The 45,444-nt window shown below is 65.2% G+C and carries 71 protein-coding genes and 1 pseudogene; 30 read left to right on the forward strand and 42 right to left on the reverse strand.

Translation table 11 applies throughout. The features are described 5' to 3' along the window. Positions 1 to 89: 89 nt before the first annotated feature. From MKK84_RS24490 to MKK84_RS24500, 4 genes and pseudogenes are all read right to left on the reverse strand, one after another. Positions 90 to 1,184 (reverse strand): tyrosine-type recombinase/integrase, encoded by a 1,095-nt coding sequence (locus MKK84_RS24490; protein ID WP_243924573.1) that lies wholly within the window; start codon positions 1,182 to 1,184, stop codon positions 90 to 92. A 35-nt stretch (positions 1,185 to 1,219) separates the two neighbouring features. Next, positions 1,220 to 1,483: pseudogene (locus tag MKK84_RS35980) on the reverse strand (helix-turn-helix domain-containing protein); the annotation flags it as partial. Then, the gene (locus tag MKK84_RS24495; protein ID WP_243924575.1) at positions 1,375 to 1,647 is read right to left on the reverse strand and encodes a hypothetical protein; all 273 of its coding nucleotides are present in this window, start codon (positions 1,645 to 1,647) and stop codon (positions 1,375 to 1,377) included. The gene MKK84_RS24495 and the pseudogene MKK84_RS35980, both read right to left, overlap by 109 nt. Continuing rightward, positions 1,640 to 1,969, reverse strand: coding sequence for a hypothetical protein (locus MKK84_RS24500; protein ID WP_243924577.1), 330 nt, complete (start codon positions 1,967 to 1,969; stop codon positions 1,640 to 1,642). The genes MKK84_RS24495 and MKK84_RS24500 overlap by 8 nt, the downstream gene beginning before the upstream one ends. Positions 1,970 to 2,137: 168 nt before the next feature. On the opposite strand from MKK84_RS24500, the gene MKK84_RS24505 reads away from it, so the two are divergent. Next, positions 2,138 to 2,980: an FkbM family methyltransferase gene (locus MKK84_RS24505; RefSeq protein WP_243924579.1), complete on the forward strand. Its 843-nt coding sequence runs from the start codon at positions 2,138 to 2,140 to the stop codon at positions 2,978 to 2,980. 65 nt (positions 2,981 to 3,045) lie between these two features. On the opposite strand, the gene MKK84_RS24510 is transcribed toward MKK84_RS24505, so the two are convergent. Genes MKK84_RS24510 through MKK84_RS24530 form a run of 5 tightly spaced genes read right to left on the reverse strand, consistent with a single transcriptional unit; the run spans position 3,046 to position 5,129 of the window. Next, a complete protein-coding gene (locus MKK84_RS24510) occupies positions 3,046 to 3,252 on the reverse strand; it encodes a hypothetical protein (RefSeq protein ID WP_243924580.1) in 207 nt (68 codons plus the stop codon). After that, entirely contained in the window at positions 3,249 to 3,479 is a 231-nt protein-coding gene (locus MKK84_RS24515; protein WP_243924581.1) for a hypothetical protein, read from the reverse strand. The genes MKK84_RS24510 and MKK84_RS24515 overlap by 4 nt, the downstream gene beginning before the upstream one ends. After that, positions 3,479 to 3,754: a DUF2312 domain-containing protein gene (locus MKK84_RS24520; protein WP_243924582.1), complete on the reverse strand. Its 276-nt coding sequence runs from the start codon at positions 3,752 to 3,754 to the stop codon at positions 3,479 to 3,481. The genes MKK84_RS24515 and MKK84_RS24520 overlap by 1 nt, the downstream gene beginning before the upstream one ends. Next, a complete protein-coding gene (locus MKK84_RS24525) occupies positions 3,751 to 4,113 on the reverse strand; it encodes a hypothetical protein (protein ID WP_243924583.1) in 363 nt (120 codons plus the stop codon). Before MKK84_RS24525 ends, MKK84_RS24520 begins: the two co-directional genes overlap by 4 nt. 56 nt (positions 4,114 to 4,169) lie before the next feature. After that, positions 4,170 to 5,129 carry a DUF5131 family protein gene (locus tag MKK84_RS24530; RefSeq protein ID WP_243924584.1) on the reverse strand — a complete coding sequence of 320 codons (960 nt, stop codon included), beginning with the start codon at positions 5,127 to 5,129 and terminating at the stop codon, positions 4,170 to 4,172. On the opposite strand from MKK84_RS24530, the gene MKK84_RS24535 reads away from it, so the two are divergent. Beyond that, positions 5,128 to 5,814, forward strand: a complete 687-nt coding sequence (locus MKK84_RS24535) for an HNH endonuclease (protein ID WP_243924585.1) — start codon at positions 5,128 to 5,130, stop codon at positions 5,812 to 5,814. The genes MKK84_RS24530 and MKK84_RS24535 overlap by 2 nt on opposite strands. Positions 5,815 to 5,848: 34 nt before the next feature. Here MKK84_RS24535 and MKK84_RS24540 read toward each other — a convergent pair whose 3' ends face one another. Genes MKK84_RS24540 through MKK84_RS24580 form a run of 9 tightly spaced genes read right to left on the reverse strand, consistent with a single transcriptional unit; the run spans position 5,849 to position 8,893 of the window. Further along, complete coding sequence (locus MKK84_RS24540) at positions 5,849 to 6,100, reverse strand: hypothetical protein (protein WP_243924586.1); 252 nt, start codon at positions 6,098 to 6,100, stop codon at positions 5,849 to 5,851. Then, positions 6,097 to 6,555 carry a hypothetical protein gene (locus MKK84_RS24545; RefSeq protein WP_243924588.1) on the reverse strand — a complete coding sequence of 153 codons (459 nt, stop codon included), beginning with the start codon at positions 6,553 to 6,555 and terminating at the stop codon, positions 6,097 to 6,099. Before MKK84_RS24545 ends, MKK84_RS24540 begins: the two co-directional genes overlap by 4 nt. Further along, on the reverse strand, positions 6,552 to 6,770 hold the full coding sequence (locus tag MKK84_RS24550; protein ID WP_243924590.1) for a hypothetical protein: 219 nt from the start codon (positions 6,768 to 6,770) through the stop codon (positions 6,552 to 6,554). The genes MKK84_RS24545 and MKK84_RS24550 overlap by 4 nt, the downstream gene beginning before the upstream one ends. Continuing rightward, the gene (locus tag MKK84_RS24555) at positions 6,767 to 6,973 is read right to left on the reverse strand and encodes a hypothetical protein (protein WP_243924592.1); all 207 of its coding nucleotides are present in this window, start codon (positions 6,971 to 6,973) and stop codon (positions 6,767 to 6,769) included. Before MKK84_RS24555 ends, MKK84_RS24550 begins: the two co-directional genes overlap by 4 nt. A 2-nt stretch (positions 6,974 to 6,975) precedes the next feature. Further along, positions 6,976 to 7,203, reverse strand: coding sequence for a hypothetical protein (locus MKK84_RS24560; RefSeq protein ID WP_243924594.1), 228 nt, complete (start codon positions 7,201 to 7,203; stop codon positions 6,976 to 6,978). Further along, positions 7,196 to 7,471, reverse strand: a complete 276-nt coding sequence (locus tag MKK84_RS24565; protein ID WP_243924596.1) for a hypothetical protein — start codon at positions 7,469 to 7,471, stop codon at positions 7,196 to 7,198. The genes MKK84_RS24560 and MKK84_RS24565 overlap by 8 nt, the downstream gene beginning before the upstream one ends. Positions 7,472 to 7,485: 14 nt before the next feature. Further along, positions 7,486 to 7,854 carry a hypothetical protein gene (locus MKK84_RS24570; protein WP_243924598.1) on the reverse strand — a complete coding sequence of 123 codons (369 nt, stop codon included), beginning with the start codon at positions 7,852 to 7,854 and terminating at the stop codon, positions 7,486 to 7,488. Continuing rightward, entirely contained in the window at positions 7,851 to 8,477 is a 627-nt protein-coding gene (locus MKK84_RS24575; protein WP_243924600.1) for a hypothetical protein, read from the reverse strand. Before MKK84_RS24575 ends, MKK84_RS24570 begins: the two co-directional genes overlap by 4 nt. Beyond that, a complete protein-coding gene (locus MKK84_RS24580) occupies positions 8,474 to 8,893 on the reverse strand; it encodes a hypothetical protein (RefSeq protein ID WP_243924602.1) in 420 nt (139 codons plus the stop codon). The genes MKK84_RS24575 and MKK84_RS24580 overlap by 4 nt, the downstream gene beginning before the upstream one ends. Before the next feature lie 324 nt (positions 8,894 to 9,217). Here MKK84_RS24580 and MKK84_RS24585 point away from each other — a divergent pair, with 324 nt between their 5' ends. After that, on the forward strand, positions 9,218 to 9,463 hold the full coding sequence (locus MKK84_RS24585) for a PilZ domain-containing protein (RefSeq protein WP_243924604.1): 246 nt from the start codon (positions 9,218 to 9,220) through the stop codon (positions 9,461 to 9,463). 190 nt (positions 9,464 to 9,653) lie between these two features. Here the strand turns inward: MKK84_RS24585 and MKK84_RS24590 are convergent, their stop codons facing one another. The 12 genes from MKK84_RS24590 to MKK84_RS24645 are packed head-to-tail and all read right to left on the reverse strand — an operon-like array spanning position 9,654 to position 14,214. After that, a complete protein-coding gene (locus tag MKK84_RS24590) occupies positions 9,654 to 10,865 on the reverse strand; it encodes a helix-turn-helix domain-containing protein (RefSeq protein ID WP_243924606.1) in 1,212 nt (403 codons plus the stop codon). Beyond that, a complete protein-coding gene (locus tag MKK84_RS24595; RefSeq protein WP_243924608.1) occupies positions 10,862 to 11,056 on the reverse strand; it encodes a hypothetical protein in 195 nt (64 codons plus the stop codon). The genes MKK84_RS24590 and MKK84_RS24595 overlap by 4 nt, the downstream gene beginning before the upstream one ends. After that, a complete protein-coding gene (locus MKK84_RS24600) occupies positions 11,053 to 11,376 on the reverse strand; it encodes a hypothetical protein (RefSeq protein ID WP_243924609.1) in 324 nt (107 codons plus the stop codon). Before MKK84_RS24600 ends, MKK84_RS24595 begins: the two co-directional genes overlap by 4 nt. Further along, positions 11,376 to 11,642, reverse strand: a complete 267-nt coding sequence (locus MKK84_RS24605) for a hypothetical protein (RefSeq protein WP_243924611.1) — start codon at positions 11,640 to 11,642, stop codon at positions 11,376 to 11,378. The genes MKK84_RS24600 and MKK84_RS24605 overlap by 1 nt, the downstream gene beginning before the upstream one ends. Then, positions 11,639 to 11,869 (reverse strand): hypothetical protein, encoded by a 231-nt coding sequence (locus MKK84_RS24610; protein ID WP_243924613.1) that lies wholly within the window; start codon positions 11,867 to 11,869, stop codon positions 11,639 to 11,641. Before MKK84_RS24610 ends, MKK84_RS24605 begins: the two co-directional genes overlap by 4 nt. 1 nt (position 11,870) lies before the next feature. Then, positions 11,871 to 12,245, reverse strand: coding sequence for a hypothetical protein (locus MKK84_RS24615; RefSeq protein ID WP_243924614.1), 375 nt, complete (start codon positions 12,243 to 12,245; stop codon positions 11,871 to 11,873). Further along, positions 12,242 to 12,556 (reverse strand): hypothetical protein, encoded by a 315-nt coding sequence (locus MKK84_RS24620; RefSeq protein WP_243924616.1) that lies wholly within the window; start codon positions 12,554 to 12,556, stop codon positions 12,242 to 12,244. The genes MKK84_RS24615 and MKK84_RS24620 overlap by 4 nt, the downstream gene beginning before the upstream one ends. A 1-nt stretch (position 12,557) precedes the next feature. Next, a complete protein-coding gene (locus MKK84_RS24625; protein WP_243924618.1) occupies positions 12,558 to 12,827 on the reverse strand; it encodes a hypothetical protein in 270 nt (89 codons plus the stop codon). After that, positions 12,827 to 13,363 (reverse strand): hypothetical protein, encoded by a 537-nt coding sequence (locus MKK84_RS24630; RefSeq protein WP_243924620.1) that lies wholly within the window; start codon positions 13,361 to 13,363, stop codon positions 12,827 to 12,829. Before MKK84_RS24630 ends, MKK84_RS24625 begins: the two co-directional genes overlap by 1 nt. After that, positions 13,363 to 13,779 carry an HNH endonuclease gene (locus MKK84_RS24635; protein ID WP_243924622.1) on the reverse strand — a complete coding sequence of 139 codons (417 nt, stop codon included), beginning with the start codon at positions 13,777 to 13,779 and terminating at the stop codon, positions 13,363 to 13,365. The genes MKK84_RS24630 and MKK84_RS24635 overlap by 1 nt, the downstream gene beginning before the upstream one ends. Next, a complete protein-coding gene (locus MKK84_RS24640; protein ID WP_243924624.1) occupies positions 13,779 to 14,063 on the reverse strand; it encodes a hypothetical protein in 285 nt (94 codons plus the stop codon). The genes MKK84_RS24635 and MKK84_RS24640 overlap by 1 nt, the downstream gene beginning before the upstream one ends. A gap of 1 nt (position 14,064) precedes the next feature. Next, a complete protein-coding gene (locus MKK84_RS24645; protein WP_243924626.1) occupies positions 14,065 to 14,214 on the reverse strand; it encodes a hypothetical protein in 150 nt (49 codons plus the stop codon). 491 nt (positions 14,215 to 14,705) lie between these two features. Here MKK84_RS24645 and MKK84_RS24650 point away from each other — a divergent pair, with 491 nt between their 5' ends. The 6 genes from MKK84_RS24650 to MKK84_RS24675 all read left to right on the forward strand — a co-directional run bounded on the left by MKK84_RS24650 (position 14,706) and on the right by MKK84_RS24675 (position 21,676). Next, positions 14,706 to 14,972: a hypothetical protein gene (locus MKK84_RS24650; protein WP_243924628.1), complete on the forward strand. Its 267-nt coding sequence runs from the start codon at positions 14,706 to 14,708 to the stop codon at positions 14,970 to 14,972. 153 nt (positions 14,973 to 15,125) lie between these two features. After that, complete coding sequence (locus MKK84_RS24655) at positions 15,126 to 15,701, forward strand: PilZ domain-containing protein (RefSeq protein WP_243924632.1); 576 nt, start codon at positions 15,126 to 15,128, stop codon at positions 15,699 to 15,701. Between the two features lie 555 nt (positions 15,702 to 16,256). Continuing rightward, positions 16,257 to 16,646 (forward strand): response regulator, encoded by a 390-nt coding sequence (locus MKK84_RS24660; protein ID WP_243924634.1) that lies wholly within the window; start codon positions 16,257 to 16,259, stop codon positions 16,644 to 16,646. 441 nt (positions 16,647 to 17,087) lie between these two features. After that, positions 17,088 to 17,327, forward strand: a complete 240-nt coding sequence (locus MKK84_RS24665; RefSeq protein ID WP_243924636.1) for a DUF6894 family protein — start codon at positions 17,088 to 17,090, stop codon at positions 17,325 to 17,327. Positions 17,328 to 18,366: 1,039 nt separating this feature from the next. After that, positions 18,367 to 18,603, forward strand: coding sequence for a hypothetical protein (locus MKK84_RS24670; protein WP_243924638.1), 237 nt, complete (start codon positions 18,367 to 18,369; stop codon positions 18,601 to 18,603). Between the two features lie 205 nt (positions 18,604 to 18,808). Beyond that, entirely contained in the window at positions 18,809 to 21,676 is a 2,868-nt protein-coding gene (locus MKK84_RS24675; protein ID WP_243924640.1) for a class I SAM-dependent DNA methyltransferase, read from the forward strand. 7 nt (positions 21,677 to 21,683) lie between these two features. Here the strand turns inward: MKK84_RS24675 and MKK84_RS24680 are convergent, their stop codons facing one another. Next, the gene (locus MKK84_RS24680; protein WP_243924642.1) at positions 21,684 to 21,944 is read right to left on the reverse strand and encodes a hypothetical protein; all 261 of its coding nucleotides are present in this window, start codon (positions 21,942 to 21,944) and stop codon (positions 21,684 to 21,686) included. A 5-nt stretch (positions 21,945 to 21,949) separates the two neighbouring features. Continuing rightward, a complete protein-coding gene (locus MKK84_RS24685) occupies positions 21,950 to 22,624 on the reverse strand; it encodes a helix-turn-helix transcriptional regulator (protein WP_243924644.1) in 675 nt (224 codons plus the stop codon). A 73-nt stretch (positions 22,625 to 22,697) separates the two neighbouring features. Between MKK84_RS24685 and MKK84_RS24690 the strand changes: the two genes are divergently transcribed. Further along, positions 22,698 to 22,937 (forward strand): hypothetical protein, encoded by a 240-nt coding sequence (locus MKK84_RS24690; RefSeq protein WP_243924646.1) that lies wholly within the window; start codon positions 22,698 to 22,700, stop codon positions 22,935 to 22,937. 210 nt (positions 22,938 to 23,147) lie between these two features. On the opposite strand, the gene MKK84_RS24695 is transcribed toward MKK84_RS24690, so the two are convergent. Both MKK84_RS24695 and MKK84_RS24700 read right to left on the reverse strand, forming a co-directional pair. Continuing rightward, complete coding sequence (locus MKK84_RS24695; protein ID WP_243924648.1) at positions 23,148 to 23,375, reverse strand: hypothetical protein; 228 nt, start codon at positions 23,373 to 23,375, stop codon at positions 23,148 to 23,150. A 252-nt stretch (positions 23,376 to 23,627) separates the two neighbouring features. Further along, on the reverse strand, positions 23,628 to 23,885 hold the full coding sequence (locus tag MKK84_RS24700; protein WP_243924649.1) for a hypothetical protein: 258 nt from the start codon (positions 23,883 to 23,885) through the stop codon (positions 23,628 to 23,630). A 117-nt stretch (positions 23,886 to 24,002) separates the two neighbouring features. On the opposite strand from MKK84_RS24700, the gene MKK84_RS24705 reads away from it, so the two are divergent. The 15 genes from MKK84_RS24705 (at position 24,003) to MKK84_RS24775 (ending at position 31,916) form a co-directional block, all read left to right on the forward strand. Further along, positions 24,003 to 24,341: a hypothetical protein gene (locus MKK84_RS24705; protein ID WP_243924652.1), complete on the forward strand. Its 339-nt coding sequence runs from the start codon at positions 24,003 to 24,005 to the stop codon at positions 24,339 to 24,341. Beyond that, positions 24,342 to 24,560, forward strand: coding sequence for a hypothetical protein (locus tag MKK84_RS24710; protein ID WP_243924654.1), 219 nt, complete (start codon positions 24,342 to 24,344; stop codon positions 24,558 to 24,560). A 141-nt stretch (positions 24,561 to 24,701) separates the two neighbouring features. Then, a complete protein-coding gene (locus MKK84_RS24715) occupies positions 24,702 to 25,004 on the forward strand; it encodes a hypothetical protein (protein WP_243924656.1) in 303 nt (100 codons plus the stop codon). A gap of 1 nt (position 25,005) precedes the next feature. Then, positions 25,006 to 25,179 carry a hypothetical protein gene (locus tag MKK84_RS24720; protein ID WP_243924658.1) on the forward strand — a complete coding sequence of 58 codons (174 nt, stop codon included), beginning with the start codon at positions 25,006 to 25,008 and terminating at the stop codon, positions 25,177 to 25,179. Between the two features lie 169 nt (positions 25,180 to 25,348). After that, positions 25,349 to 25,708 (forward strand): hypothetical protein, encoded by a 360-nt coding sequence (locus tag MKK84_RS24725; protein WP_243924661.1) that lies wholly within the window; start codon positions 25,349 to 25,351, stop codon positions 25,706 to 25,708. Further along, positions 25,705 to 25,902, forward strand: a complete 198-nt coding sequence (locus MKK84_RS24730; protein WP_243924663.1) for a hypothetical protein — start codon at positions 25,705 to 25,707, stop codon at positions 25,900 to 25,902. The genes MKK84_RS24725 and MKK84_RS24730 overlap by 4 nt, the downstream gene beginning before the upstream one ends. Before the next feature lie 10 nt (positions 25,903 to 25,912). Continuing rightward, complete coding sequence (locus MKK84_RS24735) at positions 25,913 to 26,422, forward strand: hypothetical protein (RefSeq protein WP_243924665.1); 510 nt, start codon at positions 25,913 to 25,915, stop codon at positions 26,420 to 26,422. A gap of 9 nt (positions 26,423 to 26,431) precedes the next feature. Further along, positions 26,432 to 27,319, forward strand: coding sequence for a TAXI family TRAP transporter solute-binding subunit (locus MKK84_RS24740; RefSeq protein WP_243924667.1), 888 nt, complete (start codon positions 26,432 to 26,434; stop codon positions 27,317 to 27,319). Positions 27,320 to 27,323: 4 nt separating this feature from the next. Then, positions 27,324 to 27,524 (forward strand): hypothetical protein, encoded by a 201-nt coding sequence (locus MKK84_RS24745; RefSeq protein WP_243924669.1) that lies wholly within the window; start codon positions 27,324 to 27,326, stop codon positions 27,522 to 27,524. A 106-nt stretch (positions 27,525 to 27,630) separates the two neighbouring features. Then, a complete protein-coding gene (locus tag MKK84_RS24750) occupies positions 27,631 to 28,482 on the forward strand; it encodes an MT-A70 family methyltransferase (protein WP_243924670.1) in 852 nt (283 codons plus the stop codon). After that, complete coding sequence (locus tag MKK84_RS24755) at positions 28,479 to 29,003, forward strand: hypothetical protein (protein WP_243924671.1); 525 nt, start codon at positions 28,479 to 28,481, stop codon at positions 29,001 to 29,003. The genes MKK84_RS24750 and MKK84_RS24755 overlap by 4 nt, the downstream gene beginning before the upstream one ends. A 123-nt stretch (positions 29,004 to 29,126) precedes the next feature. After that, a complete protein-coding gene (locus MKK84_RS24760; protein WP_243924672.1) occupies positions 29,127 to 29,507 on the forward strand; it encodes a hypothetical protein in 381 nt (126 codons plus the stop codon). A gap of 84 nt (positions 29,508 to 29,591) precedes the next feature. Continuing rightward, positions 29,592 to 29,939: a hypothetical protein gene (locus MKK84_RS24765; protein WP_243924673.1), complete on the forward strand. Its 348-nt coding sequence runs from the start codon at positions 29,592 to 29,594 to the stop codon at positions 29,937 to 29,939. 349 nt (positions 29,940 to 30,288) lie between these two features. Then, positions 30,289 to 31,434: a helix-turn-helix domain-containing protein gene (locus tag MKK84_RS24770; RefSeq protein ID WP_243924674.1), complete on the forward strand. Its 1,146-nt coding sequence runs from the start codon at positions 30,289 to 30,291 to the stop codon at positions 31,432 to 31,434. Positions 31,435 to 31,475: 41 nt separating this feature from the next. Continuing rightward, positions 31,476 to 31,916, forward strand: coding sequence for a MucR family transcriptional regulator (locus tag MKK84_RS24775; RefSeq protein WP_243924675.1), 441 nt, complete (start codon positions 31,476 to 31,478; stop codon positions 31,914 to 31,916). 90 nt (positions 31,917 to 32,006) lie between these two features. Here the strand turns inward: MKK84_RS24775 and MKK84_RS24780 are convergent, their stop codons facing one another. Next, positions 32,007 to 32,954, reverse strand: coding sequence for a BLUF domain-containing protein (locus tag MKK84_RS24780; RefSeq protein ID WP_243924681.1), 948 nt, complete (start codon positions 32,952 to 32,954; stop codon positions 32,007 to 32,009). A gap of 24 nt (positions 32,955 to 32,978) precedes the next feature. Beyond that, positions 32,979 to 34,712, reverse strand: a complete 1,734-nt coding sequence (locus tag MKK84_RS24785; RefSeq protein ID WP_409566539.1) for a putative bifunctional diguanylate cyclase/phosphodiesterase — start codon at positions 34,710 to 34,712, stop codon at positions 32,979 to 32,981. 612 nt (positions 34,713 to 35,324) lie between these two features. Here MKK84_RS24785 and MKK84_RS24790 point away from each other — a divergent pair. Next, entirely contained in the window at positions 35,325 to 35,750 is a 426-nt protein-coding gene (locus tag MKK84_RS24790) for a hypothetical protein (protein WP_243924682.1), read from the forward strand. Between the two features lie 308 nt (positions 35,751 to 36,058). Here the strand turns inward: MKK84_RS24790 and MKK84_RS24795 are convergent, their stop codons facing one another. Genes MKK84_RS24795 through MKK84_RS35985 form a run of 3 tightly spaced genes read right to left on the reverse strand, consistent with a single transcriptional unit; the run spans position 36,059 to position 37,150 of the window. Further along, positions 36,059 to 36,553 (reverse strand): hypothetical protein, encoded by a 495-nt coding sequence (locus tag MKK84_RS24795; protein ID WP_243924683.1) that lies wholly within the window; start codon positions 36,551 to 36,553, stop codon positions 36,059 to 36,061. Further along, positions 36,546 to 36,926, reverse strand: a complete 381-nt coding sequence (locus MKK84_RS24800) for a hypothetical protein (RefSeq protein WP_243924684.1) — start codon at positions 36,924 to 36,926, stop codon at positions 36,546 to 36,548. The genes MKK84_RS24795 and MKK84_RS24800 overlap by 8 nt, the downstream gene beginning before the upstream one ends. After that, positions 36,923 to 37,150: a ribbon-helix-helix domain-containing protein gene (locus MKK84_RS35985; RefSeq protein ID WP_409566540.1), complete on the reverse strand. Its 228-nt coding sequence runs from the start codon at positions 37,148 to 37,150 to the stop codon at positions 36,923 to 36,925. The genes MKK84_RS24800 and MKK84_RS35985 overlap by 4 nt, the downstream gene beginning before the upstream one ends. An 89-nt stretch (positions 37,151 to 37,239) precedes the next feature. Here MKK84_RS35985 and MKK84_RS24805 point away from each other — a divergent pair, with 89 nt between their 5' ends. The 3 genes from MKK84_RS24805 to MKK84_RS24815 all read left to right on the forward strand — a co-directional run bounded on the left by MKK84_RS24805 (position 37,240) and on the right by MKK84_RS24815 (position 40,761). Next, on the forward strand, positions 37,240 to 37,971 hold the full coding sequence (locus MKK84_RS24805) for a hypothetical protein (protein ID WP_243924686.1): 732 nt from the start codon (positions 37,240 to 37,242) through the stop codon (positions 37,969 to 37,971). Beyond that, a complete protein-coding gene (locus MKK84_RS24810) occupies positions 37,971 to 39,725 on the forward strand; it encodes a DEAD/DEAH box helicase (RefSeq protein WP_243924688.1) in 1,755 nt (584 codons plus the stop codon). The genes MKK84_RS24805 and MKK84_RS24810 overlap by 1 nt, the downstream gene beginning before the upstream one ends. Positions 39,726 to 39,876: 151 nt before the next feature. Further along, a complete protein-coding gene (locus MKK84_RS24815; RefSeq protein WP_243924694.1) occupies positions 39,877 to 40,761 on the forward strand; it encodes a hypothetical protein in 885 nt (294 codons plus the stop codon). Positions 40,762 to 41,070: 309 nt separating this feature from the next. Here MKK84_RS24815 and MKK84_RS24820 read toward each other — a convergent pair whose 3' ends face one another. Both MKK84_RS24820 and MKK84_RS24825 read right to left on the reverse strand, forming a co-directional pair. After that, complete coding sequence (locus MKK84_RS24820) at positions 41,071 to 41,610, reverse strand: cytochrome b (RefSeq protein WP_243924696.1); 540 nt, start codon at positions 41,608 to 41,610, stop codon at positions 41,071 to 41,073. Beyond that, entirely contained in the window at positions 41,607 to 42,755 is a 1,149-nt protein-coding gene (locus MKK84_RS24825; protein ID WP_243924698.1) for an acyl-CoA dehydrogenase family protein, read from the reverse strand. The genes MKK84_RS24820 and MKK84_RS24825 overlap by 4 nt, the downstream gene beginning before the upstream one ends. Before the next feature lie 235 nt (positions 42,756 to 42,990). Here MKK84_RS24825 and MKK84_RS24830 point away from each other — a divergent pair, with 235 nt between their 5' ends. Beyond that, on the forward strand, positions 42,991 to 44,310 hold the full coding sequence (locus MKK84_RS24830) for an APC family permease (protein WP_243924700.1): 1,320 nt from the start codon (positions 42,991 to 42,993) through the stop codon (positions 44,308 to 44,310). A 38-nt stretch (positions 44,311 to 44,348) separates the two neighbouring features. On the opposite strand, the gene MKK84_RS24835 is transcribed toward MKK84_RS24830, so the two are convergent. After that, entirely contained in the window at positions 44,349 to 44,903 is a 555-nt protein-coding gene (locus MKK84_RS24835) for a class I SAM-dependent DNA methyltransferase (protein ID WP_243924702.1), read from the reverse strand. Between the last annotated feature and the right edge of the window lie 541 nt (positions 44,904 to 45,444).

Consider the following 45,444-nt stretch of genomic DNA (forward strand, 5'->3'; position numbering starts at 1 on the left):
GCCGGTGTAGCACAGCGGTAGTGCAGCGGTTTTGTAAACCGAAGCCCTGAAATACTTGCTTCGTCATATTCCTATTCATAACCAGTACGTTAGCCGTTCTCGGCCGGTGAAAACCGGTACATCTGTGCCGTGTTTCGTGCGGCGGCATCCTTCGCGGCGCGGGCCTCCTCGGCCGTCAGGAAGGCCAGATAGCCTTCAGTGACTTTGAGGCTGGTATGGCCGAGCTCGTGCTGCAGCTCGTAGATGCCGCCGCGCCCGGTCCGCAGGTAATCGACGGCGAAACGGTGCCGCAGGTCGTGGAAGCGGAAGCGGCGGAACTCGGTGCCTTTCTTGGTGGCCTCGTCAGCGAGTTGCCGCCCGTACAGGCTGAAGCGGGTGGCCACGTTTCGGAACGGGCGGCCGTCCGAGTGCCAGAACACCAAGCGCGTCACCATGCTGATCGGGATCTCCCGAAACAGCGCGACCGCCTCATCGCTGAGGGACACGTCGCGGCGCTTGTTGCCCTTGCCCAGCACCGAAATGGCCTTCCGGGTCAGGTCGACGTACCGCCGTTCCAGGGCGACGAGTTCCTCCTGGCGGCAGCCGGTGAGCAGCGCGGCGCGGATCAGGAACTTCAGGTTCCCCGGCGCGCGGGCGACCGCGACCGCGATGTCCCGATCCTCCGGCAGAACGATCGGGTCGCGCCGTTCCTTCATGCGCCGGCTGCGCATCGCCTCGAAAGCGGGGTTGCCCCGCCGCCATTTCTCGTCGACCGCGAACGCGAGCACGCTGGAGAGCGCGGTGAGGTCGCGTCGGATGGTGGCGGTGGTTACACCTTTCGCGCGCCGGGCTTTGATGATCGCGGCCACCGTGTCCTCGTCGATCTCGTCGACGAACAGCGCGGTGAGGTGCGGATCGAGGATGTCGAGCGAGCCGAGGTATCGCTTGAAGGTCCGGCCGCCGATATGATGGACGATGTAGGAGCCCCACTCCTTCAACGCGTCTTCCCAACGCTTACGGTCGTCGCCGAATGAGGCGGCGGCCGTTATCCGTGCGTGCTCTGCGGCCTGGCGGTTGCGCGCAATGACTGGATCACCTGTCTTGAGGCTGAACCGGTATTCTTTGCCGGCGACGGTGAAGCGCGCCCAGAGGGTGCTACCTCGCCAGTAGCAGCCCTCCGGGGCCTTCTTGCGATCTGTGGGCATGGTGGCTTGCTCTCCTGTTCAACAAGCCAGGCGCGGATCGCTGCTTCGTTGAACGTCCACAGCCGACCAATTTTCGCGGCCGTGGGCAACAGGCGCTGCGAGGCGAGGCGCTGAACCGTCCGGACGGGTACGCCGAGGATCGCCGCCGCCTCGGTGATCGGGACGCGCTCAGGGGTGCGAGCGTCGCGTGTCACGACCCCGGCCTCCCGAACCGCAGCCCCTCGATGCGGGCAACCTCGGCGCGCAGCTCGGCGAGCTTCGCTGCCTGGAGCTGGCGCGCGTAGTTCTCCGCCGCCCACCGACGCCGGTGCCACATGCGGCCCTCGCCCGTGAGCCGATACTCGTACGAGCTATGGACGATGGTATCGCCCTCGATCCGGGCCCAGACCTCCGGGATGACGCCGTGCGTCAGTGGATCGCTGGTGACGAACACCTGGACGAGGGGGGCGGTCTGCTCAGCCACGGCCGGCCCTCGCTACTTCCCGCGCGGCACGCTCCGCCACCTTGGCGGTTGTGGCAGCCTCGGCCTCCGCGATGACGGGGGTCAGCGTTTCGCCCGCACGCCGCCGCCACTCCGCGCCGTGCTCCAGGGCGAACGTGAGCAGCCAGTGCAGCACGAAGGCCTGCTCGTCCTCGGCGCGCGTCTTGATTTCGGCGCGCCCGGCCTCGCGGAACGCCCGCGCAATCGGGCCCGCCTCGAAGCACATGATGCTGAGGACGTCCTTGACCTTCGGCGTCAGCTCGCGAGGGAAGATGAGGTCGCGCGTGATCGTGCTGTCGGCCATGGGGCTACTCGGCGGCTGTGGCGATGACGTGGAGGGCGGCGGTTCCCGCCGACATCCGTGAGGAAACCGCGCCCGGCCCGTTGATCGTCGACCTTGAGTTGAGCGGCGCGCGACGATTAATGCTTCTGCGAGCAACTGGCCGCGGTGCCGCGCTGGGGGAAGCAGAGTATGTCGAGCGACGAGAATGGGCGACTTCTCCAGGTTATGGAGGATCTGACACAAGAGCTGCGATCTGCTCGCGCAGAAGAGGCATTGACGCGACATCTGGCGAAATTCGCAGCACTCGGCCCGGAAAAGGTCGTCGAGTTCTGGTACTGTGGCTGCGTACCTATTAAATTCTTTGTTCCAAAGGCGTATCTGGATATCGTTCAGACTCATATGATGATGAGCGAGTCTTTCTGGGACCAGGCTACTCTTGAGGCTTTCTCTCCGTACATTCGTGGCAAGAATATCCTGGATATCGGTGCCAACGTCGGCAGCCATAGCGTGTTCTGGGGGAAGATCGCCGGCGCCAAGTCGATCGTAGCGTTCGAGCCGATCCCCGAAACGTTCGAGATCCTCCGACGCAACATCGAACTCAACCAATTGACTAAGGTGGTGAAGATCCATCCGTTCGGCTTGGGGGAGCGGGAAACGACCGGAGATCCTTGGTCGGAGGCCCGCAACCGAATGCACGCCATCATCAGGGCGCGCGAGGATCGCGCTGGCGCCATCAAGCTTCGACCGCTCGACGGGCTTTCCCTCGCCCCGTTCGATTTTGCGAAGATCGATGTGGAAGGGCACACCGAATTTCTGCTGAAGGGCGCGAAGCAGACACTCGCACGGTTCAAGCCGTCTCTCTACGTGGAGCTGTGGGTGTCCGAGCGCCCACAGAACAAGCAGATCCTTGAGAGCTATGGATACGAGGTGCTCGGTAGCGTCGAGGACAGCAATTACATCTTCGTCCACAAGGACAGGTCGGATGAAGCAGAGAAGCTCCGTCCGATCATCAACGGACCTTGGACGCTCTGATCTGCCGGCAGCCAGCGCGGACAGGTCGTGCTGCTTCGAGCCGCGGAGGATCGGTGAAGGCCCGCTCATACCCCCTCCCCCGCGCTCACCCACTCCACGAACGCCCGCCCGGTCGCCGGATCGCACGACGTCTCGCGGCGCTCGCCCGTGGCGGCGGGGATCTGACCTGTGCCGCCGCAGTCCCGGCAGCGGTCCATGTTCGTCTCGGTATGCCGGTCGTCGTGGCCGTCCCAGTCGGTGCCGGCGCAGCGGGGGCATGGGAGGGCGGTCATGCGCGGCTGTCCGCAGGCTTCGGGAAGGTGCGCATCGTGCCGTCGCCGGCGGCCGCGCGAAGGCCATCCGACAGGGTCCGGGCGTCCGAGCGATCCATGACGAAGCGCGCGGTGATGGGCTGGCCCTGGAGTGTGAAGGCGATTGCGAGCTCGACGCCATCAGGCGTCGGCACCGCGTCAATCGTCCAGTCAGAACCGTCGGGCGGGATAAGGCGGAGCTGACCCATCACGCTATCCCAAGCGCCTGCATGTAGAGCTCGAGGATGGCCTCCTGCTCCTGGCGCTCGCTGTGGTCCTGCTTGCGGATCCGCAGGATGGTGCGCACCGCCTTGGCGTCGAAGCCCCGGCCCTTCAGCTCGGCGAACACCTCCTTGATGTCGCCCATGATGCCGGCCTTCTCCTCCTCCAGTCGTTCGAGCCGCTCGATGAACTGCTTCAGCTCGTCGGCGGCCACGCCCTCGGCGGAAGAGACGTCGCCGGATGTGTTGAGGCCCGCGGTCATGCCGCCAGCTCGGGCGCGCGCTCTTGGAATGCCGGTGCCGACCACAGGAGTCGGTCCGCTGCCTGACGCTCGGCGATCGCCGCTCGGATCAACGGGACGCGCTGCAGGGCGAGCTTCGCGGCGAGTCGCCCGGGCGGGTTGTGGCGCAGCCCGGTCGGCTGCCCCTGCATCAAGGCTCGTGCTGGATCCCGGAAGGCATGAACCTGCACCTCGGTGAAGCCCGCCTGGAACAGGTGGACGATCGTGCAGGCCTCCTCGGGCCCGGTGATCCGCTCCTGCATCACCCGAACCATGCGGATGACGTGATCGAGCGCGTCGGGGGCGCGGCGGGCATCTTGGACGAGGGACGGCGACGGCATGGGCAGATCTCCTCAGGCGCTACAGGGGACGGTCGACGGGCAGCGGAAGAACGGCATCAGGCTCGCATCTCCGGGAAGCCGTTGTGCTGCACGCCATCCAGGAGGCGGCCGGCGGCCTTTTTGCCGACGCGGGTCATGCGGGCATCGGCGCCGAACTGCGTGAACTGGCGCGGCCCGCAATCGAGGTAGCTCCAGCGGCCGGGCGCTTCGGCCCAGTGCAAAGCGAATTGCCCAGGCTCGCCATCACGCGCCGTGATGCCGCTTTGCCATTCCCCGTTCTGCTTGTGGTGGTAGGGCACGCCGGCGGCGGCGCAGGCGTCTCGGATCTGACGCAGCCACGTCGTGGCGGTCGGGCGCGCTCGGTGCTTGCCCTGGTCGGTCTCCCCGCCCGTGATGACCCAATCGATCCGCTCGATGTCGGAGGCCTTCAAGGCGTCGCGCACGACCGTGCAATCACCGGCCGTCCCGTAGACGATCTTGGTGAAATCGATGGGCCCGAGCAGCGGCTCGGCCGACACGAAGGTGAAGACCGGGTAGAGGTCGCGCGCCGCGTCGAGCAGATGCCGGACGTTGCGGTTCGCGATCTCCTGGTTCTCGCACGTCGCGCCGAGCGCCGCGTTCTCCGGCAGGCCGCCGGCGGCTTTCGACATCGCCACGATGTTCTGCGGGCGCTTCGTCAGCAGCAGCCACACGAGATGCGGCGTTTCCCGCATCAGCGCGAACCACTCGGCACGGATCACCGGATCGGCGCGGTTGTCGAACGGATCGCAGAGCGACGGGAACACGGTGAACCGGCGGCCGGCCGCCGCGGCCTCCCGATCCCACTTGCGCGGGTTGCGCCAGTAGGCGGCGCTGGACCGGACGCGCTCGCCGTGCGGGCCCCATGTGACCTTGCCGTAGCGCAGGTCCATCAGGTTCTCAGCGTAGCACCCGTCGCAGGCGATGCTGACCTTGGTGCAGCCGAACCATGGGCTCCAGGATTTGTCCGTCCATGAAATATTGGTATGATCACCCATGGTTCAGACCAAGGTTGGCGCTGCGCAGGCGCGAGCAAACAAGATCGGCATACAGCTCAGCGACTTGCTTGAGCGCGAAAAGGCCGAGAAGTGGTGTTGGTCTTGCCGGGGATGGCGCGAGAGGTCGCGCTTCAACAGCGACAGAAGTCGTTACGATGGCTTGTCCACCCGGTGCCAAGACTGCACTCGTGTGAAGGTTCGGGTTTGCACGAAGGGTCGCCCGAGCATCTTTAAGGGCCGTCGGCACACCCTGGAGGCCAAAGCCGCGATGAGCGCCGTGCGCAAGGGGCGTCCGAACCCCGCACGCCGCGGAACCACGCTCTCGGCCGAGGCGAAGGCTCGTCTGTCGGCATGGGCACGTGAGCACGCGGTTCGCGGCCCCCAACACTATGCGTGGAAGGATGGCGCTGCCGCACGGAACCTGCACGAGCGTCGGCAGCCCGAGTACAAAGACTGGCGCAAGGCTGTGTTCACCCGCGACGGGTTCATCTGCCAGCAGTGTGGCGATGCGCAGGGCGGTAATCTTCGTGCCCACCACATCAAGAGCTACGCCGACCACCCGGAACTGAGGTTGGCCGTCGAGAATGGCATCACGCTCTGCCACGCGTGTCACGAGCTTGAGCACTACAAACCGGACAGCATCCGCAACCTGCGGAAGGCTAGGCGCGGTCAGACGCTCTACTGACCACGTCCGGTCGCACCAAGAGATGCCGGTGGTCTCAGCCATGGTCCGCTCCTGAGTTCATGGCCGCTTGTCCGGCAGCTGAAACGACCAGCAGGCCGCCTTGCCCGCCGAACCCGACCTGCCGATAGTCGAGGTATCCCGACAGCCAGAGGGTGCGGGCGACCCGCCCATCCACGCCCTGGTAGGTGAAGCGCCCGCCCTTGTAGGGGTCGCCCCCAGAGGCATCGTCGACGCCGATGGGGGCGGCGCGCAGGACGGCGAGCTGGCGCATGTTGAGGGGCTTCACGACCGACCCTCTGTCACCGCGAGTCCGACGACGCCCGCCAAGATCAGCGCGCTCCAGAGTGCGTGCGGCAGGCTGATCGCGGGCGCCGTTACAGGCAGCGATGTCCAACGCGCGAGTGCGAGCGTCCCGGCCAGGACGCAGGCGGGCCACGCCATCTCGCCCACCGCGATCCAGACGACGTGGATCTCCCGGTGGGCGACGAACCACCCGGTGGAGACGGCGATGGAAAGGGCGACGTAGCCCGCGATCGGCCACCAGCCGACGATGCGCACGGCCTGAATGAGCCCCGGATCGTCCGTCCGGATGAGCGTCATCACCGCCCAGATCGTGGCGTAGGTGACGGCGTTGAGCGCCGCCATGGCGTTCCAGCTCGCGGGGGTGATGGGCGACCACAGAGCGGAGGCGCAGCCGGTGGCGATCGGGACGGCGAGGAAGGCGAGGGTGGAGGCGTTCATCGGTCGAACTCCAGCTCGTAGTTCGCCAGGAGCACGGTGCCTGGGATCCGCATCGTGTCCCGGCCATCGAGCTCGTTCACCAGCATGACGGTCGTCTCGTAGAGGTCGCTGATCAGGTGATCGCGGACGACGCTGCGCACGCCCCAAAGGTGTGGCGTGCCGCTGTCGCGCCAGATCTGGCCGGTGTGGATGTCGGCCTCGGTGAGGGAGGTCATTGGCTACCCCGAACCGCGAAGGCCGCTTTCAGCGCCGCTTCGGCATCCTCGGTCACCTCGACGAGAAGTTTCGGCGACACGCGCTCCAGCATTTCGAGGACATTGGTGATCGCCGGCGCGCCGGATCCGCGCGCCGCTCGGTTGTTGGCGATCGCCGCGGCGGCCGCCTCGATCATCTCGCGGGTGATGACGGTCTCTGCCATGATCATCGCTCCTTCCGCACGACTTCGAAGGCGAAGGTCCGTCCATCCGGCTTGAGCTCGAACAGCAGGTTGAAAGCGCCCGTGCCGTCGACCTCCTCGACCGGGATCTCCAGCGATCCACCCAGTCGGTTGATCAGGACGATGAGCAGTTGGCTCTTCATCGCCTCGACCGCCTGCTGGTGGGGGTAGGACAGGTCGGCGATACTCGACCGGCGCTTGCTCTCACCCATGACGGATCTCCTCGATCGGCGCGCTCATCGCGTCGCGGATCATTTTGGCCAGCTCGGCTTCCGACGGCATCGGCTCGGCCTCGTCCGGAAAGCTGTCCCGGAAGATCTCTAGGTGCCGCATCAGCCGGTCGATTTCCGGCTTGCCGATGGGACCGCAGAAGCGGATTTCCGCCGTCGCCGAGCGGCTGACAGCAGCCTTGAAGCTCTGGGTGTCGAAGAACGGTCCCAGCACCGTAAGCGCCCGCGCAAGCGCGGTGGCCGGGTCCATGCGGTCAGCCCGGCTCATGACATCACCCCGAACAGGTCAGGCGTCGCCGGCTTGCCGTTCGTCGGCAGGCACGGCCGCACGCCGTGCTCGGCCAGCGCCCGCAGGTCCGGGATCATCTCCAGGGCGATCTCGGCCTTCGTGTATTCCCAGCCCGGCAGGCAGGCGTGGGCATAGCGGTCATTGGCCTGGAGGAAGCCGGGGAGGTTCGACCAGGTGATGTGGCACTCGCCCCGGCGCGGGTTGCTGAAGTCGAGGAACGTGACGCTGCGCTCACCGCGGGTCGACGGATCGGCCATGGCGGTGGTCAGGGCCTCGGCGGCGATCGCCGCGGCCTCGCGGTCCTGGCGGGTCGGCGGTGGGAGCTTGGGGACGCGCTTCGTCATGCCGCCATACCGGCGATGTCGAGCTCGGAGGCCGGCACGAGCGCCTGCCAGCGGATCAGGACGCCCTCAAACAGATCCATGCCTGGATGCGCGTTTAACAGTGCGCGTGAGCCCGCCGACGATTGAGACGCCAGCCCTTCGAATAGCCAAGCTGGCGCACGGTTTGCATCGCAGAAATCGGACCTTTGCTGGCGCTTGACGACGTTCATTTCGGACGTCAACAGATCCTTGCGCCCATATAAGGCGGTCATATGGTAGTATTCGATCCGATCGATTTTGCCCTTGGAGCTATCTTCTTCGCAGTAATTGGCGGCAGTATCCTGAAAGCAGACTTCCGGCATGCCGAAGAAATTGGGCACATACTTGGAATTGTATGCATCATCAGCTTCGCCATGATGATGACTGCTGTGCTTAGCGGGATCACCGACCCACCTGCAGGTCGCAAACGCATCGCCCTCCAGACGATCCCTGGTTATGCGCGCACAGTCTTCGCGAGCGACGTCAACCGTTAAGGGAGGTATACCATCCCGCCCCTCGCTGGGTGGGGCGCAGTACGCTCGGCAGAGCTCTCGATCGAGATCTGAGAGATCGGCGACACGATCCGGGATGTTGCGCTTCGTCATGCCGCCACCCCGGCGATGTCGAGCTCCGAGGCCGGTGGCAACGGCTGCCAACGGATCAGGACGCCCTCGAACAGGTCGACGCCCGGATGCTCGGCCACCCAGAAGGCGACGAGGTCGTGCCAGTCGGCGAAGCCATCCTGCTGCGCGAACTCGTCCAGCGCCTTCGGCCCGCCGAAGCAGACGTCGCCGATGAACAGGACGCTCAGGAGCAGGTCGATCTTGACCGGTAGGACTTCCAGGCAGCGCGCCTCCCCGAGCTTCTGGCACTGGCGGGTGCGCATGCCGGTGTAGAGCTGCACCAGTTCGCCCGGGCGGGCATGGCGGGACTTGCCTGTGCGCTCTGCCCGGATCGTCTGCGCCTTGGTGCCGGCGAGGATGGGGGCGCCGAAGCGGGATTTGAAGGAATAAGCAACCATCAGCAAATTCCCCAATGGTCTGAAATCAGTGTTTCAGTACGCGCAAAGACTTTTTTTAACGCGTTTTTAACCGGCCAACACAATCTATAGGCTTTGTGGAGGCGCCACCTATGATCAGCGTTTCGACAGATAGTTATTTCGCGATGGTTCGAGCTGCACAATTGCAAGCAGTAAGAACGGGCGTCCCTTTGGGCGACAAGCAGAGCGTGCCCGTCGCGATCAGCGAGCAAGCACCTCCGCCTGCACCACCCGATCCCGCAGCGCCCGTCACGCAGATCGTCAACGTACTCGTGTGACTTGAGCCTGAGCAGCAAGGAAAGCGTGATGTCCCAAGATCGACGTGAAAGCCTGCTTTTGGCGACCAGCTTTCCTGCACACATCCTCACCGCCAACGGGAGACGGCTGTCCTGCACGCTCGCCGACCGCTCCGTTGCGGGTGCGCAGCTGAAGGTTCTAGGCGCCAACGGTCTGCCCGACACGTTCACCCTGATCGTTGGACACAGCGGTGAAATCCGCGACGTCCGCGTGGCTTGGCGGCAGGCCGATCGTGTTGGAGTGACGTTCGCATAGCGTTTCGCGCTCGGATCGTCAGCTTGGGGGCCCTTGGCGAGAGCCTCGTGGATACGGCCGGTCGGCGCCTGCATCGGCACCGCGATCAGCTCGCCGTTCTCAACCTGTCGGTAAGTCGGGATCAGGCCGGCGACGCAGGCCATCTCGCGGGAGAGCGCGGCGGCGAGGGTGTCGGACGGGGGGCGGTCGGTCATGCCGCGAGATCCCGGATCTGCGGTCGGCGCGGCGTCGGCGGGAACTGCAGGCACATGCGGCGCGCCTCGGTGGATACCGCTGGCAGCGGCCGATCCAGCTCACGGCAGACGACGTCGAGGGTGTCGCCGGCCTCGAAGGCGCGCAGGAGGACGGCGCGATCCTCATCCGTCCAGCGCTGACGCTGCTTTAACCCGAGCTTGCTCGCCATGCTGGCGACACCCGGGACATTGCGGCCAAGTGTATCCGCGATCTCGCGGACCGAGCGGCGTTCGGCGTACAATCGGCGCAGCGTTGCGAGCTCCGCGTCCGACCATGGGGTGGTGGCGCGGTTCACACCCATCTTGTGCGCGAGGCGGACGATCGACGTCAGACCCCGCTCGAACCCCTTCTCCGCCAACTCGACGCGGATCGCCTCGAACGCTCGCTCGGCATTCAGGCCGGAACGGACGATCGCCTTCTCAGCCTGCGTCCACACCCGCGTCCGCCCGCCGGCGACGCCAAGCGCGATCGCCCGCATTTGGATCGCGCCGCGGTTGCGCCGAAAGCCGGCCTGGGCGAGCTGCAGCCGGATCTCGTTGATGAAGGCACCTGCCTCGTAGGCTTCCCGTAGGATCTCATCCTCGGGCTCGGACCACAGCGGGGCAGCGCGCACGCTGGCGAGGCCGAGCGTCTGCGCACGTGTCGAGATCGACCCGAACGAGCGCTCCTTGAAGCCGGCGGCGATCAGCTCGATCCGGATCACGCAGAGCGTCGCATGCCGCGCGTAGCCGGCGCGGACGACCGCGTCCTGACCGTCACACCAGCCGCGCGGGTGTTTCAGCGGAGGCTCTGTAGCCGCAGCCGTCTGCGGCTGTGCCAACCCAAGCGCGTCGGCGACGATCGCGCGTCCGGCAGCTTCGAGCTGGTAGCCCTGCGTATGGCGCGTCGTGATCGCGATCCCGCGCGGCTCGACCTTGCGACGCAGACGGCCTAGCCAGGCACGCGTCGTGGACTCGTCCGCATCGTCGTCAGGGCGGACGAGCAATAGAAGTAGTGCCTCGGGCGTGACGTAGCTGCCTTTCGTGTGGAACAGCGCTGAGAGGATCGCGCTCTCAGGCGCATCGAGCCTCCAGGATGCGGGGAAGCCGACCTTCGGAGAGAAGGCCGCCTTCAGCTGGCGGATCTCCTCCTCCAGCTCCTCGATGCGGATGCGTAGGGCGGCGGTCATCCGGTCTGCCTTTCTGTCTTCCGGGCCGCAGCGGCCCGTACATTGTCGGTGGCTGCCGCCTCGGCCGCTTCCTTCCGTGCGATCGCCTCCCGCAGGAGCTCGTCCAGCCACGGGATGAGGACGATGCCGAGGACGAGGAACAGGACGAGGGTCGCCATGGCGATGCCGAGGGGCGCGGCGCGGCCGGTCACTGCGCAGCCTCCTGCGCGAGGCGGATACGCTCGATCGGCGTGAACCCCTTCCGCGTCAGCTGCCGGACATACGCCAGCGATCCAGGCGGGTAGATCCGACGCAGGTCAGCGCCGGCGCGCGCGTTCGACCGGGTGATCTTAGCGTGGCACGGCAGATCCCGGACCCATTTCCAGGCCGTCGGCTTGGACACGTCGAGGGCGGCCATGATGGTCGCCAGGGTGCAGCCGTCGGAGCGCATAGCGCGGGCGCGGTCCCGGAGGGCCGCGTAGGTTTCACCCGAGATCGGGTGGCGTCGGCGATCGCGCGCGGGCCAAGCCATCAGCCGGCATCCTCCGGGCTGACCGCCGTAGCGACGAGCGCTTCGGCGTTATCGGCGAACGAGCGACGGAGCTGCGGGGACAGGGCTGGGAACGCCGCAACGAAGCGCCGGCCGTCCGGATCGAAGATCAGGGTGGCGACAAGCGCGCTCGGCACTGCGTCGGCCGTGGGTTGCGGGTTCGGCGCGCTGAAGGTTTCGACTGGTACGCCCAGCGCGGCGGCGATCCGGTTCAGCAGCTCAGCGGAGCGTGAGGGAGCACTTTTCATCGCGCGCTCCAGGTCTGCATAGCCGCCGGCGGCGGAGCCGCGTACCGGATCCGCTCGGGCGGGCAGTCGACGACTCCGAAGCGGCCGTCGAACTGGACGCCGATGCCGGAGAGCCCGGCGCGCGCCGGGGCGACGGTACCGAGCCGCCCCGACAGACGCTCGACGACGCGAGCGCCAATGACGGTCGGCGCATCGGGGTGGGTCTGTTTGACCAAATCGTAGGCCATGTCAGCGCATCTCCACTGGAAGCGCGGGCGGAGGTTGGGTGATGTCGCGGCGGCGACTGCGCCCGGCGGTCTGGGACTGAAGCGCGCCGAGCTCGTGCAGCAGCTCGGGGCTCAGCCGGGTACGCCCGTCGCGCAGAAGGCGGTTGGCCGTGCGCAGCGCGGCGAGGAGCACCGCGTCGTGGTCGCTGCGCGGATGATCAGCGCGCAGGCAAGGCAGCAGGGCGACGTGGGGGCCGAGCTCCGGATGCGGAGGCCCGAGCGCCTTCATAACGGCGTCGCACTCGCTGCGTGGGAGCGCGACGGCGATCTCCATGGTCTGCCCCGGAGCGCGTGGATCGAGACGGGCGAAGACACCCCGAAAAGCGCGGTCGCTCACGAGATCACCCCCACGGGCACAGGATCATAGGATGGCAGTTCACTGGCGTGCAGGATCCACACGCCGCTGCCGGATCGCTCGATGACGGCGACCGCTTGGTCGGGTGCGATCGGTTCTTCCCCGCCCCACTTCCCGCGGAAGCGCAGGCGATCGACACGAATAGAGACGGCGGAGCGCGGCGGGATCTCCGCGCCCATGAACTCGCCGCAGCGGTCGAGCCAGTCGATCACGCGGACCGTCTCTCCCGTCAGCAGGTAGCCGTGGGGGACGACGAAGCGATGGGCGAGCGGATGCTCCTTGGAGTGGGCCATGCTAGCCCCTCCCCAGCTTACGGGCCGCGATCACCGGCTTCGGCGTGAACACCACCGCCTGATGCTCCAGGCACCAGACCGCAGGCTTGTCCGGGTTGTGGTGGACCGCCGGGCGTCCGCAGAAGCGATGCGCCGTCCCATGGGAGGAGCACGGGAAGCGACACTGGCTGTCGCCGAGCTGCTCCAGGCGGTAGGTGCCGAACTCCGGGGCAGCCGCGACGACCGCGGGTGCCGGATCGGGGGCAGGTTGGCGGAGAGCGCGGTCGGCCATCAGGCGACCTCGCGCTTAGAGGTGCGCACCGTCATCGCCGCGATCGCGTCCGCATCCCAGATGCAGCCAGAGGCGCAGTCCCAGCCGTAATACCAGAGGCCGCCGTCGAACCGGCGATCGTACCGGTAGGGCGCGATGACGATGCCCTGGTAGGCCTCCGCGACCGCCGTCCAGTCGATGTAGTGGTAGTACTCCGGCGGCGCCGTGCGCTCGCTGCGGCCGTACTGATGAGCGAACGCGTCGAAATCCTCGACCGTCGCGATCAGCAGGATCCGGGCGTCCGACGCGAGGCGCACGTCGTGTACGACGCGGAGCCTGTGGGCCCACGCATCTGACGACTCGATGTAGTCCGGCCAGCTGATGCTGTTTGCGTCGACCGACACCCACAGGCCATACGGCTTGAAGTGGGGTTGGCGTTGCTGCGCCACCGAGTAGATGTGCCGGACAGGATCGGCGCCGTAGTGCGTCAGCGCCGGGATCGAGACGATTGGCGCGTGGGCGAGCGGCAGGCCCGCGAACATCGGAGCGGCCGCCATCACAGGTCCCTCACGTCGATCGAGCCGGGGCGGGACTTCACGACACCCGTCACGCGATCGCGGGTGATCCCGTCGAAGCCCTTCCGCACGCGGTCGTAGCGGCCGCCAGCCATCGGCTTGCGCGGCGAGCGGAGGCGGTGGTGGGCATCGAAGGCGCGGCGGGTGTCGGCGATCGTGGACTGGTCTGCTGCCGTCTTGGCGCGATCACAGTCCTTGCAGAGCACCTGGCAGTTATCGAGGTCCGCTCGACCACCGAGGTAGTCCGGCAGGACGTGGTCGAAGATGTAGAAGCCCGCCACCAGCACGGCTTCGCAGCGGAGGCCCGTCGGCATCACGCCCTCGCACTTGCCGGCAGCACGGTCGCGGGCCGCCTTGCGGACGTCCGGGCGGAAGTTGGTGCGCTGACGGGCGGCCATCAGAACGCCGCCACGACGCGGCGTGGGCCCGCGGCCTGAGCGATCGGCGCCGGGGCGCGATCACACGCCCGCATCGCCGCAGCGACCGCGCGCAGATCGCCGAAGGCCGGCTCGACCACGACCTCGTCCATGTGGAGGCAGGCGATCCGGGGACCATCCTCGCCCCTCAGTTCGACGCGGTAGAAGCCCTCACCGAAGGCGGGACCGAGGACGGTACCGGGTAGAAGGGAGCCGTCGGCGCGAGGCCGGCCGATGCGGCTTCCGCGGGAAAGCGGGGCGGCCATGTCAGCGGCTCGCTTGATAGGCGCGGACGTGATCGGCGATCAGTCCAGGCGCGAAGCACAGGAAGAAGACACCGAGGGAGCCGGATAGGCAGCTCGCGACCTGGATGCCGGCCGAAGCATGCTGGAGGTGGTCGAGGTAGGCAGTGAGCACCGGGGTGGCTCCGTCGCGAGAGGCGATGAGCTGCATGGTACGTGACGTACCCATAACGTCAAGTACAAAATGTACCCATTGCCACCGAGGCGAGTGCGGGGCGCCGCGGCTTCTCCGCAACTATCCACAGTCGTCCACAACCCCAGATTTCGCTTGTTCCCTTTATGTTCCATTTCGTGCGAGCCTTTGCGGGTCAGGGAGACCGCGATGGCATCACGTAGGAACTATGCCGCTCTCGGGTTCAGGCGCAACAAGAAGGGCCCCCTGGAGCGAGGCGAAGCTCAGATGTGCTCCAATGCTGACGATGCAAGACAGCAAGCTCAGCAATTGTCCTGTCGAAGAGGTTACGCAGGGGCTGTAGCAGTCGCCTGCTGCGATTTGGAAGATCAAGATCCGATTACGATTGCAGCCTTCGGGGAAGTGCCGCCTGAAGCGCGGGACATGCTGCCCTTCTAGCCTCCGAGTAAATTGACAGATTAGGAGTAATCGCCATGGCTCTAAAGCCCATCATCGCCCACTGCGTCCAGCTGTTCGTTCTTGTGAAGGGCAAGGTCGCCCCAGGTAACCTGATCAGTTGCAAGGCGCCTGAAGAAGCCTGCCAGGTGGCCAAGGACCGCGTCAGCAGAGGTCGAGCGATCGGTGCGGCCGCCTTCACCCGCACGGTCGTGGATCCGGACTACGACGACGGCGGAGAGCCGATCACGCTGGCGATCTTCGGAAAGGTGCCGCCGGGGCTGGCGGATCAGTTACCATTCTGAGCGACGGGGCTCAGGCTAGAAGGAACAATAGGCCGGCAGTCTGCTTGGGCACCCAGATTGGGGGCAAGTGGCCGGTCGATAAAATGCTGACGTTTGCAGCAAAGCAATCGCAGGCCGACCCTCATACGGGTACGGGATGAGTCACCTAAAGCCATGACCGAGCGGCGAACGATCCCGCGGCACGCCATTATCCTTCCCGCCTTGTGCTGGCGCGCCGACGGCTCCGAGTTCCACGCTGTCACGGTCGACATCTCGGGCGAGGGCATCCGAATGCGCTCCGCGACGATCCCACCGATGGACGCGGAGCTCGGCTGCTCGATCCGTGGCGTCGGGGCGATGGAGATCCGCGTCGTTCGGACCGGAGCAGTCGATTTCGCTGTGCGCGTCATGGGCCGAGGCGCCGCGCCTGGCGAAGTGGTGCGCAGTCTCGTAGGTCTAGCGCGACTGCAAGCACCGCCGTCGGAAGAGGTGCGGGTCTCACGCCGCGTCGTGCCGAAGCGCAGGGCTGTACAGGTGACGCTGGCCGACGGCGCGGGTGTGTCCGCTCGGATCGTGAACCTGTCCGCCTCCGGCGTGGCGCTGCAGCTGGACGCGCCGTTGGAGGTCGGGCAGGCCATCGTGGTTGGGCGGCACCGTGCGAAGGTCGCACGCCGGATCGACGGAGGTGTCGGTGCGGCCTTCCTCGTGCCCCTCGACGAAGCCACTGTCAGCGAGCACACGGTGCTCTGACAGATCGTTGGAATGGGCGATCCCAAAGTTGGCGGATCATCGGCGACGCAACACTCCGGGCCGAGCGTTCGTCAGGCTTCAAGAACGTAGGAAATCGGACCCCGGGGGCGATGGCATGTTCCGTCGATGGGACCAGACGACGCCGCCGTGGACAGCATCGGTGAGAATACAGACCCCCGGTACTCCGGCCAGGTAGGCGTCCATCGCATGATCGGCAGCCGCGATCGCTTCGGCGACGTCAGGGGCCTCTATCGACTCCGAAATGGTGTCGACGCCTCCCGCTCGCTTCTGGCGGGCTATGCGGATCCGAAACTGCATTCGGTTCGATAACTCAAGTTATCTTGCAACCAATAACAGGCTTCGACTGCAATAAAAACATGGCTCGGCGAAAACTACAACTCCTACAGCGGGTTGCTAAGCTGCGTGGTCACCGAATTCTACCCAAAGTGACAAAACTGGCCCTCATGCAACTCTCAGTGGCTTGATTGTCATAACCAGACCGGTACTAATTGCTCTCAGAATGTTGCCTGCACCAAGATGATAAGCAGTATCGAAATGTCGAACCTGCTGCTTTGCGATAGGCCCGCCATTCTTATCGTCGATGATGAAGCTTGCCAGCGTATGGCAGCTGCGGAAATGCTTCAAGCTGCCGGATTTAAAGCCCTTGAAGCTTCCAGTGCCGCAGAAGCTGTCCTCACACTAGAGAGCGTCAACAAAATCCACGTCTTAGTCACCGATATTGACTTGAGAGGCGGTATCAACGGTATCGTACTGGCCGCATGCGTTGATTGCCGCTGGCCTCACATCAACATCATCATGACTTCCGGCAAAGTCCTGCCAGTGCCGGGGGATGTACCGAGCAGGGCTCGCTTTCTGCCGAAGCCCTACGCCGATGCTAGGATGCTCTCGGCAGTCCGCGAGATGATCGGGCAGCGCGACATCTGAGCGGCCGCTTGATTAAATGCCTTTCGGCCGGGCGGAACCTTTACTGTTTCAAGAAGGCGCCCCGCGCACCAGGTGGTGGCGGGGCGAAGTCTGTCTCGGGCCGTAAAGCCGCGAGCGCCGAAAGGTCTCGACCGGCGCCAGCGGGGGATCGGGTGGCACGGACGGTGTGCGCCGCCCCGATCAAGCAAACCTATAGAAATCGCATACTCGCGCTCTGACATAGGTGGGAAAGCTGCTTGTCGGTTTCACAGGCGACGCTCGGGAAGGTGCGGCAACGGCTGGCGGATCAGTCGCCCTTTTGATGGACTGCGCGACAGTTCTAATCTGCGTTGGGGCGACTTCACCCGTCCACGGGTAGGTTCACCCGCGATTGCAAGCATCTTACGGCGCGCCCTTCAGTGAGTGCCGACGCGCTCCCGTCTTTTTCAATCTGGAGTGCACATGCCCCGCTACTTCTTCAGCGTCCATGACGATCGCAGCGAGATCGACACCGAAGGCAAGGAATTGACCGGTCACGCCGCCGCGCGCCTGGTGGCCACCAACATGGCCAGCGAGATCCTGCGGGAGGAGGCATATCACTCGAAGCACGGCGAAGCGTGGTACTTGGAGGTCGCGGACGAGGCGGGCAAGATCGTCTGCCACGTCGACGTTAGCGTCACGACACCGAGTGCGGGCGACTGATACAGCGCCTGGGCCGGTGGCCCCCCGGGATCCGCTTGGCCTCGCCGCAGCCCCGCCCCGGGCCGCTGAGCAGATCATGCTGGTGAACTTCGGTGCGATGTCGCCGGTACCAGCGGATCGGCTGCTGGTCCGACTGTGCCCGCGCGGCGCTCGCCGGCATCCGCCATCCGTGTCAGTCTTCGGACATGGCCAAATCAGATTACGCGATCTGCGAAGTCAAAGTCGAGGATACTTGGCAGCGCGTGACGGCCGCCGAGGCGCACGCTCATCACCGTTCCGCACCGAAACGATGCCCGGAATGCCACGGCCCTGTATTGACGGCCAGCAACTATACGCAGCCGATCCGGATCAGGCTGAGCCACCGGAAGGCGCATGACGGCTGTTCGCTGGTGCCGGACCGGTTCAAAGGCGTACGGTCGCCGCACCCGCAGGCGATGGCATAGGGGCGGAGCCGATCACGCTTGCGATCTTCGGGAAGGTGCCACCGGGGCTGGCGGATCAGCTGCCGTTCTAACTGCGACCTGTCACACGGGCCCGCTGTCGCTATTGCGCTGCTTGCACCGCCAGCCGACGAAGCAGGCTGGCACATCGCGGGTCGGCTCATAGGCCGGAGCCCCGGTCTCATCCTGCTCGCACGCGCCGCTGTCCCGGTGGACGGTCTCATAAGCGAAGTCGCTCAATGCTAGCACTGCGTTCCCCGCCCGTGCCACGAGAGCCCTGAGATCGGCACAGGTGAAGGTGCGCGTGTCCGTGCGGCCTTGGCCGCAGGCGCCGGTTGCGGTCCCCAGGACGAGGGCGAGTGCAAGGGCTCTTGAGGCGATGGGCATGGCGGTGCGCGGTGCTTTTGGCGTCATCCGCATGGTGCGCCTCGGTCGATGCCCTGACCATGCCCGCCGCCGCGGCATAGGCACGCTGCCGGTCCTCGCGGCGGCATCGTCAGGGCTGGTGGATCATCTGACGTTCCACGTGTGGCGTTGCTGCACTCGGCAGTGTTCGTTCCTTGTGCGACGCTCAGGCTATGGCGAAGTCAGTCCACCCGATGTGCGAGGTCAAGGTCGACAGCGCTTGGCAGCGCGTGACGGCCGTGGAGGCGCACGCCCATCATCGCTCCGCGCCGAAGCGCTGTCCGGAATGCCACGGCGTCGTGTTGACGGCGAGCAACTATACCCAGCCGATCCAAATCAGGCTGAGCCACCGAAAGGCCCATGACGGCTGCCCGCTGCTGCCGAACCGGTTCAGAGGCGTGCGGTCGCCGCACCCGCAGGCGATGGTGTAAGCCTGGAGCCAATCACGCTGGCGATCTTCGGGAAGGTGCCGCTGGGGCTGGCGGACCAGTTGCCGTTCTGAGCAGGCGTGACTCAATCGCTACGCCTCTCCGCGAATTGCATGGCGGCACGCATTCCATCTTGAGGGAGTCAACCTCGTTCACTCTTAATCCACAGGCATCGCCCATCAGAACGGCCGAGCTTGGGGAGGGATCCATGACGCCGCAGCAGTTCATCGACCGCTGGAAGCCGGTCGCCCTCTCCGAGCGCGCCGCGGCCCAGTCGCACTTCAACGACCTCTGCCGACTGCTCGACCACCCGACACCCATCGAGGCCGACCCGAAAGGCGAGACTTTCGCCTTTGAGAAGGGCTTGCAGAAGTCAGGCGGCGGCCTCGGCTTCGCCGACGTGTGGAAGCGTCAGCACTTCGCCTGGGAGTACAAGAAGCGGAAGCGCAACCTAGGTGACGCCCTCGACCAACTCGCTCGCTACGCGCTCGCACTGGAGAGCCCGCCGCTCCATATCGCCTGCGATACGGACCAGTTCCGGGTCGTCACCGCGTGGACCAACACCGTCCCGTATGCCTACGACATCAGCCTCGACGACCTGCGCGAGCCTGCGAAGCTCGACATCCTGCGGTCGGCGTTCCACGAGCCGACCAAGCTGCGCAAGGGCGGGAGCCGGGCCGACCTGACCCGGCAGGCAGCTGATCGCTTCTCCAGCATAGCGCTGCGCCTGCGCGAGCGCGGACACGCGCCGGAGCCGGTCGCTCACCTCGTCAACCGTCTCGCCTTCCTATTCTTCGCCGAGGACGTGCGCTTGCTGCCGGCTGGCTTCTTTCGCCGCGCGATTGAGGAGGTCGCAGGGCGCCCACACGAAGCAAAGGCCTTGTTCGACGACCTCTTCGGTATCCTGCGCAAGGGCGGCCGGTTCGGGCTGGAGCGCCTGCCCTACATCAACGGAGGGCTGTTCGATGAGCAACCTGCGCTGCCCCTCGACGAAGGTGACGTGCAGCTGCTGATCGAGGCTGGCCGCCAGGACTGGGCGCACATCGATCCCTCGATCTTCGGTACGCTGTTCGAGCGCTTCCTAGATCCTGATAAGCGCGCTCAGATCGGCGCGCACTACACCGACGCGGAAAAGATCACGCGCATCATCGAGCCGGTGCTTCTGCGGCCGCTCCGCGCCGAGTGGCAGGAGGCGAGGGCTGATATCGAGCGGTTGACCGACAAGGCTCGCAAGAAGGGGCCGAAGGCGAAGGAGTGGCAGCGGGCCGAGGAGCGCCGCTCGGTGTTCCTGGAGCGTCTGCGCACCTTGGAGATCCTGGACCCCGCATGCGGCTCCGGCAACTTCCTGTACATGGCGCTGCACGCCGTAAAGGACCTGGAGCACACCGCGAACCAGGAGTGTGAGATTTACGGCCTGCCGCCGCGCATGCCGATGGTTGGGCCGGAGATCCTTCGCGGGCTGGAGATCAACCCGCTTGCGGCCGAGCTGGCACGCACGACAGTATGGATCGGCGACATCCAGTGGGCCGTGCGCAATGGTTTCTACACGCGACCAGAGCCGATCCTCCGGAGACTCGACACGATCGAATGCCGGGATGCGCTGATCACCGCACCGCCAGCCGCGGCGGCATCGTCGTCGCCGGTCGAAGAAGCCAAGTGGCCGAAGGCGGAGTTCATCGTCGGCAACCCGCCGTTCCTGGGCGGAAAGATGCTGCGTCGGAACCTCGGCGACGCTGCGGTCGACACCCTATTCGAGACCTACCGCGGACGCGTACCCGCGGAGGCCGACCTCGTGACCTACTGGTTCGAGAAAGCGCGTGCACAGATCGAGCGGGGCGAGGCGCGGCGCGCGGGCCTAGTGACGACGAACTCGATCCGCGGCGGCGCCAACCGGCGCGTCCTAGAGCAGATCGCGGCCGACATGCCGGTCTTCTCTGCTTGGGCGGACGAACCTTGGGTGGTGGACGGGGCGGCGGTGCGGGTGTCGCTCGTGTGCTTCGGCGAGACCCTACCGGACGAAGCGATCGAGTTGGATGGCCAGCAGGTCGAGCGCGTCAACCCGGACCTAACCGGGGCGGGCGCGAACCTGAGCGCCGTGCGGCGGTTGGCTGAGAACCAGGGCGTCGCGTTCATGGGCAACATCAAGGGCGGGGCGTTCGACGTACCCGGCGAGGTGGCCAGGGCGTGGTTGTCCGCGCCGCTTAACGTCAACGGGCGGTCGAACGCCGACGTGCTGCGCCCGTGGATCAACGGGCTCGACATCGCCCGGCGCCCGCGGGACATGTGGATCATCGATTTTAACGCTATGGGCAGCGACAACGAGGCGGCGTTCTATGAAGCGCCATTTGCCCATGTGCTGATGACCGTGAAGTCGGAACGCGCTTCCAACAGAAATCCCGATATCGCCCGGTGGTGGTGGAAGCACATTAGAAATAGGCCCGCGTTCAACTCCCAAGTCGGCAATCTCGCTCGTTATATTGGCACCGCACGAGTCGCGAAGCATCGCCTTTTTGGCTGGTTCGAAACGATCGTGATACCGGACTCGCAGGTCATCGCCATCGCACGCGAGGACGACACCGCATTCGGGGTCCTGCATTCGCGCTTTCACGAGGCGTGGTCGTTGCGGCTGTGTTCCTGGCTTGGCGTCGGCAACGATCCACGTTACACGCCCACTACGACGTTCGAGACGTATCCGTTTCCAGTGAACCTGACGCCAAACGTGATGGCGAAGGACTATGCAGGCGAGCCGAACGCCCGGCGGGTCGGTGCGGCGGCCCAGAAGCTCCATGAACTCCGATCCGCGTGGCTAAACCCCTTGGATCAAGTGCGGGTTGAGCCAGAAGTAGCGCCAGGCTTCCCGGATCGGCTCTTGCCGCGCGACGCGAACACAGCCGGCGTGCTCAAGAAACGTACCCTCACCAACCTCTACAACGAGCGACCGCAGTGGCTTGATCACGCCCACGCCGAGCTCGATCGCGCAGTGGCTGCCGCTTATGGCTGGCCGGAAGACATCGCGATCGACGATGCGCTGGCGAGACTGGTGGCGCTGAACGGGACGCGAGCCGCAGCAGCTTAGGGGAGGGTCACCACATCTCGCCGCCATCTTCCTCCTGAAGCACGCGCAGCCCCGCTTCCACGATCCCCTTCAAGTGCTCCAGCGCATTCACCCCGATCGGCACGCCCACCCGGTGTCCTTCCACGGTGGTCACCACCAGGACGGCAAGAGCGTCACCGACCATCAGCTCGGGATCCGGCAGGCAGATCGGCAGGATGAAGTCGGTGTGGAGCTCGCCGAGCTGGAGGTAGGCGGCCTTGTCGGCGCGGAAGGGTTTGGGGTCGGTCATGGCATTCAGCCAGTCGCCTTGAGCTTGAACCGCCGCTCAATCTCTTTCCCGGTCGGCACGCGCTGAACCTGCTTAGCGGGCACGACGAGATGGATCGTTGCCACCTCGACGATGTGTTTGTTCTGCAGCAGCTTGGCGTTAAAGCTTTCGAGGTTGAACGTGTTGGGCTCGTCGCCGCGCTGTATGCGCTTCAGGTAGCGTCGACCTTCCCCGGTAAGGACGAGTGCGATGTCACCGACGAGTTCGTCTGGCGTCACCTCCGAGGGGCGGACGATGATGATATCGCCCGGGTCGTACTTCGGGAGCATGGAGTCGCCCCAGACCTCGTAAGCTAGAGCGTCTGGCGGCAACGCGACCAGAACCTCGACTTCGACGACATCCTCGCCAAACGCGTCGCTCACGCTCGTATCGATCTCGCCGCCGGCTCCGATCAGTCCCACGATGCGCGCTGCGGATTTGCGCTCGACGCCACCCTCGCCGCTGACCAGCCAAATCCACGACACGTTGAAGGCACGGCCGTAGACCTGCGCCTCCTCAACGCCGTAGCCGCGTACGCCGTTGTCGTGGGACTTATAGGTGTTCTCGTTCCAGCGCAGGGCGCGCGCCGCCGCACGGGGGCTGTCGTAGCCCGCCTGCTTCCGCGCCCACGCAAGGCGCGCCCCTGGCGTATCGAGTTCCATGCACAGTTTGTACCCCTGAAGTTGGGTACGTTTCGTCTTGCTACTCGATGGGTACCCATGGTACCCAATCGAAATGGACTCGTTCCGCTCACTCATTGCGAGCTACGGCCTCGGCGCTTTCGCCGCCGATATCGGCGTGCCCGAGAATACCGCTAAGCAGATGCGCAAGCGGAACTCGGTGTCGTCCGAATACTGGCAGGCGTGGGTTCGCGGAGCTGAAGCGCGCGGCCGCAGGGACGTCACGTACGAGCGCCTGGCCAAGATCTCGGCTGCCAAGCGCCTCGCTGCCCCCACCGAGGGAGCTGCTGCCTGATGTCCGGCTCCGCCTTCCCCCTCGACGCCGAGCAGATCGTCCGCCTCGCCGGCGGCGTGCTCACACGCGTGTTGAACGCCATTCGGCATCCGGACGTAAAGCGCGTTGATGAGGCGGAACTGACTCTGGCGCTCGGAAAGTCCGCCGGCGTCCCGCTCCGCGTCGACGGCGAAGGGTATCGCCAGCGGCTGCTGCCCTACGAGGTGGCCGCTACGGCTGCGACCACTGCTTCGAGCGATCGGCCAGCGCCTGGAGGTGCTGATGCAGCTTAGCGCGCGCCTCTGGAACGAGATCCGCTTCGTCGACGCTGCCGTCGAGCCAAACGTGCATCTCGTATTGATGCCGGTCGGCCTCGACGTCGAACGTGACTTCCCAGTGCCGCATCTGGCCCCGGGCGCCGTCTGCGGAAATGCTCTTGAGGCTGATTTCGGTATCCATACTTCGAGTTCCTTGGTGTGTGTTGCAACTCCCAAGGTAACAGCGCGAGCGGTTAGAGTCCTCCGGGGCTCGCGTCCGCTCGCGCCTGTGTTCGCCGCCCCCACCGAGGGAGCTGCTGCCTGATGCGCGAGCTTCTTGCGATCGGGGCCTTCGTTGCCGCGGCAGCGCTGCTTCTGCAACGTCGCAACGACGTCGAGCGGAGAGATGCGACTCGGGCGGCCCGCGCATATTGGGCCGCCCACACCGCTTGGTTCAGTGAACCGGGTCATCATCGTCCAACATCGCCCGCATCAGGTGCCGGACGAGAGCAACCTCGTCCAGCACGCCCGGCGTCATTCGCGCCTCGGGTCCATGGTCAATCATGGCTTGGAGGCGTCGCTCGATGATCTGTCGATTGATGACCTTCTTTTTTACGAGAAGCGCGAGCATCAAACTGATGATGCCGCGGTGGGCCATGCTTTGCTCTTCTGGCGTCGAGGTAATGACGCCTTCGACCTTCGGATCAGCCATTCCGAGTTCCTTGGTGTGTGTTGCAGCTACCAAGGTAGCAGTGCGGGTGGGCCGAGTCCTCCGGGGCTCGTGCCTACCCGTATCTGTGCTCACAACACCCGTTGTCGGAGCAGCCGCATGACCGCCGCCCGCAACCGCTGCCCCTACTGCGGCAGCCCCACCACGCCGAACGGCCACCACGTGCCGATGCCATCCGGCAGCGTCTTCACGGCCGAGCAGTGGATCCGTTTTTCCGGGTTCGTGCTCGGCCTCTGGCGGCAGGTCGCAAAGAAGCCCGGCGAGGCGATCCCGTCCACCGAGCAGCTGACGCTCGACCTCGCTGCGGCCGTCGGCGTGCCGCTCCCGACCCGCCAGGACCAGGTGGCCATCCTGGCGAACGGCACGACGGTCCAGACCAAGCTCCTGCCCTATGGCGCGGCCTCGATGCCCGCCGCCCACGATCAGGAGGCTGTGTAGATGGCTGAGCGTGACAGCACCTCTCCGGTGATCGCGCGCACCTGGGCCGTCGAGAAGGCGCGCGATGCGACCGGGCGAGACATCGTCCGACTGCGCTTGCTTGGAGAAGGCTTCAGCCTTCCACCGGTCGAACTCACACCGGCGCTCGCCGCGAGTCTGTCCGGGCGTCTGGGTCTGCTGGTCGCCGACATGCTCGCTGAAACCGAGCGGAGACGCTGACGTGCAGCACGCTCCGCTCAACCCGCAGCTCATCAATTCGGCCGGCACGCTCCGTGCAAGCCGTACCCCTGCCCATGGCGGGCGTTTCCTCCCTTCGACTGGCCGGGGCCTTCGGGCTCCGGCCCTTTCGGGAGGCGCCTGATGTCGGCCCGAGCCATGAAGCCGTACTGCGGCTGCCTCGAGTGCCGGATCGGCCGTGCAGTCGACGAGTACTATGCGGAGAACGGGCTGCGTGATCCGGGTACGGGAACGCACCTGATCGACTCGGCCGAGGCCATCTCCAAGCTTCAGACGGTGGCAGGCGAACTGATCGCGGGTCTCTCCAATCGTGGCCAGCGCCGATCGGCCCTCAAGTTCGCCCATGACGCGCTCGACGCCGGCGCGCGGGCGGCGCGCTCCGGCACGGCGGAATACGTCAGTGTTCCCTCCGCGGTGGAGCACTGACATGGCGCTCACGCTCCTCTTCCCCGCGATCGCGCTGGCCTTCTTGAGCATCGGCCTCGTCGATGAGGCGCTGCGCATGCCACCGCACGTCGGGATCTGGTCCGCGCTTTGGGCGCTCTGCGCCGCCGCCGGCGCGATCGCGCTCGGCTTCATAGCGACGGGGCGGCCCGCATGACGCGAACCGCCCCCGCCGTCCCTTACGCGCCTCTGTGCCTGCAAGCCCTGGCGCGCGATCATGTGCATGGTTCTGTCGACCTCCTCGCGAGGGACGATCGATGACCGCCTCGCTGTTTCCGACCAGCCCGATTGGCCGGTCCTCGATGCCCACAGCATCGAGGAAGCCCGTGCGAAGGTCTGAGGGAGTCTTCCGAAATCTTGGGGTACTCGAACCCCAGATTTTCGGCGCGCGCATCGCCGAGTTCCTGCGGACGATCCACCCGCAGAAGACGGCCGCCTGCATCGAGGCGGACACGCAGATCTCGTTCAAGACGGTCGAGAAGTGGCTGTCCGGCACATCATCGCCGTCCGGCAACACGTACCACCGGCTGATCGAGGTCTACGGGCCCGAGCTGTTCGTGTTCGTGAACCCGGACGCCTCACCGGCCTCGCTGCAGGAGGCGGCGCGCATCTGCCGACAGGCACGCCTGGAGCGGCAAGCGGCTACGATCCGGCAGCAACTCGCGGAAATCTGGGGCGGGCGATGATCGCAGCCGCCTTTGTCCTACGCGGGCTCGCCGCGTGCCTTCAGGCTTTGGCCGTGCCGTTCCTGGCGATCGGCTGGGTCGCGACGCCGATCCTGGACTGCTCCCGCCGCCTCCAGACGCGCGCCCGCGAGTGGGACCCGCGCCTCTGGTCCCGCGGCCAGCACACCGACCTTCACCCCCCACCCGGAGCCTGAGGAGCTGCCTGTGACCATCTCCATGTTCGTTGAGGTCCCCAAGGACGTCGCCTGGGTCGCCGAGGTGACGACCGTCGAGCGGAAGGCCGGCGGAGAGATCCGGGCCGCCTGGACCGACACCATCAAGGCCGGCGAGGTCCGCTGGTTCTATCCGCACGACGGTCAGTCCATCGTCGTCGCGGAAGGCACGGCCGGCATCGCCGGCGATGGGCACGTAGGCCTCGTGGGTGTCTTCGCCTTCGGGCTGAACCAGACGGTGAGCCTCGTCGGCAGCGATGAGCGTGGCACCGTCATCGGCCGTGCCGAGTACGCCGAGAACGGCCGCAGCTACCTTGTCCGATACCGAGCGGGCGACGGCCGCCTGACCGAAGCGTGGTGGAACGAGCCGGCCCTTGCCGCGATCGCGTCCCCTCCCACGCCCGACATGGCGTCGGTGGCGGCTGAAGAGCCGCTCGCGCCCGCCGAGCAGCCCGATCCGGCGGACCTCGCCGGTGCCGAAGCCCAGCCCTCCCACGCCTGAGACCCGTTCATGCGCGCCCAGCTCGCCGCCCTCGCCTTCGTCCTTACCAGTTCCACGGCCGCCCTTGCTGTGGAGCCTCCGGCGTTCCGCCTCTGCACCGGCTCCGAATCCGGCAACTACTTCCGCGCCGGCCACATCCTGAAGAGCAAGGCTGGGAGCCTGAAGGTCGAGGTCGACCCGACCCAGGGCTCGCTCGACAACCTAGACAAGATCACCGCTGGGCAATGCGACGGCGCCTTCGTCCAGTCCGACGCCCTGCTGGTCTACAGCTCGAAGAACGCGGCCGCGCTCTCCACGATCGAGCGGGCCGGCGTGCTCTACCAGGAGCAGGTCCACCTCCTCTGCAACCGGGCCGCGGGCATCGCCCGCATCACGGACCTCGGCAAGGCCACCACGGTGGCGGTGGGCCCCGACGGCTCGGGCGGCCGCACCACGTGGGACGCGTTCGCGCTCGCCGACAAGAAGCACTTCGGGCCCGTCAACGTCGACACCCGCTCGGGCGTGCGCGCGCTCTCGGCCGTCGCCGACGGCAGCCAGGTGCAGTGCGCGCTCTGGGTCGGGGCGCTGAACGCGTCCTTCATCAAGAACGACGCCCAGGCGCAGGGTGACCGTGTGGTGCTGGTCCGCTCCGACGACCGAGAGATGGTCGGCTCGGCCAAGGATGCCCGCGGCCAACCGGTCTACGGCTACGGCGAGATACCGGCCGGCACGTATCCGCGAATCCAGCCCTCCGGCGCGCTCTACGGCACCAAGGCGCTCGACACGATCGCGGTCGACGCCCTGTTCGTCACGGCGCTCCCCTGGGTGAACGCCAACGAGCGCCCCTACGATCAGCTGCTGCGGGCCTTCACGGCCGCTAAGCCGCAGATCCAGGCGATCGCGCAGCCGCAGAACTGACGCGATGGCCACCCGCTCCCTCTCCCTCTGGCTCCTGATCGCGGTCGTCGTCGTGACCGCGATCATGGTGCACCCGAGCTTCGCCGCGCTGCTCACGGCGCCGGTCCAGCTCGGGCTGCTCATCGCCCTGCGGTGGCAGGCACGGCGCGAGGGCCGAGCGGCTGAGAAGGCCCTGCGCGTACCGCTGCGGCGGGGGTTCGTCTGATGTCGGCCCGTTCGCCCATGCCTGGATTCGATCCGGCATGACGCCCCGGCGTGCTTCCCCGCGCGCCATCCCCACTCGTACTCCCAATCCGGATCAAGGCTCGTTCATGCGTGAGCTGTCGCGGTGGAAGCCGAGCGACATTGCCGTGTCGGCGCGCCCGCTGTTGGAGCAGGAGCAGGAGCAGGCCCGCACGCGCATCTCGATGGGCGGGAAGGGCGTGAAAATTTCACGACCTTCCCTGGCGATGGACCGCGCCGCCGAGCGGTATGGGATCACCGGCCGAACCCTGCGCAAGATCTTCGACGTCGCCGAGGCCGCGGCGGCCGACCCCGACCGCTTCGGCCACCTCGTGGCGATGATGGACAAGGCCGGCGGTCCGGATTCGGCGCGCAAGGAGCTGAACCGGATCCTCGACGAGCAACGCGTCCTGTCGCTCGCGCCCGTCGCCGGTCGCTTCCGCACGCTCGTGGTCGATCCGCCGTGGGGTGAGGACAACATCTCCCGAGCGGCCGGGCACGACTACGCGACGATGCCGCTCGACGAGATTCGCGCGATGCCGGTCGCGGACTGGGCCGAGGAGAACTGCCACCTCTACCTCTGGGCGACGAACAACACGCTCGGGCTCGCCTTCGAACTGATCACGGGATGGGGCTTCGCCTACAAGACGGTTCACACCTGGACGAAGTCGACGATCGGGCTGGGCCGGTACTTCCGCAACAGCACCGAGCACGTGCTGTTTGCCGTGCGCGGCGAGCTGCGGACGCTTCGGCCTGCCCGCTCAGTCCGGACCGATCACGACTGGCCGGTCGGCGCCAACAGCGAGAAGCCGGAGGGCTTCTACGACTTGGTGCGCGCCTGCTCGTACCCGCCCTACGGCGAGGCCTTCCAGCGGCTCGCCCGGCCGGACTTCATGAATCTGTACGCCGCCCCGCCCACGATGAGCGAGGCGGCCGAATGAGCGGCTTACCCGGACGCCGTCACCCGCTGCCCGACGGCGCGATGTGCGACGAGCATTCCGATCGCGCGGCCGTCGCCAACGTCCAGGGCGAGACGGACAGCTTCGGATTCGAGACGGTCCTCCTGTGCCAGGAATGCCTGGACGCGGATCGTGCCTACGAGGCGACCGAGGAAGCGCACACGGGCACCTGCGACTGGTGCAAGCGCGAGGCGACCGACCTCGCGTGGGCGCGGGACTACGAAGAGGGTATGGGCGGCCCGGTCTACCGGGTGTGCAGGGCGTGCAGTGATCGCGTGGCGGCTGAGGCTCGGCGCGAGATGGACGAGCACGACCTCGACTATCCCGAGGCCGACGATGAGCCGGACGCCTGGGATCCCGCCGACGACTGCGGCCAAACCGGCGACGGCACCTGCATGAATGCAGGGTCGGAGTGGTGTGACTTCGAATGCCCGCTCCGCGATCAGCTCGGCGTCACGACTAAACCCCCGACGCCGCCAGCGTCACCCGGACCGGACGCCTAGCGTGGCGCCCGGGAGCAGGCCGCAGAGCGGCCCCGACTCCCGCCAGACTCGGACTCTGAATCCCCTCCAGGCCCGCCCGGGCCACCCGTCCGCCTGCGCGCGGCAAACCTCCCGAGGTCATCGATGAGCACGCCCACCACCAAGGTGCTGATGTCGGCCGGCAACCCATCCGGCTTCAAGCTGGAAGAGCTACTGACCGCCATCGTTCAGGACCTGCGCATCAAGAACGACGCCCTGGAGGGCAACGCGTCGCCGACCTCGACCGCCATCCGGGTCAACAACCTCGGCATCATCGACTGCCTGGCGCTCGCCGGCGTCCGCCAGAACGACACGCTGCGGCGCCTCGATCTACTCGGCCCCGATCAGGGCCCGGGTGGCACGCCCCGCATCGGTGCCGGCGCCGGCGCGGCCGACGTGCCCACGCCCGCGATCCCCACGCCAGCCACTGGCGTCGACCCCGTGCTCGCGGCCGCCGCTCCAGCCGTCCCATCACCGCAGGCCTAAGCGGTGGGCCTCCATTCCTTCTCCCCGTTCGGACGCGGTCGCCCGTCCATCCGGGCCTTCCTCGGCGACCTCACAGGCAAGTTCATGTCCGTCGAAGCATCGCTCGTCCGGATCGAGCAGCAGAACGCCCTCATTGCCGAGGTCCTGACCGGGGTGTTCAAGACCCAGAACACCCACAGCGACATGCTGAAGACCCTGGCCGCGGCCGCGCCCGAGGCGATCGACACGACTACGCTCGACGCGTCGATCGCCGCAACGGACGCGGTTCTGGCCAAGCTCGCCCCGGCAACTGCCGACGGCACGGCTGCCGCTACCGCCTCGGCGCAGCAGCCCGACCCTGCGAGCGGGACGGCCGCCGCCAGCGCCGAGCCCGCCGCGCAGCCCGCTCAACAGCCCGACGCGCCCGCCGGCGCGGCGACGACGGCCGCCTGACCCGGGAGCGCTGACGCCATGATCATCCAGCTCTGGCCGCTGCCCCGCGGCCCCCCGCACCTGGCCTCACAGATCCTCGCACGCCCTGCGTCAGGTCCCCGCCTCGTGCCCGACTGATGCCGCCCGGTCCGGACGAGATCCGGCCTTCCGCAGGTCCTGAGCTGCCGCCTCCAGACGCCGTCCCTTTCGGCGGAGGCTGACGGCTCGGTCTGCGCTGCGAGCTTCCCACCCGTCACCCTGCCCGAACGGCCGTCGCGAGCAGCGATTCAGCCGACGGGTTTTTGCGTGCCCGGAGCCGGACAGGCTTCGCGGCTGAGCGCTCCAGCCTTGCCTGAAGAAGGCGCCCGCCATGACGATTATCCGCAGACGCCACAACAAGAACTTCACCGTCATCGGCAACGAGGTGTTCTCCGACGAACGCCTGGAGCTCGATGCGCTCGGGCTGCTTTGCTACCTGCGCTCGCGCCCGAACGACTGGAACATCTCCACCGAGCATCTGCGCCGCCGGTTCGGCTGTGGCCCGGAGAAGATGCAGCGCTTGATGCGCGAGCTGATCGCCGTCGGCTGGATCCAGCGGCATGAGCTGCCCCGCGGCCCGCGCGGGATCTACGGCGGCTTCGAGTACGTCGTGCTGGACGAGCCCGAACTAGCCTCGGACGTCCAGAACGCAGCAGAAACACCGGCCACACGGGAAACGGAAAAACCGACTCCCGTACCGGAGTCGGATCAGCCGACTCCCGGTGAACCGTGCACGGCTGAACCGGAGTCGGTCGAACCGGAGTCGGCAAACCCGACCGCCTACTTAGAACTAGATTCTACCAAGGGATTCTCCCCCCTTTATCCCCCCGCCAGCGGGGGGACGCGCTCGCTGGAGGAAGATCGAATCTCTGAGCAGGAGGCCTGGATCGGAAATCGGCCCGAACGAGGAACCGAGCGCCGGCCACGACCGTCGCAGGGCTGCCGGGGCGCAGCGCTGCCCCCGGTGCCGCCGGACACCGCGGCGCGATTCGAGCGCCTCTGGGCGGCCTACCCCGAGAGCGGGCGGCTGGCGGCCGATCGCCCCCGGGCTGTGGCGCTGTTCGCGGCGCTCGACCCCGCCGATCAGGAGCGGGCGATTCACGCCGCCGCCGCCGAGGCGCGAACGCGCGCCCAGCATCGCAGCCAGGCCCGAGCTCTGCACCGATGGTTCGAGCGCGGGCTCTGGCGCAACGGCGCTCCCTCGGCCGGTGGGGCCGGGCCTGCGGTCGGGGCTGCCCCCCCGGGTCCGGCCGCCGCCGATCCGTTCGCTGCCCGCAACGCAGCCGGCATGGACCAGGCCCGCCGCGGCCAGTGGCCAAGCGGTTGCACCCACTTCGTGCTCGCCGATTCGGACGAGGGCGCAGCCTGGGAGGCGTACTTCGCCGAGCACGCCGTGAAACCCCGGTGGATGTCGATGCCGGGCGGGCACGGTGCCTACATGCCGACACCGTTCCCGCCGGCGACCGAAGCGGCATGACGCTCGGCGCTGTCGGCGATCTAAAACCCAGGAGAGCATCTATGTCCCATACCTCCGCAAACGTCTTCGACCTCACCGCCGGTATTGCGGCGGCCTACGTCAGCCACAACCACATCGCGGCGGTAGACGTGCCGCTGCTGCTCACGACGCTCCACGGGGCGCTGCGCGGGCTTCAGGATGGCAACGCGATCGCGGACACCGCAGCTGCCGCGCCCGCCTTGGAGATCCCGTCCGCCTCGCAGATCCGCAAGTCGATCCACCCGGACGGCCTCGTAAGCTTCCTCGACGGGCGCTCGCACAAGACGCTCAAGCGCCACCTGACGGCCCACGGTCTGACGCCCGACGGCTACCGCAGGCGCTTCGGGTTGCCGGCCGACTACCCGATGGTCTGTCCGTCCTACTCGGCGCAGCGCTCATCGCTCGCGAAAGCGATCGGCCTCGGTGTGCCGGGCGCTCAGATCGGACGGCAAGCCGCTGAGTAGTGTGCTGAGGATCTCTATAGGCCTGTCAACCAATGATCTCGAGTGTCGCGCGCCACGATTGCACTTAGCGCTCACGGCGTGCGACGGCGATCAAGCGGCAAGAACGCGGGCAGCGCCCTCCAAGCCCAGCTGCGTGTTCGGGTGTGCTTCAGCCGACTCAGCGCGGAAGTTCAAGTTTTGGACGTCGCTGGCTTCTTGGGCCATAGCCGTAGCGAGAAGCCCCGCACGTACAGCCCAACGATCCCGTTCGATCCGCATGGCATCAAGCTGATCCTCGCTCGATGCCAATGCGATTTGCAACGCATCGATCTCGGTCCGGAGATCGTTCGTGCGTTGCCGCTCATCAGCCAATGCGGCCTTGAGTATACTCAGCGCCGCAGCTGTTGCTCCCTGCGACGAACATTTCACGTCGCTGGCGAGACTGGATCGCCGCTCAGCCTCAACGATTTCGCCTCGCTGCTTGTCGTCCGCCGGCGTCGTCATCGGCATCGCTGCTGCATCCGGCCGAAGCTGCGTGATTTCCGCTCTCAATTGCTCGACATCGAGGCCTACCGGGGGGCGGGCGTTGGTTGGCTTGATCGATGGAGCAATGGCGAGTGAGGTCGGCAGGCCCTCCTCCTCCAAGACCAACTCGTGCAACATGGCGAACACCGCATCACCGTCCATCCTGGACAGGTCGAAGCCACTCTCCGACGCAATTTGGTTGAACTTCGCTTGCCCTTGAGCCGACTGGCCGACGAAAGCCATCGACCAGTTGGCAAAGCTGCGGGCCTCCGTCGGGCCACACTGAAGAACAGTGACATCCCCGTGGCGATCGTCACACTGGATGCGCTCGAACGTCTCCTCGACCCCCCGGCGTGGGCCTTCGAGGACTTGAGCGAAGGCACCAGCATTGAACATCAGCGCGCCGGTGACGTCGGATCGATCGTTGTTTCGCTGCGATGCGGCTAGGATTTGACTGACGGTGGCCGTCAGCTCGGCATCGGTTCCCTGAAACAGGTTCTTGCTAGCATAGACGAGACGATAGAGCTCACTCATGGGGCTATCCAAGTAAAAATCGGATCAAAGATTTGGACGGTAGTTCGCGAGGAATTGCAGCAAATCGTCGGCTGGTATTGGTTTACTGATGAGGTAGCCCTGGACGTCGGTACATCCTTCGTCGCGGATGCGCTGCATCTGCTCCGGCGTCTCGACGCCCTCGGCAACCGTTGTCATTCCCAGGCTCTTGCCGAGACCAGCGATCGCTCGAATGATCGCGTCGCCGTCCGGTTTGCTCGCGAGATCTTTTACGAAGGACCTATCGATCTTGATCTTGTCGAAAGGAAAGCTGCGCAGGTAACTCAAGGATGAGTAGCCCGTGCCGAAATCGTCCATCGAGACACGGACCCCAAGTTCGCGCAGACGATGCAGCGTTTGCAACGTCTTTTCGCTTTCTTGCAGAAGTACGCCCTCAGTGATCTCAACCTCCAGCCGCCTGGCCGACAAACCTGAGCTGGTGAGAGCTGAGATGATGGTCTCGACCAACCGATCACTTTTGAACTGAGCCGGAGAAACGTTCACCGCGACAGACATTCCAGCGGGCCAAGTCGTCGCGTCGCGGCAGGCCTGACGAATGACCCACTCGCCGATCGGTACGATCAGGCCGATCTCCTCAGCAAGCGGGATGAAATCCAGGGGAGATATCAAGCCACGCTCTGGATGCTTCCAGCGGATCAGAGCTTCACAACCGATCAGCCTATCACCGTCGAGCTGTAATTGTGGTTGGTAGTGCAGCTGAAATTCGCGGCGCGCTAGCGCCTGGCGCATGTCGAGTTCGAGACGTCGACGCGCTTGCATGCGCGCATCCATCTCAGGTTCGAAGAACCGGTATGTGCCCCGCCCGTCGAGCTTGGCCCTGTACAAAGCAAGGTCGGCATTTTTTAAAAGCTTGTCAGCAGTTTCTCCGTCCGTGGGTGCGAGGGCCACGCCGACGCTCGCCCCGATCGTCAGGAGGTGACCGTCAACCATATAGGTTCGACTGATCAGATCGACGATGCGCCGGGCTAGCGCTTGCGTATTGCCGGCCTCACGGATGCCGGTTTGTAGAATTACGAACTCGTCGCCGCCGATGCGGGCCACGGTGTCCGTCGGCCTGACGGTCGAGCGCAGACGATCGGCGACCTTGGCGAGCAGTAAGTCGCCGATCGGGTGGCCGAGCGTATCGTTGACCGGCTTGAACCGATCGAGGTCGATGAGCAGCAGCGCATACGGTTCGCCGTTGCGCTGCAAGCGTGCCAGAGCCTCGGCCAAGCGTTCACGCAGGAGAAGTCGGTTCGGCAAGCCGGTGAGAGGATCGAGACGCGCCATCTCGTCCGCTCGCGCTTCGCTCGCCTTGCGCGCGCTCACATCTTCCAGCGTCGCGATCCAGCCTCCATCTACTATGGGGCAGACTTCGATCATGAGCGTCCGAGCTCGGCCCGTCACTTCGAAAGAGACCGTCGACTGAGAACTCAGCGCATGTTGCAATGACTGAAATATCTCTCGCCGTCTTAGTGCAGCCCCGCCGGACAAGGCACGAAGCAATAGCTTTGCTGATAGCTTGATCTGTAGATCGATACCCAGGTCTGTAAGGAAAATCTCAGCTGGAGCATTAAAGTCAGCGACATCTCCTGATGGGTCGATCATGAGCAGGCCGTACCGAATGGCATCAAGGTAGTGGTTAGCCTTGACGAGTGACGCTGCATTTAAACCAGGACGCGCCCCCAGCGAGAAAGGTTGAAGTTCTACTGCGCCGGAATGGTGCAGGGCAGAATTCATCACGGACATGTCCTGTGGGAGACGCTATCCAAACGTGCAAAGCCTGACAGCCTCGCGAATATATCTGAAAAATCTTTAATTAGGGGTTTATAGGCTCTAAGATTTGTAGAAGCGTTTCAGTTTGAGGCGAAAGTACGTTGCTGATCCATGTTAGGCGGCGGCAATACGTAAGCTGCGCCGAAAATAGGAGATATATGACTAGCATATACCCATCATCAAATCGCTCATTTTCCAATCGAGACGTAGATAGATAAGATGAAATGGCCAAAGTAATCTGACATCCGACCGTGAGATACGTGAAGATTTTGACTTAATCGAACGACTGATCTACTTGATATTTGGCTTAAATGGTGATGTTTCGAGGATCGAGACAGGCAAGCCCGGCCAGATCGAGGTGAACACTGGACGTCCGGTATTCCCGTGCCACCCCTGACGGCAGACGGTCGTGCTTCCACTCTTAACACGCAGCATCTGCATGCGCTCGTGAAACGGTTGACGGGGGCAGAAGTCCGACACACGTAAGCCGTCCACGATGTCGCGCTCGCCACGCTATCGTGACCCGGAACATGTTAGAAATGGGCAGCGGCGGTTTGGGCCGCTTCCCTGCGCTCGATGCTCACCCGTTCGGAAGATCCCAATCCCCCGCGCGAACCCTTCACCTGCTCTGATGTCGAGGGCTGGCTGAAGGCCGCCTTCCGGGCCATGCCGTTCACGCCGATCTACGCGCCTCGCGGCAACACGCTCCGCAGCGCGATGCAGAACCAGCCAAGTGCCACCTTCGACATCTTGGCCTTTACCGGCACCGTGCTCGGCGACCGATCTGAGGAACGGAAGATCCTGCTTGTCTGGGCTCGGGCGATCGTCACCGAAGGCCAGGTCGGCGGATCGATCGCGCAGTTCTGCGAGGCGCGAGGCATGCACCGCAGCACTTTTGACAGGAAGCGGATGCGCGCGTGTAAGAAAATTGCTGCCGAGAAAAATAAGATTAACCAATTTGTTTCCAACGATCAAAAAATCAAAATCAGTGAAGTGCTCTAATCCGACAAACAAATGTCGCGGCCGAGGTTATATCTTTCGATGTGCAAATATCCGCCGGCATAAGATAGCCAACAGCTAATGCTGCGCATGCGGCAGCCAATAAATTGAAAAATCCATTTACTCCTGCGATTGGAAAAATTTCGATATCGTTTGTGATGGTTAGAGACGTCAACCCCCAAAAAACCGCAGACGCTAAACCAGTGAATACTCCGAGCACAAACGGATTTATGTCGCTAGGATACTGGCCCAGGCCCACCACGAAACACAAAAGTATACACGCGATAACTAGTATTTTACCATACGCGCTATCATCCATCGGATCTTCCCAGGTGTTCGGTTGGATTTTTTCCATTAACGGCTATAAGTAAAGTGCAAATAATACTGACGAAAATGCAAACCCCGCCTGAAACAAATAATGAGCTCAATTTTTCAGTGGCTAAAAGTAGTATACCGCTAAACACTAAAAAACCTATAAATGCTTGCGTCCAGACCTTCCCCACGCACCGTATTAAACTCGTCAACTTTAAATTTTGGTCAAAAATTCGCTGAACTTCGACTTTCGTTTGTTCCAATTCTGCTTCCTTTTTGCTTCTTTCCAAACGATCTTTTTCGAGTTGGTGAATAATATAATCAATCTTTTTCGAGGAGGCCCTTTCTGCTGATAGATAGGCCAGTATGTCATCAACGCTGTCTGGTTTAATAGGTGTGGGCCTATACTCAAGCCCGAACATTTCTTGAAGATTGTAGTCTGCAGGCATATTATCTGCAGGATTGCCCCGAGAAATTTGCAGTTCTTTAGCCACCCAGAGCCTCCCAAGCTAAATTATAATGTAATATTATTGTGAAACGATCAATCTTACCAACTACCGTAATAGCAAATTTAATATAGTATTTTCCTTCATTTTCTGATGCAAATTCTATCCATCTTGTTGCTGATCCAAAAATTGATTGCTCAAAAGATATTTTAAATTTTACTATAAATGTACTATTATCCGCCGCACTAGCGCTTGTTCCGAAATCGTTTTTGTCTTCCGTGAATTCTATTGCGAATATGACTTTCTTTTCTTTCTCATCAGAGAAAGGGTAAACTTCAATTAATTGTTGGTCTTCAGATAGTATGGTTGCGGTTCGACGTATTTCCCAACCGCCGATCCGTTCCGGAGCCCAGGCCATCATCTCACCCTACCGGAAGCGATTTTATCGAGCCTTCCGTGGCTTGAAAGCCATTCGCGAAGCGCGAGGCGGATCCAATCAGGACGCGATGCGCTTCGACCGGCTTCTGCGATGTGGAGGTCAAGAGCAGCCAGAAGATCCGGTGGCAAACGAACATTGACTGAGGTCGTATGCGCTGGCGGCCGCCCAGGTCTCCGAGATTTGTTGGTGCCAAGTATTGACGTCATGAATTGATGGTGCCAGAAATATCGGACCGTAGCAAGGCTCCTACCCCTTGCCACGGCCCTAACCACCCTCGATCCCTGGGAGATCGAAAATGGCTGACCGTGCCCATAGCACGAGTCGGCGAGCGCTGCTCGCTGGCCTCGCGACCTCCACCGCCCTGACCGTGCCTGTGTTGGCAGGCGACACGCATCCAGACACCGAACTGCTCGACCTCTGGCACCGCCGCGGCCTCGCTGAGGCGGCGGCAAAGGCGGCGGGCAAGCGCCAAGACGATCTATCGGACGCAACGCCGTTCCCCGCGCCACCCGAGGCCGTGTTCGTTCAGGCTGGAGACGAGGCATTCGGCTTCCTGGGGCTCGCGACGTCACACGGCTCCGGCCGGCTCTGGTACTCTGTCCAGGCGCCGGGCGCAGGCGGTCGAGCGGGGCCGCTGCGGCGCCCGCGGACCCGGGTCGTTGACGAGCCCTTCCCAGAGGGGCACGTGCTTCACGGTACGGACTGCACGATCGGCCGGCGCGTGGCATGGCCGGAGGCGCAGGCTAGAGCTGACGCGATCGTCAGGGCCTGGGACGACTGGAGAGCCGAGCTGGATCGGATCTACACGGTGAGTGGCCTTGATGTGGCCAACGCCGAGTGGGAAGCGCTCGACGACGCCCAGGCCGAACTCGACGGCGCGATCCGCGACGCCACGGCGCACACGCTCGATGGGCTGCGGATCAAGGCGCGGCTGGCACAGAATGACCTGGATGACGACACGGATCCGGAGCCGACGCTGATCGCCGGGTTGGTGCGGGACATCCTGGCGATGCAGGCTGCAGCCTGATGCAGCTTCGCCCCTATCAGATCGACCTCGTGCGTCGCGTCGGCGCGGCTCTCTCTGAGCACCGCTCCGTCCTCCTCCAGCTCCCAACAGGAGGCGGGAAAACGCACATAGCCGCCCATGTGGCCGGCGTGTCCGCCGCGGTCGGCGAGCGGGTTTGGATGATCGCGCATCGACGGGAGATCGTCGGACAGACAAGCCGGTCTATGACAAGCCTCGGCGTACCCCACGGCGTCGTCGGCGCCGGGCGGCCGTTCGAGCCCGATCGACCCGTCCAAGTCTGCGCGATCGGCAGCCTCACGCGGCGCGCCGATGCGCTGCCGTCGCCCGACCTGATGATCTGGGACGAGGCGCATCACGTCGCGGCCAAGTCGTGGGCCGCTCTGCGGGCGCGCTTCCCAGATGTGCGTCACCTGGGCCTCACGGCGACGCCAGAGCGCCTGGACGGCAAGGGGCTCGGCGACTTCTTCGCCGAGCTGATCTGTGGTCCCACGACCGCCGAGCTGATGGCGGCGGGGCACCTGTCGCCCTACCGGCTGTTCGCCCCGACGATCCCGGACCTCCGGGGCGTCGATGTGCGGGCCGGCGACTGGGCGCGCGAGCAGCTCGCCGAACGCATGTCCGGTGCGACGCTGGTCGGCGACGCGGTGGAGCACTATCGACGTCACGCCGATGACGCCCGCGCGATCGCGTTCTGCGTCACGGTGGAGGCGTCCAAGGCGCTCGCCGCCCGGTTCAACGCCGCTGGCATCCCGGCCGCGCACGTCGGCGGCGACACGCCGGCCGAGGAGCGCGACGCGTCGATCGCCGCCCTTGAGGCCGGGCGCCTGCGGGTGCTCACGAACGTCGAGGTGTTTACCGAGGGGTTCGATCTGCCCGTGATCGACGCAGTGATCTTTCTGCGGCCGACCCGCTCGCTCGCGCTGCATCGGCAGATGGTCGGGCGGGGACTGCGGGCAGCGCCCGGGAAGGGCGCCACGATCATCCTCGATCACGCGGGACTGTTCTACGAGCACGGGTTGCCGGACGACGCGGTGGAGTGGTCTTTGGATCAGCCGGCGCGGCGGCGCATGGCATTTAACGTCGAGCGCCTTCGGCGTTGCCCGGAATGCTCAGCCGTTCACCCCATGGCCTGGGCATGCCCTGAATGTGGACGCGCCTACGCTGTCGCTGACCGTACGATCCAGGAGGTCTTCGCGGACCTACAGGAAGTTCGGAGGCCCAATGGCAACATTCCACCGTTCGGCTACCCAGACGGCGCTTGTGAACCGCAGATGATTTTCGCTCGACGTGTAGGGATCCCCTACAGGCGCATATACCACTTGGTGAAAGCCGGCATGCCGTCCGCGCCAAATGGCTGGATCATTGTTGAACCGGCTATCGCATGGATCGAGTCGAATGGAGCAGCCAAGCCGAGATTTGCCGGCGACACCATGCGGCAGTTTGCAGATCGAATGAGCACCACGCGTAAGCAGGTCCATTTGGCAAAAAAGGCAGGCCTGCCCTTGGAGGATGACGGTTCAGTCAAGGTGCAGGATGCAATGTTATGGTGGAAGACTTGGCCCCGGAGATGCGTAACGCGGTTTCCGGCGGGATTTGAAACGCTTGCTGCCTTTGTTAGGCGCGTCGGAAGAACTGATGCGAGTAGGCTTGCTAAGCTCGGTCTAACCCGCGAGCCAAACGGCCTAATTCACATTGAGAAGGGCCTGGCGTGGCTTTCGGAACATAGACCCAAAGCTCGTAGAAAAAGGCGGTAACACGCAGCTCCGATATTTTGTCGCGCGCTCAAATTTTCGCTTGCGTATGCGGAAACCGCCGGTCGACGACTCGGTCATCCAGCGTGGGTTGGAGAGAAAAGTGCCGGCAACGACGCAGAGCACCACCCAAGGCGCAAGCAAGCGCCGTAAGATGACGATCGAGGACGCACTGCGCTGGGCGATCCGCGACGAGCTGCCGAAGCGGCGGGAGGACAGCCCGATCCGCGGCCCGCGATGCGCGTCCGACCCGGTCTGGCGCATGGTCGCCATGGGCGGTCGGGTCGACAACTGGAGCCGTGAGCCCGGGATGCCGCCGGCCATGGGTGACCCCCATCCGGACGCGATCACGATCGAAGCCCACCTTCAGGTCCTCAGCGAGACGCTGCAGAAGGCTGCGGCTGGTTCGGCATTGTGCCCGCTCGATCTGACGCCCTATCCCGTCCAAGTCGGGCTTCGCGGCAAGGCGAGCCTTGAGGCGATGACTTCGACCGCGATGCACGCGACGCCCGCTTGGCTCATGACCGCCGCGATCCGCAACCGCCCGGAGGTCGCCGGCGGCATCGAGATCGAGCCGGTGAAATCGACCAATGGCAAGATCACGCTGTGGCGAACCAAGCTCACACCCTGCGGCGAGGGCCCGGATGGCAAGCCGTGGTTCACCAGCCACGATGAGGTCGCGCTCTCGAAAGGCGACAGCCGCGACATGGGTCTGTTTTGCAAGTTGACCTACACCCGCACGGGCGTTGAGGTCCTGGAGGAGCAGCTGCGCTATGCCTACTGGCATGCGGCGCTCGTCTACCTCGTGCCGGCGCTTCAGTTCCTCACCAGCATCGAGGTCCTGTCGCCGAGGGCGCCGATCGCGCCGTGGCTGGAGCCGAAAGAAGAGGAGCGCGCGCCGCTGCCGAACCTGCGGCCGCGCCGTCACATCGAGAATGATCGCCGAGTGGCCGGACGCCGAGCGGCCCCGCTCCGGGCCTCCCCAGTCCGGAAGATCGACCCCCGGGATTGGGCGCCATCCAGCGAGCGTACAGGCTGACAGGCGTTTCGGCTTCAAAGCTCGGTTATCGCTGTCGCCGGTCTGCTTGCGACCCAACCCAGCCGTACACGAGCGCTCAAGCGATCACCGAAAGCGGAAGTATTTTCCACCGCAGCTCCAGCTGACCTGACCGGCTAGATGTTCGGTCCCGGCAGTAGATGACCCTTCGCCGACTTCGAGTCTGTCAGCTGAGGGTCCGCTCACGGGTCGGAAGCGGACGCGGCGTGGTACGGCATCCCGAAAGCGCCACCTGCCAACTACGCCGCCCCTTTGACCCCTTCATGTCATCCGCGCGAGCACGTCCTCCTTTCAGAGCTTGCGGTGCAGGAAGGCCATGACGACGTGGCCGGCCAACACCGCCAAGAGCGTGAAGGCCAGCCAGTGATGGAGCAAATCACCGGGGGCAACCATCCAGGCGATCTTCTCGTCGCGCCCGGGCATCACCGGGATGCCGTAGGGCGTAAACGGCTTGCCCGAGCCGTATTGGCGCAGCAGCGCGAGGCCCGGCACGACGACCATCAGCGCGTAGATGAGAAGATGAACAGCGACCGCGGCGCGACCAAGTCGCCCCGGATGTGGCGGGCGCCGGGCCATGTTCGCCAAGCCCCAGGCACCGCGCAGCAGCACGAGCACGTACAGGGTGAAGCCCAAGGTGAAGTGGCTGCCGCCGACGATGCGCGTCACTGCGTTGTCGCCGGTGGCGACGTACAGCAGCGCGCCTGCGAACTGCCACGAGAACAGCGCGGCCATCAGCCAGTGGAACGCACGGCTGACGCGGCCGTAGCGGCGTGGTGTATCCAGCCACCCGACTACGACCGGGGCTGCGTCGGTACCGCTGGCCGCGCTCACGCAATGGTCCCGTCCCACAGGTCCCCGGCCATGCCTCCGGCCCTGAGGATCTCCTCGGCGGACGTGGTGAGGGCCCGGTCCGGCCCAGGCTGGCGCAGGTAGGTGGCAAGGTCGCGAGACAGCCGCTCCAGGGGATGCGGGCGCAGGAATCCTTGCAGACCGACCGAGCGCTGGGCGAGTTGCAGCACGTCGAGCCCGGCCCGCTCCACGGCTAGCCGTGCCAGATTGACGAGTGCGACGACGCGCTCCGGCGGAAGGATGCCCTCGGAAACCGTCTCCGCAGCGCGGTTCACCCACAGCCTGGCCCCTTCGACCGCGATGGCACCCTCGCCGAGACGCGCGAGCTGGTGTGGGTCGCCGCCGCGGCCGGTCGCGGCGAGATGCCCCCGCCAGGCGTCGAACACAGCCTCGATGCCTCCGACCTGCACGGCCGCGAACCGCCACGCGCCGCCCGAAAAATCTGGCTGGCGGAAGTAGTCGTCCGGGTCGCCCAGAACGTCCTCCGCCGCCACGGCGATGCCGCCGAAGTCGAGAGTTCCCGTGGCCGAGGCGCGCATGCCGTGGGCTCGCCACGCCGACAGGTCGCTCCGGGTCCCGGGCTTTAGAGGCACCACCAGCATCAGGGTTCCGGTCCCGGCCGAAGCGCGGCTCGTCACGAGCGCACGGGTGACGAAGCCCGCCCCAGAGGCGAATGTTTTCACGCCGCTGAGCGACATGCCGTCAACGCCATCCTGCAGGACCAGGCCGCCCTCGGGCGGCTCTGTGTTCCAAACGCCGAACAGGTGGCCAGCAAGAGCATCTGCGAACAGGCGCTCTTGCTGGCCGGCGTCACCGTGCCGAGCGATGAGCTGCAAGGCGTTGACGTGACCCTCGTAGAGCCGCCCGAGGGCGAGGCTGCCGTATCCCACCGATCGCAATACCGTGGCGAGCCTGGAGGCTCCCGACTCCTCACCGAGATCAGCACCGCCAGCCCAGGACGGGACGGGCGCCGCGAGCAAGCCCAGACGTGCTAGGTCGGCGACGTCTTCGGCTGGGAAGCCGTCATCGCGATCCTGCGTTTGCGCGCGCTGCGCTGCCGACTGTGACACCGCGCGTGCCGCGGCGACGGCGTCAAACGTCAGGTCGAGCGGCGTGCGCTGATCCATGGTGTTCTCCCGCGAAGCCGCGACAAGCGCCATGCTCGCGCTCTATCGTCGGCGAACGGCCGCTGCCGGAAGATATTCCAGTCTCCCGGTTTACGGTCCATCACGGCGTGCGACTTAATCGACGGTTACACCGCGGCCGGTCACGCGGTTTGTTACATCCGCAGCACAGGCTGTTGCTCACTCGGCTTCTCGTGAGCATGCGCATCAGCGCGATGGATCCCGGCAGGTGGCAGAGATGACAGACCGACCGACGGCCACCCGAAGGTTGCCGGCTGTTACCACGCTGACGGCGACAGCCATCGTGGTGGCCGACATGATCGGCGTCGGGGTCTTCACCAGTCTGGGGTTCCAGGCCCGGGACGTCACGTCCGGCTTCGCCCTGGTGCTGCTGTGGGTCGTCGGCGGCGGCGTCGCGCTCTGCGGGGCGCTCTGCTACGCCGAGCTCGCCACGATGTTTCCCCGCTCCGGCGGCGAGTACAACTTCCTCTCACACATGTACGGCCCGGCGGTCGGGTTCATGGCGGGCTGGCTCTCGGCCACCGTCGGGTTCGCTGCACCGGTGGCGCTCGCCGCTATGGCGTTCGGGCGGTACGCCGAAGCTGTACTGCCCGGCGCGCCTGCACTTCCGCTCGGCCTCGCGTTGATCTGGATTGTCACGGCCATCCACCTGCGTGGCTTGCGCCACAGCAGCGTGTTTCAGGTCGCCTTCACGCTGCTGAAGCTCGCTCTGATCGTCGTCTTCATCGGGGTGGGCTTCGCCCGAGGCGGTGGCCAACCGATCAGCTTCGCCTTCAGCGCGTTCGACCTCACGCAGATCGTCAGCGCCGGCTTCGCGGTCAGCCTGGTCTTCGTGATGTACGCCTACTCGGGCTGGAACGCCGCGACCTACATCGTTGGCGAGCTCCGCGATCCACATCACAGCCTGCCGCGGGCGTTGCTAGCCGGGACGGGGGCTGTGGTTGTGCTCTACGTCGCCTTGAACGCGGTGTTCCTCTACACCACGCCGCTGGCGGAGCTCGCTGGCCAAGTCGAGGTCGCCCTGATCGCCGGGCGTCATGTCTTCGGTGAAGCGGGTGGCCGCCTGGTCGGTATCTTGATCTGCGCCGGCCTGATCCCGACGATCAGCGCGATGACGTGGATCGGTCCCCGCGTGACAGTGGCGATGGGCGAAGACGTAGAGCCCTTGCAGGTGTTCACGCGCCGCTCGCGCAACGGCGTACCGACTGCCGCCATCCTGCTCCAATGCGGCGTCGCCAGCCTCCTGCTCCTGACGCAGAGCTTCGAGGCGGTGCTTGAGTTCGTCCAGTTCGGACTGATCGCCTGCTCGTTCCTGACCGTACTCGGCCTGATCAAGCTCCGGATAACGCGGCCTGACCTACCGCGACCGTGCCGGACCTGGGGCTACCCGTTCACGCCGCTGGTCTTCCTCGCGGTCACCCTGTTCATGATGGTCTATCTCGTGGCGGTGAGACCCTTCCAGTCCCTGGCGGGTTTGCTCATGATGCTGATCGGCCTCGTGCTGTACGCAGCCGCCAAGGCGCGAACGCGGCGCTGAGCCTGACGGCCATGCTCCCGCGATGTGATCGCCCCGCTCTAGCCGGCGTCGGATTTGCTGCCGCGTAACACGTCGAGCCGATACTCAGCGGTCCTCGACTGCTTCACGACCGTCGCAAAATTCCGAGCGCCCGCGATAAAGCCTTCGGCTGCTTCGTCGCCGGAGAGGGGATAGTGGGTCACGCCGAGCCAGTGGACCAGAACGATATCAGCCTCGGGTAACAGAGCGCCTCGGACACGCGCGACCAAGCGCGTGAGATCGGCGCGGTCGAGATAGTACGCTACCTCCGAGATCACGATGAGGTCGAACCGCCCGTCTGGCCAAGCGTCAGGAACAGCGGCCAACATGAAGCGCGCGTTCGGGCAATCGGCGCATCGCGCCCGCGCGGCATCCAGAACGGACGGCACCACGTCGAGCCCGATCAGCGCATCGCAGCGCCGGCAGAGCTGATGAGTGAACACGCCGATGGAGCATCCCACGTCCAGTGCCGATGCGTAGTGAGCGCGCGGCAGGGCGGCAAGCGTCGCGGCATACTTGTCGCGCTCGTACGGGCTCGTGGCGAAGTGCCACGGATCCGCCTCGGTCGCGTACATGCCCCTGAAGTAATCTTGATCCAGAGTTTTCGTTCGACGGCCGGTCGCAGCGTCGGAGGGACTGTCGGAAGTCGTCTCCAAGCCTGTGGCTCCTCTGATCCCGATTAAGGTACTCGTGGCGGCAACGGCTCCGGACTGGAGCATGTGACGGCGTGAGACGGGCTCGCGTACGCGCACAATACACCTCAGGGTGCCAGTAACTGTGAGACTGGGGAACAGCACGCAGTCGGGACAGTTCCGAGCACAGGCGCCGGCGTTCTTTCGAGAAAACGCTTTGGCGCTAGCGCAGTCGCCCGCTCCGATGCTGTTGCGATTGAGACCGGACCCTCGGCTACCCCTCATCAGAGATGCCCCCATAGGCCGCACGGCTATGCTTGGTCTGAACGTCGAGCAGCCAGCTCCTAGTGCAGTGACGCGGACGGAGGATTCACGCGTAGGATGAGACGTGCGAGTCTGGGCGATGGCTCAGACGGTATGCGTGCTCCTCGATGCGACCGACGCGGCACGGTTGGCTGCGATTGCCAGCGACCGCTGCCGTCCG

Origin of the sequence: Methylobacterium sp. E-065 (genome assembly GCF_022829605.1) — a bacterium.
In the GTDB taxonomy this organism is placed as follows: domain Bacteria; phylum Pseudomonadota; class Alphaproteobacteria; order Rhizobiales; family Beijerinckiaceae; genus Methylobacterium.

Bases quoted from the DNA above. Each gene is read 5' to 3' on its own strand.
- MKK84_RS24770 (WP_243924674.1), top strand. From the start codon at position 30,289: ATGACGATTATCCGCAGACGCCACAACAAGAACTTCACCGTCATCGGC.
- MKK84_RS24830 (WP_243924700.1), top strand. From the start codon at position 42,991: ATGACAGACCGACCGACGGCCACCCGAAGGTTGCCGGCTGTTACCACG.
- MKK84_RS24745 (WP_243924669.1), top strand. From the start codon at position 27,324: ATGGCCACCCGCTCCCTCTCCCTCTGGCTCCTGATCGCGGTCGTCGTC.
- MKK84_RS24815 (WP_243924694.1), top strand. From the start codon at position 39,877: ATGACGATCGAGGACGCACTGCGCTGGGCGATCCGCGACGAGCTGCCG.
- MKK84_RS24690 (WP_243924646.1), top strand. From the start codon at position 22,698: ATGGACTCGTTCCGCTCACTCATTGCGAGCTACGGCCTCGGCGCTTTC.
- MKK84_RS24835 (WP_243924702.1), bottom strand. From the start codon at position 44,903: ATGTACGCGACCGAGGCGGATCCGTGGCACTTCGCCACGAGCCCGTAC.
- MKK84_RS24680 (WP_243924642.1), bottom strand. From the start codon at position 21,944: ATGACCGACCCCAAACCCTTCCGCGCCGACAAGGCCGCCTACCTCCAG.
- MKK84_RS24710 (WP_243924654.1), top strand. From the start codon at position 24,342: ATGGCTGAGCGTGACAGCACCTCTCCGGTGATCGCGCGCACCTGGGCC.
- MKK84_RS24800 (WP_243924684.1), bottom strand. From the start codon at position 36,926: ATGATGGCCTGGGCTCCGGAACGGATCGGCGGTTGGGAAATACGTCGA.
- MKK84_RS24640 (WP_243924624.1), bottom strand. From the start codon at position 14,063: ATGGCCGCCCCGCTTTCCCGCGGAAGCCGCATCGGCCGGCCTCGCGCC.
- MKK84_RS24565 (WP_243924596.1), bottom strand. From the start codon at position 7,471: ATGGACCCGGCCACCGCGCTTGCGCGGGCGCTTACGGTGCTGGGACCG.
- MKK84_RS24760 (WP_243924672.1), top strand. From the start codon at position 29,127: ATGAGCACGCCCACCACCAAGGTGCTGATGTCGGCCGGCAACCCATCC.
- MKK84_RS24600 (WP_243924609.1), bottom strand. From the start codon at position 11,376: ATGGCTTGGCCCGCGCGCGATCGCCGACGCCACCCGATCTCGGGTGAA.
- MKK84_RS24510 (WP_243924580.1), bottom strand. From the start codon at position 3,252: ATGACCGCCCTCCCATGCCCCCGCTGCGCCGGCACCGACTGGGACGGC.
- MKK84_RS24790 (WP_243924682.1), top strand. From the start codon at position 35,325: ATGCTCACCCGTTCGGAAGATCCCAATCCCCCGCGCGAACCCTTCACC.
- MKK84_RS24765 (WP_243924673.1), top strand. From the start codon at position 29,592: ATGTCCGTCGAAGCATCGCTCGTCCGGATCGAGCAGCAGAACGCCCTC.
- MKK84_RS24535 (WP_243924585.1), top strand. From the start codon at position 5,128: ATGGTTCAGACCAAGGTTGGCGCTGCGCAGGCGCGAGCAAACAAGATC.
- MKK84_RS24520 (WP_243924582.1), bottom strand. From the start codon at position 3,754: ATGACCGCGGGCCTCAACACATCCGGCGACGTCTCTTCCGCCGAGGGC.
- MKK84_RS24785 (WP_409566539.1), bottom strand. From the start codon at position 34,712: ATGAATTCTGCCCTGCACCATTCCGGCGCAGTAGAACTTCAACCTTTC.
- MKK84_RS24750 (WP_243924670.1), top strand. From the start codon at position 27,631: ATGCGTGAGCTGTCGCGGTGGAAGCCGAGCGACATTGCCGTGTCGGCG.
- MKK84_RS24715 (WP_243924656.1), top strand. From the start codon at position 24,702: ATGTCGGCCCGAGCCATGAAGCCGTACTGCGGCTGCCTCGAGTGCCGG.
- MKK84_RS24650 (WP_243924628.1), top strand. From the start codon at position 14,706: ATGGCTCTAAAGCCCATCATCGCCCACTGCGTCCAGCTGTTCGTTCTT.
- MKK84_RS24505 (WP_243924579.1), top strand. From the start codon at position 2,138: ATGTCGAGCGACGAGAATGGGCGACTTCTCCAGGTTATGGAGGATCTG.
- MKK84_RS24630 (WP_243924620.1), bottom strand. From the start codon at position 13,363: ATGGCGGCCGCTCCGATGTTCGCGGGCCTGCCGCTCGCCCACGCGCCA.
- MKK84_RS24685 (WP_243924644.1), bottom strand. From the start codon at position 22,624: ATGGAACTCGATACGCCAGGGGCGCGCCTTGCGTGGGCGCGGAAGCAG.
- MKK84_RS24605 (WP_243924611.1), bottom strand. From the start codon at position 11,642: ATGAAAAGTGCTCCCTCACGCTCCGCTGAGCTGCTGAACCGGATCGCC.
- MKK84_RS24660 (WP_243924634.1), top strand. From the start codon at position 16,257: ATGTCGAACCTGCTGCTTTGCGATAGGCCCGCCATTCTTATCGTCGAT.
- MKK84_RS24635 (WP_243924622.1), bottom strand. From the start codon at position 13,779: ATGGCCGCCCGTCAGCGCACCAACTTCCGCCCGGACGTCCGCAAGGCG.
- MKK84_RS24500 (WP_243924577.1), bottom strand. From the start codon at position 1,969: ATGGCCGACAGCACGATCACGCGCGACCTCATCTTCCCTCGCGAGCTG.
- MKK84_RS24705 (WP_243924652.1), top strand. From the start codon at position 24,003: ATGACCGCCGCCCGCAACCGCTGCCCCTACTGCGGCAGCCCCACCACG.
- MKK84_RS24550 (WP_243924590.1), bottom strand. From the start codon at position 6,770: ATGACCTCCCTCACCGAGGCCGACATCCACACCGGCCAGATCTGGCGC.
- MKK84_RS24665 (WP_243924636.1), top strand. From the start codon at position 17,088: ATGCCCCGCTACTTCTTCAGCGTCCATGACGATCGCAGCGAGATCGAC.
- MKK84_RS24810 (WP_243924688.1), top strand. From the start codon at position 37,971: ATGCAGCTTCGCCCCTATCAGATCGACCTCGTGCGTCGCGTCGGCGCG.
- MKK84_RS24560 (WP_243924594.1), bottom strand. From the start codon at position 7,203: ATGGGTGAGAGCAAGCGCCGGTCGAGTATCGCCGACCTGTCCTACCCC.
- MKK84_RS24610 (WP_243924613.1), bottom strand. From the start codon at position 11,869: ATGGCCTACGATTTGGTCAAACAGACCCACCCCGATGCGCCGACCGTC.
- MKK84_RS24720 (WP_243924658.1), top strand. From the start codon at position 25,006: ATGGCGCTCACGCTCCTCTTCCCCGCGATCGCGCTGGCCTTCTTGAGC.
- MKK84_RS24825 (WP_243924698.1), bottom strand. From the start codon at position 42,755: ATGGATCAGCGCACGCCGCTCGACCTGACGTTTGACGCCGTCGCCGCG.
- MKK84_RS24625 (WP_243924618.1), bottom strand. From the start codon at position 12,827: ATGGCCGACCGCGCTCTCCGCCAACCTGCCCCCGATCCGGCACCCGCG.
- MKK84_RS24755 (WP_243924671.1), top strand. From the start codon at position 28,479: ATGAGCGGCTTACCCGGACGCCGTCACCCGCTGCCCGACGGCGCGATG.
- MKK84_RS24670 (WP_243924638.1), top strand. From the start codon at position 18,367: ATGTGCGAGGTCAAGGTCGACAGCGCTTGGCAGCGCGTGACGGCCGTG.
- MKK84_RS24740 (WP_243924667.1), top strand. From the start codon at position 26,432: ATGCGCGCCCAGCTCGCCGCCCTCGCCTTCGTCCTTACCAGTTCCACG.
- MKK84_RS24695 (WP_243924648.1), bottom strand. From the start codon at position 23,375: ATGGATACCGAAATCAGCCTCAAGAGCATTTCCGCAGACGGCGCCCGG.
- MKK84_RS24775 (WP_243924675.1), top strand. From the start codon at position 31,476: ATGTCCCATACCTCCGCAAACGTCTTCGACCTCACCGCCGGTATTGCG.
- MKK84_RS24530 (WP_243924584.1), bottom strand. From the start codon at position 5,129: ATGGGTGATCATACCAATATTTCATGGACGGACAAATCCTGGAGCCCA.
- MKK84_RS24675 (WP_243924640.1), top strand. From the start codon at position 18,809: ATGACGCCGCAGCAGTTCATCGACCGCTGGAAGCCGGTCGCCCTCTCC.
- MKK84_RS24805 (WP_243924686.1), top strand. From the start codon at position 37,240: ATGGCTGACCGTGCCCATAGCACGAGTCGGCGAGCGCTGCTCGCTGGC.
- MKK84_RS24655 (WP_243924632.1), top strand. From the start codon at position 15,126: ATGACCGAGCGGCGAACGATCCCGCGGCACGCCATTATCCTTCCCGCC.
- MKK84_RS24580 (WP_243924602.1), bottom strand. From the start codon at position 8,893: ATGGTTGCTTATTCCTTCAAATCCCGCTTCGGCGCCCCCATCCTCGCC.
- MKK84_RS24620 (WP_243924616.1), bottom strand. From the start codon at position 12,556: ATGGCCCACTCCAAGGAGCATCCGCTCGCCCATCGCTTCGTCGTCCCC.
- MKK84_RS24730 (WP_243924663.1), top strand. From the start codon at position 25,705: ATGATCGCAGCCGCCTTTGTCCTACGCGGGCTCGCCGCGTGCCTTCAG.
- MKK84_RS24590 (WP_243924606.1), bottom strand. From the start codon at position 10,865: ATGACCGCCGCCCTACGCATCCGCATCGAGGAGCTGGAGGAGGAGATC.
- MKK84_RS24575 (WP_243924600.1), bottom strand. From the start codon at position 8,477: ATGACGAAGCGCAACATCCCGGATCGTGTCGCCGATCTCTCAGATCTC.
- MKK84_RS24700 (WP_243924649.1), bottom strand. From the start codon at position 23,885: ATGGCTGATCCGAAGGTCGAAGGCGTCATTACCTCGACGCCAGAAGAG.
- MKK84_RS24515 (WP_243924581.1), bottom strand. From the start codon at position 3,479: ATGGGTCAGCTCCGCCTTATCCCGCCCGACGGTTCTGACTGGACGATT.
- MKK84_RS24490 (WP_243924573.1), bottom strand. From the start codon at position 1,184: ATGCCCACAGATCGCAAGAAGGCCCCGGAGGGCTGCTACTGGCGAGGT.
- MKK84_RS24555 (WP_243924592.1), bottom strand. From the start codon at position 6,973: ATGGCAGAGACCGTCATCACCCGCGAGATGATCGAGGCGGCCGCCGCG.
- MKK84_RS24525 (WP_243924583.1), bottom strand. From the start codon at position 4,113: ATGCCGTCGCCGTCCCTCGTCCAAGATGCCCGCCGCGCCCCCGACGCG.
- MKK84_RS24585 (WP_243924604.1), top strand. From the start codon at position 9,218: ATGTCCCAAGATCGACGTGAAAGCCTGCTTTTGGCGACCAGCTTTCCT.
- MKK84_RS24545 (WP_243924588.1), bottom strand. From the start codon at position 6,555: ATGAACGCCTCCACCCTCGCCTTCCTCGCCGTCCCGATCGCCACCGGC.
- MKK84_RS24570 (WP_243924598.1), bottom strand. From the start codon at position 7,854: ATGACGAAGCGCGTCCCCAAGCTCCCACCGCCGACCCGCCAGGACCGC.
- MKK84_RS24780 (WP_243924681.1), bottom strand. From the start codon at position 32,954: ATGAGTGAGCTCTATCGTCTCGTCTATGCTAGCAAGAACCTGTTTCAG.
- MKK84_RS35985 (WP_409566540.1), bottom strand. From the start codon at position 37,150: ATGACGTCAATACTTGGCACCAACAAATCTCGGAGACCTGGGCGGCCG.